Source organism: Serinicoccus shuyuelongi (assembly GCF_045032955.1).
In the GTDB taxonomy this organism is placed as follows: domain Bacteria; phylum Actinomycetota; class Actinomycetes; order Actinomycetales; family Dermatophilaceae; genus Ornithinicoccus.
In genome coordinates this window covers 1-50136 of sequence record NZ_JBJFZU010000009.1, presented here as the reverse complement: position 1 = coordinate 50136, position 50136 = coordinate 1, and the positions used below count along the sequence as shown (strand labels likewise).

The 50136-nt window shown below is 73.5% G+C and carries 43 protein-coding genes, 1 pseudogene and 1 riboswitch; of the genes and pseudogenes, 35 read left to right on the top strand and 9 right to left on the bottom strand.

Annotation, left to right across the window (positions count from 1 at the left end; translation table 11 throughout):
* From ACI3EY_RS11805 to ribH, 5 genes and pseudogenes are all read left to right on the top strand, one after another.
* A partial coding sequence (locus ACI3EY_RS11805) for a hypothetical protein (protein ID WP_405040518.1) occupies positions 1 to 493 on the top strand: 493 nt, incomplete at its 5' end.
* A gap of 118 nt (positions 494 to 611) precedes the next feature.
* Positions 612 to 738, top strand: a riboswitch (FMN riboswitch).
* Between the two features lie 126 nt (positions 739 to 864).
* The gene (gene ribD / locus ACI3EY_RS11800) at positions 865 to 1926 is read left to right on the top strand and encodes a bifunctional diaminohydroxyphosphoribosylaminopyrimidine deaminase/5-amino-6-(5-phosphoribosylamino)uracil reductase RibD (RefSeq protein ID WP_405040517.1); all 1062 of its coding nucleotides are present in this window, start codon (positions 865 to 867) and stop codon (positions 1924 to 1926) included.
* Entirely contained in the window at positions 1926 to 2531 is a 606-nt protein-coding gene (locus tag ACI3EY_RS11795) for a riboflavin synthase (RefSeq protein ID WP_405040516.1), read from the top strand. Before ribD ends, ACI3EY_RS11795 begins: the two co-directional genes overlap by 1 nt.
* Positions 2532 to 2581: 50 nt before the next feature.
* Positions 2582 to 3247 (top strand): annotated as a pseudogene (gene ribB, locus ACI3EY_RS11790) (3,4-dihydroxy-2-butanone-4-phosphate synthase); the annotation flags it as partial.
* A gap of 20 nt (positions 3248 to 3267) precedes the next feature.
* Complete coding sequence (ribH, locus tag ACI3EY_RS11785) at positions 3268 to 3732, top strand: 6,7-dimethyl-8-ribityllumazine synthase (protein WP_405036371.1); 465 nt, start codon at positions 3268 to 3270, stop codon at positions 3730 to 3732.
* Between the two features lie 8 nt (positions 3733 to 3740).
* On the opposite strand, the gene ACI3EY_RS11780 is transcribed toward ribH, so the two are convergent.
* A complete protein-coding gene (locus ACI3EY_RS11780) occupies positions 3741 to 4325 on the bottom strand; it encodes a CDP-alcohol phosphatidyltransferase family protein (RefSeq protein ID WP_405040515.1) in 585 nt (194 codons plus the stop codon).
* Here ACI3EY_RS11780 and ACI3EY_RS11775 point away from each other — a divergent pair.
* Genes ACI3EY_RS11775 through ACI3EY_RS11760 form a run of 4 tightly spaced genes read left to right on the top strand, consistent with a single transcriptional unit; the run spans position 4324 to position 7654 of the window.
* The gene (locus tag ACI3EY_RS11775; RefSeq protein WP_405040514.1) at positions 4324 to 5322 is read left to right on the top strand and encodes a zinc-dependent alcohol dehydrogenase; all 999 of its coding nucleotides are present in this window, start codon (positions 4324 to 4326) and stop codon (positions 5320 to 5322) included. The two genes, ACI3EY_RS11780 and ACI3EY_RS11775, sit on opposite strands and share 2 nt — an antisense overlap.
* A 16-nt stretch (positions 5323 to 5338) precedes the next feature.
* The gene (locus tag ACI3EY_RS11770) at positions 5339 to 5716 is read left to right on the top strand and encodes a 6-pyruvoyl trahydropterin synthase family protein (RefSeq protein ID WP_405040513.1); all 378 of its coding nucleotides are present in this window, start codon (positions 5339 to 5341) and stop codon (positions 5714 to 5716) included.
* 13 nt (positions 5717 to 5729) lie between these two features.
* On the top strand, positions 5730 to 6779 hold the full coding sequence (locus tag ACI3EY_RS11765) for a glycosyltransferase family 4 protein (protein ID WP_405040512.1): 1050 nt from the start codon (positions 5730 to 5732) through the stop codon (positions 6777 to 6779).
* Entirely contained in the window at positions 6776 to 7654 is an 879-nt protein-coding gene (locus ACI3EY_RS11760) for a hypothetical protein (RefSeq protein ID WP_405040511.1), read from the top strand. The genes ACI3EY_RS11765 and ACI3EY_RS11760 overlap by 4 nt, the downstream gene beginning before the upstream one ends.
* On the opposite strand, the gene ribA is transcribed toward ACI3EY_RS11760, so the two are convergent.
* Positions 7629 to 8990 carry a GTP cyclohydrolase II gene (gene ribA / locus ACI3EY_RS11755; protein ID WP_405036377.1) on the bottom strand — a complete coding sequence of 454 codons (1362 nt, stop codon included), beginning with the start codon at positions 8988 to 8990 and terminating at the stop codon, positions 7629 to 7631. The genes ACI3EY_RS11760 and ribA overlap by 26 nt on opposite strands.
* Before the next feature lie 86 nt (positions 8991 to 9076).
* On the opposite strand from ribA, the gene ACI3EY_RS11750 reads away from it, so the two are divergent.
* Positions 9077 to 10012 (top strand): hydroxymethylglutaryl-CoA lyase, encoded by a 936-nt coding sequence (locus ACI3EY_RS11750; RefSeq protein ID WP_405040510.1) that lies wholly within the window; start codon positions 9077 to 9079, stop codon positions 10010 to 10012.
* Positions 10013 to 10050: 38 nt separating this feature from the next.
* Here ACI3EY_RS11750 and ACI3EY_RS11745 read toward each other — a convergent pair whose 3' ends face one another.
* On the bottom strand, positions 10051 to 11640 hold the full coding sequence (locus ACI3EY_RS11745) for an ABC transporter permease (RefSeq protein WP_405040509.1): 1590 nt from the start codon (positions 11638 to 11640) through the stop codon (positions 10051 to 10053).
* The gene (locus ACI3EY_RS11740; RefSeq protein ID WP_405040508.1) at positions 11637 to 12527 is read right to left on the bottom strand and encodes an ABC transporter ATP-binding protein; all 891 of its coding nucleotides are present in this window, start codon (positions 12525 to 12527) and stop codon (positions 11637 to 11639) included. Before ACI3EY_RS11740 ends, ACI3EY_RS11745 begins: the two co-directional genes overlap by 4 nt.
* A 38-nt stretch (positions 12528 to 12565) precedes the next feature.
* On the opposite strand from ACI3EY_RS11740, the gene ACI3EY_RS11735 reads away from it, so the two are divergent.
* Together ACI3EY_RS11735 and ACI3EY_RS11730 are read left to right on the top strand one after the other, a co-directional pair.
* Positions 12566 to 13030 carry an NUDIX domain-containing protein gene (locus ACI3EY_RS11735; protein ID WP_405036381.1) on the top strand — a complete coding sequence of 155 codons (465 nt, stop codon included), beginning with the start codon at positions 12566 to 12568 and terminating at the stop codon, positions 13028 to 13030.
* 79 nt (positions 13031 to 13109) lie between these two features.
* Positions 13110 to 15098 (top strand): M13 family metallopeptidase, encoded by a 1989-nt coding sequence (locus ACI3EY_RS11730; protein WP_405040507.1) that lies wholly within the window; start codon positions 13110 to 13112, stop codon positions 15096 to 15098.
* 7 nt (positions 15099 to 15105) lie between these two features.
* On the opposite strand, the gene ACI3EY_RS11725 is transcribed toward ACI3EY_RS11730, so the two are convergent.
* The 3 genes from ACI3EY_RS11725 to ACI3EY_RS11715 are packed head-to-tail and all read right to left on the bottom strand — an operon-like array spanning position 15106 to position 20955.
* Complete coding sequence (locus ACI3EY_RS11725) at positions 15106 to 17193, bottom strand: acyltransferase family protein (RefSeq protein WP_405040506.1); 2088 nt, start codon at positions 17191 to 17193, stop codon at positions 15106 to 15108.
* Between the two features lie 26 nt (positions 17194 to 17219).
* Positions 17220 to 19463, bottom strand: a complete 2244-nt coding sequence (locus tag ACI3EY_RS11720) for a helicase-associated domain-containing protein (RefSeq protein WP_405040505.1) — start codon at positions 19461 to 19463, stop codon at positions 17220 to 17222.
* Complete coding sequence (locus ACI3EY_RS11715; RefSeq protein ID WP_405040504.1) at positions 19456 to 20955, bottom strand: gluconokinase; 1500 nt, start codon at positions 20953 to 20955, stop codon at positions 19456 to 19458. Before ACI3EY_RS11715 ends, ACI3EY_RS11720 begins: the two co-directional genes overlap by 8 nt.
* Before the next feature lie 81 nt (positions 20956 to 21036).
* Here ACI3EY_RS11715 and menD point away from each other — a divergent pair, with 81 nt between their 5' ends.
* Positions 21037 to 22755, top strand: a complete 1719-nt coding sequence (gene menD, locus ACI3EY_RS11710) for a 2-succinyl-5-enolpyruvyl-6-hydroxy-3-cyclohexene-1-carboxylic-acid synthase (protein WP_405040503.1) — start codon at positions 21037 to 21039, stop codon at positions 22753 to 22755.
* Positions 22756 to 22837: 82 nt separating this feature from the next.
* Here menD and ACI3EY_RS11705 read toward each other — a convergent pair whose 3' ends face one another.
* Positions 22838 to 24139, bottom strand: a complete 1302-nt coding sequence (locus ACI3EY_RS11705) for a GNAT family N-acetyltransferase (protein WP_405040502.1) — start codon at positions 24137 to 24139, stop codon at positions 22838 to 22840.
* Positions 24140 to 24209: 70 nt separating this feature from the next.
* Between ACI3EY_RS11705 and ACI3EY_RS11700 the strand changes: the two genes are divergently transcribed.
* Both ACI3EY_RS11700 and ACI3EY_RS11695 read left to right on the top strand, forming a co-directional pair.
* Positions 24210 to 25427 (top strand): MFS transporter, encoded by a 1218-nt coding sequence (locus ACI3EY_RS11700; RefSeq protein ID WP_405036388.1) that lies wholly within the window; start codon positions 24210 to 24212, stop codon positions 25425 to 25427.
* A 15-nt stretch (positions 25428 to 25442) separates the two neighbouring features.
* Positions 25443 to 25973, top strand: coding sequence for a GNAT family N-acetyltransferase (locus ACI3EY_RS11695; RefSeq protein ID WP_405040501.1), 531 nt, complete (start codon positions 25443 to 25445; stop codon positions 25971 to 25973).
* Here the strand turns inward: ACI3EY_RS11695 and ACI3EY_RS11690 are convergent.
* The gene (locus ACI3EY_RS11690; RefSeq protein ID WP_405040500.1) at positions 25933 to 27267 is read right to left on the bottom strand and encodes an isochorismate synthase; all 1335 of its coding nucleotides are present in this window, start codon (positions 27265 to 27267) and stop codon (positions 25933 to 25935) included. The two genes, ACI3EY_RS11695 and ACI3EY_RS11690, sit on opposite strands and share 41 nt — an antisense overlap.
* 38 nt (positions 27268 to 27305) lie before the next feature.
* On the opposite strand from ACI3EY_RS11690, the gene ACI3EY_RS11685 reads away from it, so the two are divergent.
* The 20 genes from ACI3EY_RS11685 to ACI3EY_RS11590 all read left to right on the top strand — a co-directional run bounded on the left by ACI3EY_RS11685 (position 27306) and on the right by ACI3EY_RS11590 (position 50069).
* Complete coding sequence (locus ACI3EY_RS11685) at positions 27306 to 28025, top strand: demethylmenaquinone methyltransferase (RefSeq protein WP_405040499.1); 720 nt, start codon at positions 27306 to 27308, stop codon at positions 28023 to 28025.
* Positions 28026 to 28038: 13 nt separating this feature from the next.
* Positions 28039 to 29889 carry a putative nucleotidyltransferase substrate binding domain-containing protein gene (locus ACI3EY_RS11680; protein ID WP_405040498.1) on the top strand — a complete coding sequence of 617 codons (1851 nt, stop codon included), beginning with the start codon at positions 28039 to 28041 and terminating at the stop codon, positions 29887 to 29889.
* Positions 29889 to 30563: an exonuclease domain-containing protein gene (locus tag ACI3EY_RS11675; RefSeq protein WP_405040497.1), complete on the top strand. Its 675-nt coding sequence runs from the start codon at positions 29889 to 29891 to the stop codon at positions 30561 to 30563. Before ACI3EY_RS11680 ends, ACI3EY_RS11675 begins: the two co-directional genes overlap by 1 nt.
* Positions 30564 to 30729: 166 nt before the next feature.
* A complete protein-coding gene (locus ACI3EY_RS11670) occupies positions 30730 to 32025 on the top strand; it encodes a geranylgeranyl reductase family protein (RefSeq protein WP_405036394.1) in 1296 nt (431 codons plus the stop codon).
* 85 nt (positions 32026 to 32110) lie between these two features.
* Complete coding sequence (locus ACI3EY_RS11665) at positions 32111 to 32476, top strand: NADH-quinone oxidoreductase subunit A (RefSeq protein WP_405036395.1); 366 nt, start codon at positions 32111 to 32113, stop codon at positions 32474 to 32476.
* A gap of 23 nt (positions 32477 to 32499) precedes the next feature.
* Entirely contained in the window at positions 32500 to 33054 is a 555-nt protein-coding gene (locus ACI3EY_RS11660) for a NuoB/complex I 20 kDa subunit family protein (RefSeq protein WP_405036396.1), read from the top strand.
* A complete protein-coding gene (locus ACI3EY_RS11655; protein ID WP_405036397.1) occupies positions 33051 to 33872 on the top strand; it encodes an NADH-quinone oxidoreductase subunit C in 822 nt (273 codons plus the stop codon). The genes ACI3EY_RS11660 and ACI3EY_RS11655 overlap by 4 nt, the downstream gene beginning before the upstream one ends.
* Positions 33872 to 35254: an NADH-quinone oxidoreductase subunit D gene (locus tag ACI3EY_RS11650; protein WP_405036398.1), complete on the top strand. Its 1383-nt coding sequence runs from the start codon at positions 33872 to 33874 to the stop codon at positions 35252 to 35254. The genes ACI3EY_RS11655 and ACI3EY_RS11650 overlap by 1 nt, the downstream gene beginning before the upstream one ends.
* Entirely contained in the window at positions 35251 to 36207 is a 957-nt protein-coding gene (gene nuoE, locus ACI3EY_RS11645) for an NADH-quinone oxidoreductase subunit NuoE (protein WP_405040496.1), read from the top strand. The genes ACI3EY_RS11650 and nuoE overlap by 4 nt, the downstream gene beginning before the upstream one ends.
* Positions 36204 to 37517 (top strand): NADH-quinone oxidoreductase subunit NuoF, encoded by a 1314-nt coding sequence (gene nuoF, locus ACI3EY_RS11640; RefSeq protein ID WP_405036400.1) that lies wholly within the window; start codon positions 36204 to 36206, stop codon positions 37515 to 37517. The genes nuoE and nuoF overlap by 4 nt, the downstream gene beginning before the upstream one ends.
* Positions 37514 to 40018 (top strand): NADH-quinone oxidoreductase subunit G, encoded by a 2505-nt coding sequence (locus tag ACI3EY_RS11635; RefSeq protein WP_405040495.1) that lies wholly within the window; start codon positions 37514 to 37516, stop codon positions 40016 to 40018. The genes nuoF and ACI3EY_RS11635 overlap by 4 nt, the downstream gene beginning before the upstream one ends.
* On the top strand, positions 40015 to 41439 hold the full coding sequence (gene nuoH / locus ACI3EY_RS11630; RefSeq protein ID WP_405040494.1) for an NADH-quinone oxidoreductase subunit NuoH: 1425 nt from the start codon (positions 40015 to 40017) through the stop codon (positions 41437 to 41439). The genes ACI3EY_RS11635 and nuoH overlap by 4 nt, the downstream gene beginning before the upstream one ends.
* Positions 41432 to 42148 (top strand): NADH-quinone oxidoreductase subunit NuoI, encoded by a 717-nt coding sequence (gene nuoI / locus ACI3EY_RS11625; protein WP_405040493.1) that lies wholly within the window; start codon positions 41432 to 41434, stop codon positions 42146 to 42148. The genes nuoH and nuoI overlap by 8 nt, the downstream gene beginning before the upstream one ends.
* Complete coding sequence (locus ACI3EY_RS11620) at positions 42145 to 43029, top strand: NADH-quinone oxidoreductase subunit J (protein WP_405036404.1); 885 nt, start codon at positions 42145 to 42147, stop codon at positions 43027 to 43029. Before nuoI ends, ACI3EY_RS11620 begins: the two co-directional genes overlap by 4 nt.
* Positions 43029 to 43328, top strand: coding sequence for an NADH-quinone oxidoreductase subunit NuoK (gene nuoK, locus ACI3EY_RS11615; RefSeq protein ID WP_405036405.1), 300 nt, complete (start codon positions 43029 to 43031; stop codon positions 43326 to 43328). Before ACI3EY_RS11620 ends, nuoK begins: the two co-directional genes overlap by 1 nt.
* Before the next feature lie 16 nt (positions 43329 to 43344).
* On the top strand, positions 43345 to 45315 hold the full coding sequence (gene nuoL / locus ACI3EY_RS11610; RefSeq protein WP_405040519.1) for an NADH-quinone oxidoreductase subunit L: 1971 nt from the start codon (positions 43345 to 43347) through the stop codon (positions 45313 to 45315).
* Positions 45315 to 46874 carry an NADH-quinone oxidoreductase subunit M gene (locus ACI3EY_RS11605; protein ID WP_405036406.1) on the top strand — a complete coding sequence of 520 codons (1560 nt, stop codon included), beginning with the start codon at positions 45315 to 45317 and terminating at the stop codon, positions 46872 to 46874. Before nuoL ends, ACI3EY_RS11605 begins: the two co-directional genes overlap by 1 nt.
* Positions 46874 to 48415, top strand: a complete 1542-nt coding sequence (gene nuoN / locus ACI3EY_RS11600; RefSeq protein WP_405036407.1) for an NADH-quinone oxidoreductase subunit NuoN — start codon at positions 46874 to 46876, stop codon at positions 48413 to 48415. The genes ACI3EY_RS11605 and nuoN overlap by 1 nt, the downstream gene beginning before the upstream one ends.
* Before the next feature lie 56 nt (positions 48416 to 48471).
* A complete protein-coding gene (locus ACI3EY_RS11595; RefSeq protein ID WP_405036512.1) occupies positions 48472 to 49404 on the top strand; it encodes a polyprenyl synthetase family protein in 933 nt (310 codons plus the stop codon).
* Positions 49405 to 49526: 122 nt separating this feature from the next.
* Positions 49527 to 50069, top strand: a complete 543-nt coding sequence (locus tag ACI3EY_RS11590; protein ID WP_405036408.1) for a hypothetical protein — start codon at positions 49527 to 49529, stop codon at positions 50067 to 50069.
* Positions 50070 to 50136 lie beyond the last annotated feature (67 nt).

Genomic DNA, 50136 nt, shown 5'->3' with positions numbered 1-50136 from the left:
ACCAGATGCAGGCGCTGATGACACGCACGCCGAGTCTCGAACCTCCGGGACCGCTGCCCTGGACTCAGGGACACCAGACCACGTGGGCCCACCGACACTCGGTCACACTCCCGGGCGCCTTCTCAGCGCCGACGCTCGGCGACACCTGGCCTCCCTGCTCGTCTACGCCGCCCTCGCCGCCCGCCAACGCGGCGCACCCCTCGAGGCACGCGACGACGACCCCAACAGCGACACCGACCTCATCGGCCCCATCACCGACACCCACCGAGCTATCCAGCTGCGCCACACCCGCACCCGCGACCACCGCCGCACCACCGGACCCCACCCCGACACCCCCACCCCCGAACACCTCATCCAACACACCCCCGAGACCATCCTGGCAGCCGAACACTGGACCGACCCCTTCACCGGCCGCAACACCCCCAGCACCGGCAAAAGCACCCCGAGCGACGACACCGACCAGGCCTGGCGCGACGAACCACCACCCTTCTGACCGGGAGCCTGCCGGTCAGCGGTCCCCGAGTCCGGCCGCCCGACCACCCGAGCCTCACCCCTGACATCGGGCCACCGTGACCCCTACCTCCAGCGGCTAGACTGGGAACGCAAGACACACGCGCTCCGGGGTCGGTGCAAGTCCGAACCGGCGGTGACAGTCCGCGACCCGACCGCAGCCAGCGGCCGGTTGACCTGGTGGAACTCCAGGACCGACGGTGAAAGTCCGGATGGGAGGCAGCGCGAGGGTCGACGGTTATCCCGTCGCCCGGCACGTCGGCATACGCCGTCACCGAGCCGAGCGACTCGGGCAACCGCCCCTCACGTCCCCTCAGACGTCCCTCCCCGGGCACCGACGAGGAGAGGACCACGGTGAGGGCCACCACCCAGGCACCCGGGCACGTCCCGCCCGACGCGGCGGTCGCGACCGCCCTGCGACGCGCGGTTCAGCTCGCCGCCCGCGGCCCCGCCCGTGACCCGAACCCGCGCGTCGGCTGCGTGCTGCTGTCCCCCGACGGGACAACCGTCGGCGAGGGCTACCACCGAGGGGCCGGCACGCCCCACGCCGAGGTGGTCGCTCTGATGGAGGCCGGCCCCAGGGCGCGTGGCGCGACCGCCGTCGTCACCCTCGAGCCGTGCGCCCGCAGCGGCCGGACGGGCCCTTGCGCCCATGCCCTGGCCGAGGCCGGCGTCGCCGCCGTGCGGTATGCCGTCGCCGACCCCACGCCTGCCGGCGGTGGCGCGCACGAGCTGGCCGCCGCCGGGGTGGAGGTACGTCGCTCCCCGGACGAGGGGGCCGACGAACTCGTCGCGGACTGGCTCCGTGCCGCCAGGCTGGGCCGCCCGCACGTCCTCTGGAAGATCGCCAGCACCCTCGACGGCCGGGTCGCCGCCGCGGACGGCACCAGCAGGTGGATCACCTCCGCCGCCGCCCGGGAGAGCGCCCACCGGCTCCGGACCTCCGTGCACGCCGTGGTCGTCGGGACCGGGACCGCCCTCACCGACGACCCCGCCCTCACCGCCCGTGCCGCCGACGGCACGCTGCTCCCCGTGCAGCCCCTCCGCGTCGTGGTCGGGCACCGGGACCTGCCCGACGGTGCCAGGCTCGACGACGACGCCGCACCCACCCTGCACCTGCGCACGCACGACCCCGCCGAGGTCCTGACCGAGCTGCGGTCGCGGGGCGCGCAGAGCGTCCTGATCGAGGGCGGGCCACGCCTCGGCGGCGCCTTCTGGCAGGCCGGGCTGGTCGACGAGCTGCTGGTGCACCTCGCCCCCGCCCTGCTGGGGGCCGGCCCGTCGGCCGTCCCCGACCTCGGTATCGGCACCGTGGCCGACACCGCCCGGCTGGAGATCACCGAGACGACCCGGCTCGGCCCCGACCTGCAGATCCGCCTGCGACCCCTCACCCCGACCCCCCACCAGGAGGACTGATGTTCACCGGCATCGTCGAAGAACTCGGCACCCTCGTCTCCCGCACCGACGCACCCGGCGGCGACTCGGCCGTCCTCGAGATCCGGGGCCCGCTCGTCGCCTCGGACGCCGTGCATGGATCCTCGATCGCGGTCGACGGGGTATGCCTCACCGTCACCACCCGCACCGAGGAGGGGTTCACCGCGGACGTGATGGCCGAGACCCTCGCCGTGACCAGTCTCGGTCGCCTGCACGACGGGGACCGGGTCAACCTCGAGCGCGCCCTCCCGGTCACCGGCCGGCTGGGCGGTCACGTCGTCCAGGGTCACGTCGACGGCACCACCACCGTCCTGTCCCGGACCCCCGGCGAGCGCTGGGAGGTCGTCCGCCTCTCCCTGCCCCCGTCGTTGGCCCGGTACGTGGCGCACAAGGGGTCGGTCGCCCTCGACGGGGTCTCGCTGACCGTCTCCGCCCTCGGCCCCGACTGGTTCGAGGTCTCGCTCATCCCCACCACGCTGGACCTGACGACCCTGTCCCGGCGCGCCCCCGGCGACAGTGTCAACGTCGAGGTGGACGTGCTCGCCAAGTATGCCGAGCGCCTGCTCTCCCCGGACCTGACCTCGTGAGCGGCGGGGGTGTGATGGGCACGGACGGCGTCGTGAACACGGACGGTGTGATGAGCGTGGACGTTCCGACCAGCACGGGCAGAGCGACCGGCGCCAGTGGCGTGGAGGCCGCCCTGGCGGCCCTGCGCGAAGGCAGACCGGTTCTGGTCCTGGACGACCAGGAGCGGGAGAACGAGGGCGACGTGGTGCTGGCCGCCCAGACCCTCACCCCGCGCTGGACCGGGTGGGCGGTGCGGCATACCTCCGGGTTCCTGTGCGCGCCGCTGCCCGGCGAGCTCGCCGACCGGCTCGAGCTGCCGTTGATGGTGCGGGACAACGAGGACCTGCTGCGCACCGCGTACACCGTCACCGTCGACGCCGCCGTGGGCGTGAGTACCGGCATCAGCGCCGCCGACCGCTGCCGGACCGCGCAGGTGCTGGCCGACCCCGCCACCGTGCCCGGTGACCTGCGCCGCCCCGGCCACCTGGTGCCGCTGCGCGCCCGGGACGGCGGGGTGCTGGCGCGGCGCGGGCATACCGAGGCCACCGTCGACCTCTGCCGGCTGGCCGGGCTGGCCCCGGTCGGGGTGATCGGCGAGCTCGTCGACGACGAGGGGGAGATGCTGCGCGGACCGCAGGTGCACGCCCTGGCCCGCGAGCACCACCTGCCCGTCCTCACCATCGAGGACCTCGTCGCCTACCGGCGACAGCACGACCTGCCCACCACCGTCCCGACCCACCCCACCAGGAGCACTGCATGAGCAAGTCCGGAACCCCCGAGCTCACCGTCGACGGCAGGGGCCTGCGGGTCGCGGTCGTCGCCGCCTCCTGGCACCAGGAGGTGATGGACGGTCTGCTCGACGGGGCCCGTCGCGCCCTCGCCGAGGCCGGCGTCGAGGACGTGCGCGAGGTCCGGGTCCCGGGCAGCTTCGAGCTGCCCGTGGCCTGCGCCCGGCTGGCCCGGGAGGGCCGGGTCGACGCGCTGGTCGCCCTGGGCGTGGTGGTGCGCGGCGGCACCCCGCACTTCGAGTACGTCTGCCAGGCCGCGACGTCCGGGCTCACCCAGGTCTCCGTCGAGACCGGCGTGCCGGTCGGCTTCGGGGTCCTCACCTGCGACGACGACCAGCAGGCCAGGGACCGCGCGGGTCTGCCCGGATCCACCGAGGACAAGGGCCACGAGGCGACCACCGCGGCGCTGGCGACGGTGCTGGCGCTGCGCTGACCTGCGCCTCAGGCGGTGTGCCCACCCGGCCGTGACAGCCACCACAGGTCACGCCCGAAGGACCAGACGATCAGCACCACCCCGACGCCGACCGCCAGCTGAGCGAGCCAGGGCGGGATCACCGGCAGCACCGACCAGACGAGGATGCCTCCGGCGGTGGCCGCGATCACCTTGCGGGAGCCGCGCGGGGGCAGCGGCGCCCGCCACCGACGTCCGGTCAGGCGCAGCAGCAGGAACGCGTAGTGCGCCAGCCCGATGGCCAGGGCCCAGGGCGCCAGCGGCGCCAGCGCCACCGACAGCACCAGGATGAGCAGCGCGTCGGTCTCCTCGTCGAAGTGTGCGCCGAAGCGGCTGGTCCTGCCGGTGCGTCGCGCCAGGTGACCGTCCACCAGGTCCAGCGCCCAGGCCGGCAGCGCCAACGCCCACAGCACCCAGGCCCGCGCGGGCTCGGTGCCCTCGGACATCAGCAGGGACATCAGCACCAGGGAGGAGGCCAGCAGCACCAGCACGGCGCGGGCGCCGGTCACCAGGTGGGCGAGGTTGAGGCGGTCCAGGCTGAGCCGGCGCCGCTCGGGCGCGACAATGTCCGACATGAGGGCTCGAGCGTACTGGACCGTCTCCGCCGGTCAGGGTGTCATCACCGAGGAGGAGCTGGCGCCGCCGGGCCCCGGCCAGGCCCGGGTGCGCACGCTGACCTCCGGGGTGAGCCGCGGCACCGAGCTGCTGGTGCACCGCGGGGAGGTGCCCGACTCGGTGGCCGAGCGGATGCGGGCACCCTTCCAGCAGGGCAGCTGGCCCGGCCCGGTGAAGTACGGCTACCTCTCGGTGGGGCGGGTGGAGGCCGTCGGCGATCCGCAGGACGGCGACTGGGTCGGCCGACGGGTGTTCTGCCTGCACCCGCACCAGGACCGCTACGTGGTGCCGCTGGACGCGCTCACCCCGCTGCCGGACGACGTCCCGGACGACCGGGCGGTGCTGCTGGGGACCATGGAGACGGCCGTGAACGCCGTCTGGGACGCCCAGCCCGCCTACGGGGACCGGGTCGCGGTGGTGGGCGCCGGCATGGTCGGCGCCTGCGTCACCGCCCTGCTCGCCAGGATGCCCCTGCAACGCCTGGAGCTGGTCGACCCGGACCCGGCGCGGGCCGCGCTGGCCGGACCGCTGGGGGCCCGCGGCGTCGACCCCGCGCAGGCCGGCGACGAGTGCGACGTGGTCATCCACTGCTCCGCCACCCAGCAGGGCCTGCAGCGCGCGGTGGACCTGCTGGGCGACGAGGCGACCGTGGTCGAGATGTCCTGGTTCGGCGACCGCCCGGTCACCCTGGACCTGGGCGGGGCCTTCCACGCCCGCCGCGGCCGGATCGTGGTCAGCCAGGTCGGCACCATCAGCCCGGTCCGCTCCGCCCGGCGGGACCACCGGGCACGGATGGAGCTGGCCGCCGCGGCGCTGCGCGACCCCGCCCTGGACGCGCTGCTGGCCGGGCCAACACCGTTCGTGCGGCTGCCCGCCCTGATGGACGAGCTGGCGGCCGGGGGCGCCCCCGGCCTGTGCCACGTGGTCCACTACGAGCACACCGACGACCCGAGCTGACGACCGGAAGGACCCCGTGTTCACCCTCACCGTCCGCGACCATGCGATGGTCGCCCACAGCCTGCCCGACCCCTTCTTCGGCCCCGCCCAGGGGGTGCACGGCTGCACCTACGTGGTGGAGGCGACCTGGGAGCGCCCCGACCTGGACGAGCACGGCGTGGTCGTCGACATCGGCGCCGCGACCGAGGCGCTCTCCGCCGTCCTGGGCCGGATCTCCTACCGCAACCTGGACGACCTCGAGGAGTTCGAGGGCCAGGTGACCACCACCGAGGTGATCGCCCGGTGGGTCGCGCAGCGCCTCACCGAGCGGATCGATCCGGACCCGTTCGACGCCCTGGTGGTGACCCTGCGCGAGCACCCGGACGCCTGGGCGAGCTACCGGCTCGCACTCTGATGTGGGTGACCTGATGAGGGTGACCTGGGTGGTTCGGGAGGCCGACCCCGAGCTGCCCAGCGGCGGCGACCGGTATGACGCCGCCGCCATCTCCCGGTGGCGCGCCGCCGGGGCGCAGGTCGAGGTGGTCACCGCGACGGGGCACTGGCCGCACCCGGACGGGGTGGCCCGGGACGAGCTCGAGCAGCGGTGGGACCGCCTCCCCGACGACCCGGTGATCGTGGATGGGCTCATCGGGGGTGCCTGCCCCGAGGCGGTCCGCCGCTCCGCTGGTCGCCGGCCCACCCTGCTGCTGGTGCACCTGCCGCTGCCGGTCGAGGCCCCCGCCGACCGGCGGGACGACCTCGCGGAGCGGGAGCACGCCGCGGCCCGGGCCGCCCACGTCGTGGTCACCACCAGCCACTGGGCCGCGCAGGACGTGCGGGACCGTTACCCGGGGTGTGCGCCGGTGCTGGTCGCCGCTCCCGGGGTGGAGCCCGCGCCGGTGTCGCCCGGCCACGGCGGCGAGGGACACGTCCCGCAGCTCCTGGTGCTGGGCTCGCTGACCCCGCGCAAGGGGCTGCTCGTGCTGCTCGAGGCGCTGGGCGCCGTCGCCGACCTGGCCTGGCAGGTGGTGCTGGCCGGTCCGGCCCCGGACGCCGCCCACCTCGCGGCCCTGCGGGTCGCCGCCGACCGGACGGGCATCGCCGACCGGGTGCACCAGCCCGGCCCGCTCACCGACGGGGAGCTGGAAGACGCCTGGGCGGCCACCGACCTGCTGGTCCACCCCTCACGGGTGGAGACCTTCGGCATGGTGGTCACCGAGGCCCAGGCCCGGGGCATACCGGCCGTGGTGGTGCAGGGGACCGGCGCCCAGGAGGCCCTCGGCGGCACCGCCGGGACGGCCGTCGGCCCCGACGCCGACGACCTCGCGCAGGCCCTGCGGGACTGGCTCACCGACCCGGCGCTGCGCCGACGGTGGCGGGACGAGGCGCTCGCCCGGCGCGCGTCCCTGCCCGGCTGGGAGACCACGGTGGCCGCCCTGGACGCCGCCGTGCAGCGCGCCCGGCAGGATGCGGCATGAGCACCGGGACGGGCCCCGGGGCCACCGGCCCCCGGCCCGAGCGCCCGGTGGAGCAGGACTGGCTGGCCCTGCGGGTCCCCGCCGACACGGCCGCCCGCGACAGCGGCTCGGCCGTGCTGCTGGACACCCTGCGGCAACGCTGGACCGACCGTGCGGTGCGGTCCGTGCAGGTGGTCGACCTGGGGGCGGGCACCGGCGCGAACCGGGCCTACCTGGAGCCGCGCCTCGGGCTGCCGCAACGGTGGACCGTGCTGGACCACGACCCGGAGCACCTGGACCATCCCGGGCACGGCGACGCCGAGCGGGTCTGCGCCGGTGTCGCCGAGCTTCCCGGGCTGCTGGCGCAGCTGCGCCCCGGCCCGGGGGAGGCCCTGCTGGTGACCTGCGCGGCGCTGCTCGACGTGCTCGGCCGCGACGACCTGGAGGTGCTGGCCGAGGCGGTCGTGGGCTCCGGGGCGGACCTGCTGCTGGCGATGTCGGTGACCGGGGAGGTCGGGTGGGAGCCCGCCGAGGCCGACGACGCCCTGCTGGCCGAGGCCTTCGACGCGCACCAGCAGCGCCAGGACCGGCCCGGCCCGCTCGCGGTCCCGGTGCTGGTCCGGATGCTGGAGGAGCGGGGCCGCGCCGTCCGCACCGCCGACACCCCGTGGCTGCTCCCGGACGCGGGTGCCGGCTCCGGCGAGCAGCTGCTGCGCCGGTTCCTCGACGAACGGGTCCGGGACGCGCTGGAGGTGCGTCCCGGTCGGCGGGCGGCGCTGACCCGCTGGCAGGGGCACCGGCACGGGCAGCTGGGCGCCGGCGCCCTCACGGTGCGGGTCGGGCATACCGATCTGCTGTCCTGCCCCGAGGTCAGCGGGGAGGCGCCAGCACGGTGACCGTGTCGTCGCCCAGGTACCAGCGGTCCAGCACCACCGGGCGGGCGGCGTCGCAGAGCCGGTCCACCGAGGGGGCCCGCAGCCCGGGGACGCCGTCGCCGATGAGCACCGGCGCGGTGGTGAGGTAGACCCGGTCCACCTCACCGGCCTCCACCCAGGCGCTGACCAGCCGGCCGCCGCCCTCGACCAGCACCCGGTCGATGCCGCGTCCCCGCAGCCGGGCCAGCACCTGCGCCGGGTCCATCGGCCCCTCGGTCTCCCACCGGAGCACCGTGACGTGCTCGGCGAGGCCGTCCAGGTCGGCAGCGGGACGGGCCCCGGCGCCCAGCACCCAGAGGGTGGGGGCGGCGCCGTCGGTCAGCACCCGCGCTGCTGCCGGCAGCAGCCCCTGCGGGTCCAGCACCACCCGCACCGGGTTGGTGCCGGTGACCGCCCGCACGGTGAGCTGCGGGTCGTCGGCGACCGCGGTGGCCGCGCCCACGACGACCGCATCGACGAGCGAGCGGAGCCGGTGCAGGTGGGTGCGGTCCTGCTCCCCGGTGACGAAGGTGGCGTCCCCGGTGCGGGTGGCGATGTACCCGTCCAGGCTCTGTCCCAGCTGGGCGATGACGCGCGGCCCGTCCGGGGCGGTGAGGTCGGCGTACCGGGCGCCGGCGGGGTCGTCCGGCGCCTCGTCCGCGTTCACCCCGTCCGCGTCGTCCTGGACGGCGTCGTCGTGGCCCATCCGCTCCCGCTTGGTGCGCAGGTAGCGGGCGTTCTCCGGGTAGACCGGGACCGACAGGCCCTGTCGGCCGACGACCTCCACGCCCAGCGCCAGCAGAGCCTCCTCCTTGGCCGGGTTGGAGGTGAGCAGCCGGACCCGGCGCAGGCCCAGGTCCTCCAGGATCAGTGCGCAGTGGTCGTAGCTGCGGGCGTCCGCGGGGTGACCCAGCCGCAGGTTCGCCTCGACGGTGTCCACCCCGGCGTCCTGCAGGGCGTACGCCCGGACCTTCTCGACGAGCCCGATGCCGCGGCCCTCGTGCCCCCGCAGGTAGACGACCGCACCCCGGCCCTCCTCGGCCACCTGCGCCAACGCCTGCTGCAGCTGGTCCCCGCAGTCGCACCGGTGCGAGCCCAGCGCGTCACCGGTCAGGCACTCCGAGTGCACCCGCACCAACGGGGCCGGGCCGGGCCCGGAGCCAGGCTCCGGATCGCCCAGGCCCATGCTCAGCGCCACGTGCTCGGTGCCCCCGTCGTCCCGGTATGCCGTCATCGTGAAGACGCCGTGCCGGGTGGGGAGGACTGTCTCGGCCAGCCGGGTGACGGCCGGGCCGGGCGTGAGGGGTTCTGCGCTCATCGTCCGAGTATCGACGAGGCCCGGCGGATCGGCACGTGCAGGTGGGTCCCGGCGTGCCCGGCGGCGGTGATGTCAGGATGAACGCCATGGAACGCTCCCTGCCGATGACCGAGCCGATGCCGGGCCTGCCCGACCGGGTGACGATCTACGAGGTGGGCCCCCGGGACGGGCTGCAGAACGAGAAGACCGCGGTGCCGGTCGAGGTCAAGGCGGAGTTCGTCCGCCGGCTGCTCGGCGCCGGCCTGGAGACCGTCGAGCTCACCAGCTTCGTGCCCCGGCGCTGGGTGCCGCAGCTGGGTGACGCCGAGGAGCTGCTCGACCTGCTCGGCGGGGTCGGGCGGGGGCGGCACCGCCCGGTGCTGGTGCCCAACGAGAAGGGGCTGGACCGAGCGCTGGAGCGGGGGGTGTCCTCGGTCGCGATCTTCGGCAGTGCCACCGAGACCTTCGCCCGCCGCAACCTCAACCGGTCCGTCGAGGAGTCGGTGGAGATGTTCGCGCCGGTGGTGACCCGGGCGCTGGACGCCGGTGCCTGGGTGCGTGCCTACGTGTCGATGTGCTTCGGCGACCCGTGGGAGGGCCCGGTGCCGGTGCAGCAGGTGGTCGACGCCTGCTGCCGGCTGATGGACCTGGGCTGCGACCAGCTCTCGATCGGCGACACCATCGGGGTCGGCACCCCCGGGCACGTGCTGCGTCTGCTGGACGCCCTGGAGGACGCCGGGATCGGGACCGAGAGCACCGCGGTGCACTTCCACGACACCTACGGCCAGGCGCTCGCGAACACGACGGCCGCGCTGCGCCGCGGGGTCCGGGTGGTGGACGCCTCCACCGGCGGCCTCGGCGGATGCCCGTACGCGAAGTCCGCGACCGGCAACCTGGCGACCGAGGACCTGGTCTGGGCGCTTGACGGGCTGGGCATCGAGCACGGCGTCGACCTGGACGCGCTGGTCGCCACCAGCGCCTGGATGGCCGAGCAGCTCGGCCGGCCCGCCCCGTCCCGGGTGGTCCGTGCGCTGAGCGGCTGACCGCCCGGCCGGCCCGGTCGCTCCTGCCCGGCCCGCCCTCAGATGTCGCGGCGCCGGTACCCCCAGGCGCCCAGGGCCGTCAGCCCCGCGGCGAGGGCCAGCATGCCCAGCACCGCCGTCCAGTCCATCGGGTCGACGGGCAGCTGCGGCAGCGGCGCCCACGGGGTCAGCCCCACCAGCCAGTCGGGCAGCGAGAGGATCGCGCCGACCCAGACCATGAGCAGGCTCCAGGCGACGACCACCCAGGTGAGCGCGGCCAGCCGCGGTGCCCACCCGTGCAGGAGGACCGCGATGCCGAGCACCACCAGCCCTCCGGGGGCCAGCGCGGCCCCGGCGCCGGCGACCCGGGCGACCAGCGACCAGTCGCCCTGCGTGCGCGCCTGGTTCAGCGCCAGCACCGCCCCCACCAGGACCAGCAGCAGGGCCGGGGCCAGCGCCGCGATCACCAGGTGCGAGGCGAGCAGCCGGCCCCGTCCGGGAGCCGTGGAGAGCAGCAGCTCGGCGTGCCCGCGCTCCTCCTCGCGCGCCAGCCGTGAGAAGAGCTGGACCGCCAGCACCGCGACCACCACCGAGACGATCGAGAGCATGGCCACGAAGAAGGCGTCCACCAGCTGCTCGGCGCCGCCGCCCATCTGCTGCAGCACGACCCGCAGCTGAGGGGCCTGCTCCAGCATGTCGGCGAAGCTGGTGGACAGCGACCCCAGGGCCAGCGCGAGCAGCACCAGCCCGGAGCCCCAGCCGAGCAGCTGACCCCGGTGCAGCCGCCGGGCCAGCCCACCGGTGCTGGACAGCGAGGCGGCGGCGCGGGCGGGACCGGGCCGCGCCGCCCATACCCCGGAGCCGTGGTCCCGCCGAGACTCGAGCAGCACCGCCGCACCGGCCAGCAGCAGCGCCAGCACGGCGGGCAGCAGCAGCACCCACCAGCGCTCCTGCGCGTACGGGCGGGCCAGCGCCATCCACTGCACCGGTGAGGCCCAGCCCGCAGCCCGCAGTGTCGACCCCTGCGCGGACCCGTCCGCCACCGCCCGCAGGGTGTATGCCGCCGCCACCGTCCACAGCCCGAGCGAGCGGGCGGTCCGCGCCGAGGCGGTGAGCTGGACCGCGACGGCGCCCACCCCGGCGAAGACGGCGGTGACCAGGGTGATCCCGGCGCCGAAGGCCAGCGACCCCCCGAGCGGCTGCCCGACCGCGGTCATCGACCCCGCCACCAGCAGCCCCAGCACGGCACCGGCCACCACCGCGACGGCCAGCCCGGCGACCAGCGGCGCGTGCCGGTCCACCGACCCGGAGCGCAGCAGCTCGGTGCGCCCGTCCTCCTCCTCGGCCCGGGTGGAGCGGACCACGCCGAGCACCGCCATCACCGCTGCCATGGCGGCCACGAAGGTCCCGACCCGCCAGACGGTGAACCCCCCGGCCGTGGTCAGGTCGAAGGGGGGACCGAGCATCGCCCGCATGGTCGGGTTGTTCGTCATGGTCGCGATCAGGAGCTGGGCGTTGCCGGGCTCGATGATCGTCTCGTAGGCCGCGGCGGTGGCCGGGACGACGACCGTCAGGGCCAGCACCCACGCGGCGTAGAACCAGCGGCTGCGGCGGGCCACCAGGCGCAGCAGCGTGCCCAGCCCGGTCATCGCCCGCCCTCGTCGTAGTGCCGCAGGAAGAGCTCCTCCAGCGTCGGCGGGGTGGAGGTCAGGGAGCGGATCCCCAGGGCCGAGAGCCGAGCGACCAGCCCGCCCAGCTCGACGTCGTCCACCTGGCAGGTCAGCCGGTGTCCCGCCAGCACGGCGTCGTGCACGCCCGGGTGCGCGGCGAGGGACGCCGGCACCGGCACCGCCAGCTGGACGTCGACCTGGGTCCGGGTGAGGTGGCGCAGCTCGGCCAGGGTGCCCGACTCGACCACCCTCCCGGCCCGGATGATCGACACCCGGTCGCACAGGTGCTCCACCTCCGACAGGATGTGGCTGGAGAGCAGCACCGTCCGGCCGCGGTCCCGCTGCTCCGCCACCGCCTCCCGGAACCTGGCCTCCATCAGCGGGTCCAGGCCGCTGGTCGGCTCGTCCAGCAGCAGCAGCTCCACGTCCGAGGCCAGCGCCGCGACCAGGGCGACCTTCTGCCGGTTGCCCTTGGAGTAGGTGGAGCCCCGCTTGGTGGGGTCCAGGTCGAAGCGCTCCACCAGCTCGGCGCGCCGGCCCTCGTCGAGCCCCCCGCGCAACCGGCCCAGCAGGTCGATGACCTCGCCACCGGTGAGGTTCGGCCACAGCGCCACGTCCCCGGGGACGTAGGCGAGGCAACGGTGCAGGGAGGTGGCGTCGGCCCAGGGGTCGCCGCCCAGCAGCAGCGCACGCCCCGCGTCCGCCCGGAGCAGGCCCAGCAGCACCCGGAGGGTGGTCGACTTGCCCGACCCGTTCGGGCCCAGGAAGCCGTGCACCTCACCCTGGGCGACCTCCATGGTCAAGCCGTCCAGTGCCGTGCTCCGCCCGAAGCGCTTCACCAGGTCCTGCAGCTCCACGGCGTTCATGACCCGACGCTACTCCTGCCGAGACCTATGCTGGGCCGGTGAACGGGGAGATCGTGGGTGGCGCGAGCGCGAGCGACTACCTGCCACCGCCGGTGGTCCGGGTGATCAGCCTGGGCCTGATCCGCCATCCGGAGCGGGACGCCATCTTCGTCACCGAGTACGTCGACCCCGGCCGGGACGAGCTGATCCACCGCCCGGCCGGCGGCGGCATCGAGTTCGGGGAGACCTCCGAGCAGGCGTTGCGGCGCGAGTTCCGGGAGGAGTTCGGCACCGAGATCGAGGTGGGGGCCCGGCTGGCGGTGATCGAGAACATCTTCGTCTTCAACGGTCGCCCCGGGCACGAGTTCGCGGTGGTGCACGAGGCGCGGTTCACCGACCCGGCGATGCACGAGCGCGGCCCGTTCCCGGTCCTCGACGCCCCCGGCGACGTGGCCGGCTGGCGCCCCCGCACCGGCTCCGACCTGCCCCGACTGGTCCCCGAGGAGATCGCCGGGCTGCTGTGAGCGCGGCGGCCGGCACCCCCGGCGGGTATGCGGCCGCTCCGGGTGCGTGGGTGTCGGTGGGACGACATACGGTGGGGTCATGAAGTCAGGGATCGACCGCGCAGGAATGGCCACCGACGTCCGTGCCCAGGACGACCTCTTCGCCCACGTCAACGGGGGCTGGTTGGCGACGGCGGCGATCCCCGAGGACAGGGCCCGGTACGGGTCCTTCGACATGTTGCGCGAGAGCGCCGAGACGGCCGTGCGTGCGCTCATCATCGACGCCGCCGAGCAGCAGCCCGACCCGGGCACCCCGGCCGGCAAGGTGGGGTCCCTGTTCGCCAGCTTCATGGACGAGGAGCGGGTGGCGGAGCTGGGCCTGACCCCGCTGGCCGAGCCGCTGGCGCAGGTCGCCGGGGTGCAGGACGCGACCGGGGTGGTCGCGGTCTCGGCCGGGCTGCAGCGCGAGGGCATCGAGGGGCTCACCCACCTGTGGGTCACCGCCGACGCCGGTGACCCCGAGCGGTACATCGCCTACCTGCACCAGGGTGGGATCGGCCTGCCCGACGAGGCCTACTACACCGACGAGGAGCACGCCGGCGTACGCGAGGCCTACCGCGGCTACCTGGCGCGGCTGCTCGAGCTGGCCGCCCCGGCGCTCGTCGAGGCCGGCCTCACCGACGTGCTGGGCAGCACCGAGGACGCGGTGGCCCGGGTGTACGCGCTGGAGGAGCGGATCGCCGCCGCGCACTGGGACCGGGTCGCCAGCCGGGACGCGGTGCGCTCCTACACCCGCCTGGGGCGCGAGGAGCTGGCCGGGACCACCCCCGGCTGGGACTGGGACGCCTGGGCGCAGGGCCTCGGTGCCCCGGCTGCGGCGCTGGACGCGGTGGTGGCCCGGCAGCCGGAGGTGCTCACCGCCGTGGCGACCGCGCTGCGGGAGGTGCCGGTGGCCGACTGGCAGGCCTGGCTCGCCGTGCGGGTGCTGGACGGGACCGCCCCGTACCTCACCGACGACCTGGTCGCCGCGCACTTCGACTTCCACGGCCGGGCCCTGTCCGGGACCCCCGCCAACAAGGAGCGGTGGAAGCGGGGGGTCGGTCTGGTGGAGGGGCTGCTCGGCGAGGCCGCCGGTCAGCTCTACGTCGAGGCGCACTTCCCGCCGGCCGCCCGCGAGCGGATGAGCGAGCTGGTCGACAACGTCACCGAGGCCTTCCGCCGCCGGATCGGCGAGCTGGAGTGGATGGGGCCGGAGACCCGCACCCGGGCCCTGGAGAAGCTGGCGGCCTTCCGACCCAAGATCGGGCACCCGCCCGTCTTCCGCGACTACGCGACCTACCAGCTGGACCCTGCGGACCTGGTCGGCAACGTGCGCCGCGGCGCGGCCGTCGAGACCGACCGGGAGCTGGCCAAGGTCGGGGGTCCGATCGACCGCGACGAGTGGCTGATGACCCCGCAGACGGTGAACGCCTACTTCCACCCCATGCTCAACGAGATCGTCTTCCCGGCGGCGATCCTGCAGCCGCCCTTCTTCGACGTGGACGCCGACGACGCCGCCAACTACGGCGGCATCGGGGCGGTCATCGCGCACGAGATCGGGCACGGCTTCGACGACCAGGGCAGCAGGTACGCCGGCGACGGCTCTCTCACCGAGTGGTGGACCGAGGACGACCGGGCCGCCTTCGACGCCCGCAGCGCGCGCCTCGTCGCGCAGTTCGACACCCTCTCCCCGCGGGACATCCCCGGCGGCACGGCCACCGTCAACGGCGGCCTCACCGTCGGCGAGAACATCGGCGACCTGTGCGGGCTGGAGCTGGCCCACCTGGCGTACACGATCGCCACCGACGGCGCCGCCCCCGAGCTGGACGGGTGGACCGGGGACCAGCGCTTCTTCCTGGGCTGGGCGTCGGTGTGGCGCACCGTCGCCCGCGAGGAGGAGGCCCGACGGCTGCTGTCCGTCGACCCGCACGCCCCCGCCGACCTGCGCGCCAACACGGTGCGCAACGTGGACGCCTTCCACCGGGCCTTCGCGACGACCGCGTCGGACGGCCTGTGGCTGGAGCCGCAGGACCGGGTCCGGGTCTTCTGAGGCGCCGCTACCGGTAGAGCTGCGGCGCCACCTGCCGCAGCTGGCGGTCCAGCTCCGGGGCCAACGTCCGGGCGTAGGTGGCGGTGAGGTGGCTGTGGTCGCTGTAGACCACCACGTTGCCGACCACCGGCGGGCAGGTGGTGTCGGTGCAGATCTGGTCGATCAGGTCCACGAAACCGACCGAGGCGGGTATGCCCTCCGCCCCGACGTAGGGCGGCGTCTCGCTGTAGCGCAGGTCCCGGGGCATCCCGCACCGGCCCGGGTCGTCCCCGTGCTCGTCCAGGCACTCGGGCACCCGCTCGGGGAGCCGGCCCGTGTCCCGGACGGCGACGACGTCGATGTCGCGGGCGGCCAGCTCCTGCCAGACCTCCACGAACCCGCGGGACACCTGCTCCTGTCCGGAGATGGCGGTGGTCGCCAGGGTCAGCACGACGTCCGGGTCGATCTCGTCGAGCTCCTCGAGCAGGTTCGCGTTCCAGCGCGCGCAGCTGTCGGTCACCGGGGCGTCCGTCCGGACCGGGTAGTCGCCCGGGTTCGTGGTCAGGTGGCACCCGGAGCGGCTGGCCACCACCAGGTTCCACCCCTGCTCCCGGGCGATCCGCTCCAGCGCCGGGTGGTAGTGGACCATGTGCGAGCCCCCGGTCAGCAGCACCGTCGGCCCGGACCCCGGGGAGGTGCCGGCGCAGACCAGCACCTCCGACGCCGCGGTGGTGTCCTGCCAGTCCTGGATGCAGCCCTGGTCGTAGACCGAGGCGTTGTCCAGCGGGGCCGCCTCGAGGGTGGGGAGGTCCGCGACGTCGGTGTTGCCGAGGTCGGGCTCGCCGATGGCGGCCGCCCCCGGGTGCTCGGGGGAGCCGGTGGCAGCGGCCGCCGCCGCCAACGCCGCCTGCTGCCGGTCCACCAGCCGGTCCGTCCACCGGGTCAGCGACACCGCACCCAACCCGAGGACCAGCCCGCCCACCAGCACCACCGCCACGGGCCGGCGCATCGGGCGGCGGGTGAGCGGGCGCTCCACCAGCACGTGGGTGAGGTGGGCCAGCAGCACCGACACCGCGATCACCGCGGTCCCGGTCACCGCGGTGAGCTCGTCCTGCTCCAGCACGACCAGCCCGAGCACCACCAGCGGCCAGTGCCACAGGAAGAGCGGGTAGGCGCGGTCCCCGACCCAGGCCAGGACCCGACCGGACAGCCAGTGGTCGACGCCCCACCGGGACCCGGTGCTGCCCGCGGCCATCACCAGCGCGAAGCCGCCCACCGGCCACAGCGCGGCCGGACCGGGGAAGAGGGCGCCACCGTCCAGTACCAGCCCCGAGGTGGCCACCAGGGCCAGCCCCAGCCATCCGAGCACCACCCGCACCCGGACCGGCAGCCGGCCCTCCACCGCGAGCAGCGCGACCAGGCCACCCAGGGCCGGCTGCCACAGCCGGGTCCCGGTGTGCAGGTACGCCACCTGCTGGTCCGTGGTGTGCATCCACGCCGCCCAGCCGAAGGAGAGCAGTGCCACCAGGGCGACCATCGCGCCCAGCACCGGCAGCAGCAGGTGCCGCCGGCGGTGCACCAGCAGGCTGCAGCCGACGACGACCACCGGCCAGAGGAGGTAGAACTGGCCCTGCACCGACATCGACCAGAAGTGCTGCAGCGGGCTGGTGCCGGGTCCGGCGGCGGCATACCCGAGCTGGGAGCCGATCAGCTCCCAGTTCTGGGTGTAGGTGAGGCTGGCACGCAGCTCATGGCCCAGCTGCACCCACCGGGTGGGTGGCAGGAGCAGCCGGCCGGCGACCCAGGTGGACGCCAGCACCAGCACCGCCGCCGGCAGCAGCCGTCGCACGATCCGTCCCAGGTAACGCGGCAGGTGGAAGGGACCACCGGTGCGCACCACCTCGCGGACCAGCATGCCGGTGAAGAGGAAGCCGGAGATGGCGAGGAAGACGTCGATCCCGCCCGAGACCCGTCCGTCGCCGAAGACGTGGAAGAGGACGACCAGTGCGATCGCCAGCCCCCGCAGACCGTGCAGCTCGGGCCGGTACCGGGAGGACAGCACCGGGTGTCGTGAAACCTGGTCCCGACCCTCGGACGGGTCGGGGTCGGCGGGCACGACCGCGATGCTACTCGGCGGGCGCCTCAGTCGGCCGGGCGCACCCGGGTGATGCGGTGCAGCAGGAACGTGCGTGCCACGTCGGCCTCCCCGACGGTCGCCCGGACCCTGCCGCCCTCCACGGCCAGCGGCCGCAGCAGGTGGGTGGCGACCCCGCCGACGTCGTCGGCGTACCCGATCCAGAGGGCCTGGCCGTCGGCGGCCGCCTCCCGCATCGCGGCGGCGACCACGACCGGGTCCGAGCTGCCCTCCCCGGAGGTGGGCGCGTGCCGGTTGCCGTCGCCGCTGCGCATGACGGCGACCACCTGGGCCGAGACCACCGGGTCCACCCCGCTGACCCGGACCGGCGGGGAGGAGGGCCGGGGCGCCCGACGCAGGGTGGCACCGACCAGCTCCAGCCCGCCGTCCGCGCCGTCGGTGACCGGGCCGTACTGCTCCTCGCGGAGCAGGTCGAGGACGGTGGTCGCCGGGACCGGGCTGACCAGCACGGTGGGTGCCACCCGGCGCCACTGCACCATGCCCAGCGCACGGTCCCGCTCGACCCGGTCCAGCAGGGCCACGTCGTCGCAGCGCAGGTACGAGGCGCAGGCGCCGACCCGGGCCAGCCCGTGCCGGCGGGCCACGTCCCGCACCAGGTAGTCCAGCGGCTGGGGGACCCCGGTCCGGGACACCCCGGCGAGCTCTTCCAGCAGCCGGTCCGCCGGCCAGCCGAGGTCCAGCGCCCGACGCACGCTCTCGTCGGTGAACCGGTGCACGGTCGCGCCGCCCCGGGACTCGACGTCGCTGGACAGCCGCATCAGCGCGCGGGCCGGTCCGTCCAGCCGGCCCGGCGCGATCGCCGTGAGGTCGGCCTGCAGCAGCACGTGGTCGACCGAGGGCGGCACCAGCGGGGTCATCGCCGCCGGGGCGCCACCCGTCCCCAGCACGAGTTCCCGGCCCGGCGTGGAGAGGGCGCCACGGCCGGTCAGCCCGGCCCACTCCGCCTCCCTGAGCACCGTCCCGAGCCCCACCCCGAGCTCCCCGCCGGAGCGGGCAGCGCGCAGCGGGTGACGCCAGCGCAGCAGGCCGGCGAGGTCGTCGGCGGTGGGTGCAGCACCGTCGGGAAGGGCACCGAGGGCCCGCAGCACGTCGTGCCGGCGCTGGCGTCCCGGGGGGAAGGAGGTCTGGGTGGAGAGCACGTTCACCCGGCCGGACTCGGAGGAGCCCACCAGGCTCGGGGCCGCCGACATCGACCACCAGGCGGTGGCCAGCGTCGCCCAGCGGTCGCCGACCTCCTCGTCCATCCAGGCGTCGGCGGCGCTGGTGGGTGCCCAGACGGCCTGCGCCTCCGACCGGTGGCCCCCGTCGTCGACCGCCAGCAGCCCGGCGGCGTGCGCGCTCTCCAGCAGCCAGGCCACCTCCTCGGGCCCGGTCTCCAGGTGCGCCGCCAACCGGCTCAGGTCGCGTGCGGCGAGACCGCCGCTGCGCAGCACCCGGGGCGGGTGGGCGCCCCACTCGTCGACGATCTCGGTGGCCAGCACGATCAGGTCCGCGGCGCGGCCCCCGGCGGCCGCGTCCACCACCTCCGGGTCCAGCACCGGGTGCTCGACGGGCGGTGGCTCCACCGCGCTGCGCCGGTGCAGCCGACCCTCGCGCAGCCGCAGCGCGACCTGGCGGGGGAGCACCACGTGCTCGTCGTCCTCACGGACCAGCAGCCCCGCCTCGAGCAGCTCCCGGGCGGCGGTGACCATCGGCGAGGCCGACGAGCCGTCTGCAGGGGCGGTGGCGACGGCGCCCCGGGCCGGCCCCCAGGTCAACGCCGCGAGCAGGTTGCGGTGCCGCTCGGTCAACCCGTCCAGGGCCGCGTCCAGGGCGGTGCCCTCCGGCACCCCCGGGGCCAGGGGGCCCAGGCCGCCCGGTTCCCCGACCACCTCGACGACCGGCCGGGGCGCGCGCAGGCCCTCCGCCGAGCGCCAGCAGAGGGCGAGGTCGTGCAGCCGACCCAGCAGCCGGTGGGCCGTCGGCGCGTCGGTGCCCAGCAGCCCGGCGACCTCCTCGTCGTCGGCGGGGGCCGCGACCAGCAACGCCTCCAGGGCCTGCAGGTGGGCCAGGTCCAGGCCGTCCAGGGCACGCTGGATGCTGGCCCGGGTGGTGGCCCGGGCGGCGAGGGCGGTCAGGTCCGCCGGGGACGGGCGTGCCAGGTCGGGGCGGGCCTGCAGCAGCTCAGCCAGCTGCTGGTCGTCCCGTCCGCGCAGGTCGTCCGCCAACGAGCGGGGGGTGGGCTCAGTCAAAGAGCGCCTCGTAGACGCGCTGGAACCGGCCGAAGCGTTCGGTGTAGTAGCGGCGGCGATGGTAGTCGGGCATCAGGGTCTCGCCCCGGTCCGGCTTGGCCCGGCGCACGTCCGGGGCCAGCACCTCGAGGGCGAGCAGGGCGGTCCCGTGCAGGGTGGAGCGTTTGATGGTCACCGGGGTCACGGGGGTGCGCATCGCGTCCGCCATCACCTGCATCAGCTCCGGCCGGTCCGCCGCGACGCCACCGCCGGCGAAGAGCTTCTCCGGCTGCGGGGCGACCTCCCGCAGCTGGCTGGCGATCCGGGCGTAGGACAGCGCGATTCCCTCGACGACACCGCGGTAGACCTCGGCCGGTGCCGAGGCGGCGGTGACCCCGACCATGACGGCACGGGCGTCGGCGGACCACCCGGTGCTGCGCTCGCCGCTGAAGAACGGGAGCACCAGCGGGGTGGTCGGGTGCGGTTCGGCGGTGAGGGCGTCGGAGAGGGCCTGCGCGCCGACCTGGTCGACGGCGAGCGTCACGTCGGCCCAGGCCAGTGCCCGACCGACGTCGTTGAGCGCGCCCCCGAGCAGCGCCCGGTCGTGCGAGACCCGGTAGCACCACAGCCCGGTCGGCAGGGTCTCGGGCATCTCCCGGACCAGCACCCGCAGCGAGCCCGAGGTGGCGCAGGACGCCCCGATCGCGGTCTCGTCGTGCGCGCCCAGGCCCACGTTGGCGGCGAGCCCGTCGGTGATCGGGGCGAACCAGGTCGCCTGCGCGAGCATCGGCCACCGCTTCGCGATCACCTTCTGCTCCGCCTCGGCGACCGGGACCGGCTGGTCCAGGTGGTGGATCGGCGGGAGCCGGCGCGGGTCGATGCCGCTGATCTCCACCAGCTCGGGGTACCAGTCCGCGGTGTGCCGGTCCACCAGCCCGGTCCACGAGGCGGTCGAGGTGCCGGTGGCCAGGGTGCCGGTGAGCCGCAGCATCAGGTAGTCGCCGAGCGAGAGGTAGTGCCCGGCCGCCCGGACCACCTCGGGGCGGGTCTTCGCCAGCCAGCGCAGACGGGCCGGCCAGTAGCTGGAGTGGACCCGGGTGCCGGTGCGCTGCTGCAGGTTCTCCTCGGAGAGCTCCTCACGCAGCTGCACGACCTGCTCCGCGCAGCGCCCGTCGGCATAGGTGTAGCAGGGGGTCAGCGGGGACCCGTGCTCGTCCACCACCAGCAGCGAGGAGGCGAAGGTGTCCATCGCCACCCCGGCGACCTCGTGGTCTCCCAGCGCGCCGGCCAGCTCGTCGACCAGGGCGCGGACCTCGTCCAGGATCTGGTCCGGGTCGATCTCGGAGGTGCCGTCGTGCGCGGTGGTGAAGGTGTGCGCGACCTTGGCCCGTTTCCCCACCGGGCGGCCCCGGGCGTCGTAGACCATGCCCCGGCTCGCGCTGGACCCTACGTCGAGCGCCAGGACGAGGGGCGGCACGGCGTCCTTGAGCTCGATGTCGAAGTTCGAGGCCATGAACAGCCACTCTAGGCCAGCGCGGCGCGCACCGGACCGGCGGAGGCTGACCGGGCCCACCCGGCGTGGCACCATCTCCTCGTGCACCCCTCCACCGCGCTCGCCACCGTCGTCGCCGACGAGCTGCTGCGGGGCGGGGTCACCGAGGTGGTGCTGGCGCCCGGGTCCCGGTCGGCGCCGCTGGCCTACGCGCTCGCAGAGCTCGACGAGGCGGGTCGGATCCGGCTGCACGTGCGCATCGACGAGCGGGGTGCCGGCTTCCTGGCGCTGGGGATGGCGCGGGCCTCCGGCGCCCCGGTGGCGGTGGTGACCACCTCCGGCACGGCGGTCGCCAACCTGCACCCGGCGGTGCTCGAGGCGCACCACAGCGGCATACCCCTGGTGGTGCTCTCCGCCGACCGGCCCGCCGAGCTGCGCGGGACCGGGGCGAACCAGACCACCGTCCAGCCCGGGATCTTCGCCGGCGCGCTGCGCTGGGAGCGTGACCTGCCGGCCCCGTCGTCCGCCGACGCCACCGCCGCCGCCCACTGGCGGGGGACGGTATGCCGGGCGCTGGCCGCCGCCCTGGGCCGCCCGGACCCGTCCACCGCCGGGCCGGTGCACCTGAACCTCTCGTTCCGGGACCCGCTGGCCCCGGACCTCGACCGAACCGTCCCGCCCCCGGCGCTGGCGGGCCGGGCGCAGGGCCGTCCGTGGACGCAGCTGTCCCCGCCCCGGTGGCCCGAGGGCGGCCTCGAGCCGCCGGTGGAGCCGGGCGCACGGACCCTGGTGCTGCTGGGCGACCTGCCGGACCCCGTTCTGACCCGGCGGGCGCTGGAGTGGGCGGAGGCCGCCGGCTGGCCGGTGCTGGCCGAGCCCTTCGGGGTGCTGCCGAGCGGCGCCGGCGTGGTGCCGCACGGGGTGTTGGTCGCCGGGCGGGTCAGTGGTGCCGGGCAGCCGCTGCTGCCCGACCGGGTGCTCGTGGTGGGCCGGCTGACCCTGTTCCGGGAGTTCGGGGCCCTGCTGCGCCGACCCGGCGTGCAGGTGGAGCACGTCAGCGCCACGCCGCGGTGGACCGACCCCTCGCACGTGGTGCACCGGGTGCACGGCGTCGGGGTGCTGGCCGAGCCCCCGACCCCCGCGCCGGACGCGCAGGACTGGGTGCGGGCCTGGGTCGAGGCCGGCGCCGCGCTGGGCCCCCGGGTGGCGCAGGCGGTCGACGGGCTGACCGGCCCCGGGGTGGCCGCCGCCGTCGCCGCGGCGCTCACCGACCAGGACCTGCTCGTGCTCGGCTCCTCCAACGCCCCGCGCGACCTGGCGCTGGCCCTGGACGGGCGCGCCGCCCCGGTCCGGGTGCTGGCCAACCGCGGGCTGGCGGGCATCGACGGCACCGTCTCGACGGCGATCGGCGCGGCCCTGACCGGGCCGCGGACGGTGGCCCTGATGGGGGACCTGACCTTCCTGCACGACGCGGGGGCCCTGACGATCGGACCCGCCGAGCCGGTGCCGGACCTCACCGTCGTGGTCGTCAACGACGACGGCGGCGGGATCTTCTCCACCCTGGAGTACGGAGACCCGGCCCGGTCGGCGACCGCGGCGCACGCGGCCCGCACCGAACGGGTCTTCGGCACCCCGCACGGCACCGACCTGGCCGCGTTGTGCGCCGCGCACCACGTGGCACACCGGCGGGTCGGCTCGGTGCAGGAGCTGACGGAGGCGCTGGCGGTGCCGCCGTCCGGGCCGGTCACCGGGATCCGGGTGCTGGAGGTGCCGGTCGACCGCACCGGGCACCGCCGGCTGCGCGACGCCCTCCGCGACTGACCCTCACCACCCCCCCCCGACCGGGCGAGCCTTACTGTCCCGACCGGGCGCGCGTCGTGCTCCGACCGGGCGCGCGTCGTGCTCAGAAACCGATGGCGCCGACCGGCTCCGTGTCGGCCCGCATGGCCCGTGACAGCTTCCCGAGTGCCCCGGGGGTGACCTCACGCACCCCGAGCGTCGGCACCTGGGAGACCAGGGTCCGCCCACCGAGGTATGCCGCGCCCAGCGCCGCGACCGGCGCGACCACGTCCGGACCGTCCTGCGTCGCCTCGACGGTCGCGGCCCCGCTCGCGTCGGCCCTCACCCGCCAGCGACCGGCGTTCCACGGGCAGAACTCGTCGGTGACCTCGAGCACCACGTCCAGGGGACCGGCATACCCGCGCTCGGCCAGTGCCCGGGGGACGTCCACCAGCCGCAGCCAGAGGGCGTCCGAGGCCTTCATCCCGGCCGCCCTGGGGCCGCCCGCCCACCAGAGCAGCGGGTCGTCGACCGAGCGGTTCCAGAAGGTGACCTTGGTGGTCAGGTCGAGGTCGAGCAGGCGGCGGGCCAGCGCCAGCAGGCTCGCGTGGTCGCGGGCGGCGAGCTCGGCGACCGACACCTCGCCCTGGGAGACGCCGTCCTCCCACCTGCTCTCCCGGCGGAAGAGGGCGTACCCGGTGACCTCGTCGTCGACCTGCGCGAGCATGAGCCGGCGCGGCTCCTTGCTGCCCCGGGCCTTGGGCATGTCCCGGAACCAGGTGGTGGCCTGGGCATCGGGGCGGGTGACCGTGCCGAGTGCACCATCGGCGCAGGCCAGGTGCGCGGCGTGCAGCGCCGCGGTCCCCTCGGCGGTGGGCAGGGTCACCATGTGCGTCCGGACGGCGTCGGCCCGGGCGCCGAGCTCCTCGGGGGCGGTGAGGGTGGTCCCGCGGCCGAGCGTCAGCTTCACGTCGAGGCTGGCGCTGCCGTAGCCGAACCGCCCGTAGATCGCGGGCTCGGAGGCGTGCAGCCCCGCCACCGCGCACTCGCCGCGGTCGTGGATGCGGTGCAGGTGGTCCCGCATCATCCGGGTCAGCACCCCGCGCCGGCGGGCGTCGGGGTGCACCCCGACCCAGGTGAGACCGTCCATCGGCAGCACCCGTAGGCCGCCGACCGGGCCGGGCACGGTGACCTGCATGTCGAAGGCTCCGTAGATGCCGACCAGCGGCGTCGGGCCGGACGCGTCCTCGCCGGGCAGCGGCGGTCCCGGCCGCTCCATCGCGCGGGCGTGCCGGAAGTCCAGGTCGTCCGCGAGGTCCGCCGGGGTGCCACCGGGGAGCACCTCGAACCAGACGGTGTCCTCCAGCTCCTTGATCCGGGGCAGGTCCGCCGGGGTCAGGTCGATCATCGTCGCGTCGGTGTTCACAGCAGGAGTGTGGCAAGACCTAGACTCCTGCCGCCAGGGGTTTTCACGGGGGTCACAGCTCAGGAGTGGTGTGCGCGCACAGGTACGTCCAGGCTCGGTCACGGGATCGGTCACCGCCGTCCTCGTCGTCTTCGCGGCCGCTGGTTTCGTCATGGGGCAGGCGCTGTCCCGGGTGCCCGCGGTGCGCGACCACGTCGGTGCCGACACCGCCCAGCTCGGGCTGGCGCTGATGGGGATGGGCCTGGGGTCGCTGCTGGCGATGCCCTTCACGGGCCGGCTGGTGGACCGGTACGGCAGCCGCCGGGTGGTCCTCGTCGCCGTGCTGCTCGGCTGTCTCGGCTGGTCCCTGGTCCCGCTGGTGCCATCGGTGCCCACCCTGCTCCTGCTGCTGGTGCTGACCGGGATGAACATCGGCATCTGGGACGTGGCGATGAACATCCAGGGGACCCACGTCGAGCAGGCCCGCCGCCGGTCGCTGATGCCGTACTTCCACGCCGCCTTCTCCGGCGGGGCGGTGCTCGGGGCCGGCTCCGGGGCGCTCGCGGCCTGGCTCGGGGTGGGGTTGGTCCAGCTGCCGGTGCTGGCCCTGGTCGCCGCCGTGGCCGGCGCGCTCGGCGCGACCCGCTTCGTCCCTGAGGACGACGCCGCTGGCACCGTCGCCGCCGGGATCGACGCCGCCGGGATCGACGCCGCCGGGACCGACGCCGCCGACGCGCCCCCCGCTCGCGGCGCGGTCACCCGGGTCGAGGTGCTGATCGGGCTGATCTGCCTGGCCGGTGCGCTCGCGGAGGGGTCGGCCAACGACTGGCTCGCCCTGCTGCTGGTCGACGTGCACGGTGCCCCCGAGGCCTTCGGTGCGCTCACCCTCACCGCCTTCAACCTCACCATGATGATCGGACGCCTGCTCGGCGGCCCGGCGATCGAACGCTTCGGACGGGTCGCCGTGGTCCGCGCCGGAGGGGTCCTCGCCGGGGTGGCGATCCTGGTCGTCACGCTGTCCCCCTCGCTGCTGCTGGCGCTGGCCGGTGGCCTGCTCTGGGGGCTGGGGGTGGCGACCATCTTCCCGGCGGCGATCTCGGCGGCCGGCGAGGTCCCCGGCCGGGGCAACCGGGCGATCACCGTCGTCTCGACCATCGCCTACGGCGCCTTCCTCTTCGGGGCGCCCACCATCGGGCTGGTCGCCGAGCAGGTCGGGCTGGACCGGGCGCTCTTCCTGGTGGTCGGCTTCCTGGTCCTGCTGGTCGTGCTCGGTCCGGCGCTAGCCCCCCGCTCGCGCTCGCGGGTCTGAGGCATCATCGCCGGGATGCTGACGCTCCGACCCCCGCTGCCGCAGGACGAGCAGCCGCTGCGCCGCCTGCACGCCCAGCTCGCCGCCGAGGACTTCGAGCTGCTGCTGGCCGAGGGGGACTGGGCGCAGATCCTGGCCCAGGTGGCCCGCGAGGCGTCCGGGACGGACCTGCCGCCGGGCCGGGTCCGGGCGGAGTTCCTGGTCGCCGAGGTGGACGGCACCCCCGTGGGCCGCGTCTCGATCCGGTATGCCCTGACCCCCTTCCTGCTCGAGGTCGGCGGCCACGTGGGGTATGCCGTCGGCCCGGACCACCGGCGCCGCGGCCACGCCACCGAGATCCTCCGGCAGTCGGTGCAGCGGCTGGCCGACGCGGGCGTGGACCGGGTGCTGGTGACCTGCAACGACGACAACGCGGCCTCCGCCACCGTCATCGAGCGGTGCGGTGGGGTGCTGGAGGACGTGCGCGAGCGGCCCGGCGACGGGCCGGCGAAGCGCCGCTACTGGATCAGCCCTCGCGCAGCCCCAGGGCGTGCCGCATCGCGGTGAGCTTGACCTCGGTCTCGGCCAGCTCGGCGTCCGGGTCGGAGGCAGCGACGATGCCGCCACCGGCGAAGAGGCGCATCGCCCGACGGTCCGGGGAGAGCTCCCCGCAGCGCAGCGCGATGCCCCAGTCCCCGTCGCCGCAGCCGTCCATCCAGCCGACCGGACCGGCATACCGGCCCCGGTCCATACCCTCGAGCTCGGCGATGACGGCGGCCGCGGCACCGGTGGGGGTCCCGCAGACGGCGGCCGAGGGGTGCAGCGCCGCCGCCAGGCGCAACGAGGTGGCCCCGCTGCGCATGGTGCCGGTGAGGTCGCTGGCCAGGTGGTAGACGTCCGGCAGCTCGAGCACGTAGGGCGCCTCCGGCACCACCAGCTCGGCGCAGTGCGGGGCGAGCGCCTCGGCCACCGACCGGACGGCGAAGGCGTGCTCGTCCAGGTCCTTGGCGCTGCGCACCAGCCGCAGCCGGGGGTCGAGCGGGTGCTCGGGGGAGCTGCCCGGGGTCTCGTCCGGGGCGGGCGCGCTCGCCCGTCCGGCCCGGCGGATGGTGCCGGCCAGCACCCGGGAGCGGGCGGTGCCGCCCTGCAGCCGGACGAGCATCTCCGGGGTGGCCCCGACCAGCCCGTCGACGGCGAAGGTCCAGGTGGCGGCATACCGCTTCTCGAGCCGTTCCAGCACCGGGGCGAGCCGGACGCTGCGCCCGTCCCGGTGGCGCACGGCGACGTCCCGGGCGAGCACGACCTTGTCGACCTCACCGCGCTCGATGCGGCGCACCGCGCCGGCCACCACGGCGGGCCAGCCGTCGGCGGGGATGGATCCCTCCGACTCCACCAGCGGGTCCAGGGTCCCCAGGTGCTCGTTGGTCCGGCCCAGCAGCTCGGCCGGGTGCGCGGTGGGCCAGGGCTCGTCATCGGTCACGATGTGCGTGACCCAGGACAGTCCGTCGCGGCGGCCGATGAGCACCTGCGGGACGGTGAGGACGCTGGCGTCCTGCGACGCGTCGGAGAACGCGAACGAGCCGAAGCAGACCAGCCCGGTGCCCGGCAGCCGCACCTCGTCCGCCACCTGCGCCGACGCCCGCACCCGGGTCCACCAGGCCTCGGCGTCCTCGAACCGGCCCGGTCCCGAGGTGCGCACGCAGGTGACCCGGCCCCAGCCGACCAGGCCGTCGCCCTCGCGCAGCCAGGTCACCACGTCCCGGGGGTCGACCTCGTCGGGGACACGGGTGAGCAGGTCGCCGGGCGCGTCGACGGCGACCGTCCGCGCGCGCAGCCGGGGGAGTTCGGGGGGTGGAGCCACAGCGGAACACTGTAGGACGTGGTGGGAGGATGGTTCGCATGAACCCGACGCGCGCCCACCTCGACAAGCAGCCGCACGAGGTCGCGGAGATGTTCGACGGGGTGGCCCGCCGCTACGACGTGACGAACACCGTGCTCACCGGCGGGATCGACCACCTCTGGCGCCGGGCCGTGGTCCGCGCGGTCGACGCCGCCCCCGGGGACCGGGTGCTCGACATCGCCGCCGGCACCGGCACCTCCAGCGAGCCGTATGCCGACGCCGGGGTGGACGTGGTCCCCGCGGACTTCTCCCTCGGCATGCTGGCCGAGGGGCGTCGGCGTCGCCCGGACCTGCCGTTCACCGCGGCCGACGCGATGGCGCTGCCCTTCGCCGACGGGTCCTTCGACGTCGTCACGATGAGTTTCGGGCTGCGCAACGTCGCGGACGTCGACGCGGCGCTGCGGGAGTTCCTGCGGGTGGTGCGCCCCGGGGGGCGGCTGGTGGTCTGCGAGTTCAGCCGGCCCGTGGTGCCGGTCTTCTCCACCGTCTACCGGAACTACCTGATGCGGGCGCTGCCCCAGGTGGCCCGCCGGGTCAGTTCGAACCCCGACTCCTACGTCTACCTCGCGGAGTCGATCCGGGACTGGCCCGGGCAGCGCGAGCTCGCCGCCCAGGTGCGGCGGTCCGGCTGGGAGCAGGTGCGCTGGCGCAACCTCACCGGTGGCGTCGTCGCCGTGCATCACGCGGTCGCGCCCCGCCCCGCCGGTCCGGACGCCTAGGCCGGGTCGCGACGTGGACGTCGAGCTGCTCGAGATCCGGGACTTCCTCGCCGGACACGCGCCCTTCGACGCCCTTCCGGCCCAGGTGCTGGACCAGCTTCCCGCGCGCTGCACCCTGCGCTACGTGCGGCGCGGGACCACGGTGCTCAGCGCCGGAGAGCCCGGGGACCGGCTGTTCGTGGTCCGCTCCGGGGCGGTCGACATCAGCGACGAGGGGACCCTGGTGGACAGGGTGGGGGCCGGCGGTGCCTTCGGGATGTCGTCGCTGGTGGAGCACGTGCCCACCCGCTACGACGTGGTGGCCCGGGAGGACACCCTGCTGCTGTCTCTGCCGCAGGTGCACGTCGACGCCCTGGTGGCGCAGCACCCGGTGCTGGCGGTGCACTTCGCCGCCACCCACCACGAACGGATCCGGACGGCCATCGCCCGGCTGCGCACACCCACCCGTGGGTCCGCGGTGCTGCGGACCCGGGTGCGGGACCTGGTGCGTAACGCCCCGGTGTCGACGCCACCGCGCACCCCGGTCGCGGAGGCGGCGAGGGTGATGACCCGGGCCGGGGTGTCGTCGCTACTGGTGATGGAGGGGGAGGAGCTGCTGGGGATCGTCACCGACCGGGACCTGCGGCGCAGGGTGCTCGCCGCCGACCTGGACCCTGGGTCACCGGTGGCCGACGTGATGACGCCCGGCCCGGTCACCGTCCGGGCGGAGGGGCTCGCCCTGGAGGCGATGCTGGAGATGACGGGACGCAACATCCACCACCTGCCGGTCGTGGACGCCGCCGGAGGGGTGCTCGGGCTGGTGACGACGACCGACCTGGTCCGCCTGGAGAGGTCCAACCCGGTGTACCTGGTCGCCGACATCCAGCGTCAGGAGACGGTGGAGGGGGTGGCCGAGCAGGCGGCCCGCGTCCCGGCCGTGGTGGAGCAGCTGGTGGCGCAGGACGTCAGCGCCGCGGATGTCGGACGGGTGGTCAGTTCGCTCACCGACGTGTTCACCGTGCGTCTGGTCGCGCTGGCCGAGGCCGAGCTCGGCGACGCCCCGGCACCCTGGGCGTGGGTATGCCTGGGGTCGGCGGCACGGGAGGAGCGGGCGCTGGGCGGGGACCAGGACCATGCGCTGGTGCTGGCGGACCGGGCCGACCCGCAGGACCCGTGGTGGGGACGGCTCGCGGAGACCGTCACGTCCGGTCTCGAGCGGTGCGGGCTGCCCCGGTGCGACGGCGAGGTGATGGCCACCGACCCGGGGCTGCGGCTGCGCGCCCGTGACTGGCGGGAGCGGTTCGCCCGGTGGGCGCACCGGCCGACCCCGGCGGCGGTCCTGTCCGCGGCGATCTTCTACGACATGCGCTGCGTGCACGGGGAGCGGTCGTTGGTGCAGGCGCTGCGCGAGGACGCCGTGGCGATGGGGAGCCGCTCGGACCTGCTGGTCGCCCACCTCACCGCTCAGGCGTCTCGGATGCGGCCGCCCCTGGGGTTCTTCCGCGGGTTCGTGCTCGAGCCGGAGGGGGAGCACCGCGACACGCTGGACCTCAAGCGAGGGATCGGTGCCGTCGTGCAGCTCGCCCGGGTGGCGTCCCTGCGGGCGGGCTCGACCGAGCTCGAGACCGGCGAGCGGCTGGCCGTGGCGGGCAGGTGCGGGGTCCTCCCGACCGGGACGGCCACCGACCTCGCCGACTCCCACGAGCTGTTCTGCTCGCTCCGGCTGCAGCACCAGGCCGGGCAGGTGCGGGACGGGCTCACCCCGGACAACCACCTCGACCCCTCGACCCTGGGCGGCCTGGACCGTCGCCACCTGCGCGACGCCTTCCAGATCGTGCGCACCGCCCAGCAGAGCCTGGCCGCCCGCCTGCCCCCGGTGACCTGATGGCCCGGCCTGCGACCGGGACGGCGCTGGCCGGGCTCACCGCTGCCCGGCCCCACTCACGACGCGACCCGCTGGCCGGCGTCGAGCTGCTGGCGCTCGACCTGGAGACCACCGGCCTCGACCCGCGACGGCACGAGGTGCTGGCGATCGGTCTGGTGCCGGTGGTGGCGGGCGAGGTGGTGCTGGGCGGAGCCCGCGGGCAGCGGGTGCGCCCCGCGGGCTCGGTGGGTGGCTCCGCGGTGGTGCACGGGCTCACCGACGACGCGCTGGCCGGGGAGCCGTTGCTGGAGCAGGTGCTGCCCGAGGTGCTGGGGGCGATGCTCGACGGTTCGGCGACGACCCCGCGCCGCCGGGTGCTGCTGGCCCACTTCGCCCAGATCGAGCGTGACTTCCTGGCGGCCGCCTGCCGTCGCACCTACGGGGCGGTGGTGCGGATGCCGGTGGTCGACACCCTGGAGCTCGAACGACGGCTGCTACGGGCTCGCCCCGACGAGGTCCCGCCCGGTCGGCTGCGGCTCGACGCCTGCCGGCGGGCGCACGGGCTGCCCCGGTACGCCGCGCACGACCCGGTGACCGATGCGCTGGCCTGCGCCGAGCTGTTCCTCGCCCAGTGCGCGGTCCTGCAGGAGCGGCTGCGGCGCCCGCTGCGCCTCGGCGACGTCCTGGTCCGGTGAGCGGTCCGACCCGCGTCGGCAGTCGGACCGCACGAGGGGATTAGGTCAGTCCGCATGCGCGTATTCGCGCTGAGGCGGCCCTTGGCCGGAACCACGGGTCCTCGGGCCTAGACTCGGCAGAGTTCGTGAACGTCGTCACAAGGTCACAAGCGAGGCGCCAAACACCGTGAGTGAGCAGGTCGAATCGGCTGACGTCATCGTCGTCGGCGCAGGTCCCGGAGGGGCCAGCACCGCCGCCTATCTTGCCGGACACGGGCTGGACGTGCTCGTGCTGGAGAAGGCCACCTTCCCCCGCGACAAGATCTGCGGCGACGGCCTCACCCCCCGCGCCGTCCGCGAGCTGATCCAGCTCGGTGTCCCCATCGACGAGCAGGACGGCTGGCACCGGACCCAGGGGCTGCGCATCCTCGGCGGCGGTATGCGCCTGGAGCTGGACTGGCCCGGCAGTGCCACCTTCCCGCCCTTCGGCCTGGTCCGCACCCGGCACGACCTCGACGAGCTCCTCGCCCGGCACGCGGTGAGCCGCGGCGCCCGGTTGCTGGAGGGGATCAACGTGCAGTCCCCCGTGCTGGACGGTCGCGGTCACATCTGCGGCGTGAAGGCCAAGGTGATGGGACCGGACGGGCGCGCCACCGGTGAGCTCCGGGAGTTCCGGGCCCAGGTCGTGGTGGCGGCCGACGGCAACTCCAGCCGGCTCTCCCTCGGGATGGACCGGCCGCGCCGGGAGGACCGCCCGATGGGTGTCGCCGTCCGGGCGTACTACGAGAGCCCCCGGCACGACGACACCTACCTCGAGTCCTGGCTGGAGCTGTGGGCCAAGGGCACCGACGGCGCCCCGGACACCCTGATGCCCGGCTACGGCTGGATCTTCCCGGTCGGTGACGGCACCTCCAACGTCGGTCTGGGCATCCTGGACACCGCCGAGGAGTTCGGCACCTTCGACTACCGCGACGTGATGCGACGCTGGATCGCCACCATGCCCGAGGGCTGGACCTACTCCGAGGAGACCCAGCAGGGCCCCATCCGGGGAGCGGCACTGCCGATGTGCTTCAACCGGCAGCCTCTCTACGACCGTGGCCTGCTGCTGGTCGGCGACGCCGGCGGGATGGTGAACCCGTTCAACGGGGAGGGCATCGCCGAGGCGATGGAGGCCGGGCGGCACGCCGCAGAGGTCATCGCCTCCGCCCTCGTCCGGGCCACCCCGGGGGAGCGGGAGGCCGTGCTGCGCTCCTACACCAGCGCGATGAAGGACTCCCTGGGCGGCTACTACACGCTCGGGCGCCACTTCGCGACGCTGATCGGCAAGCCGGAGGTGATGCGGCTGGCGGTCAAGTATGGTCTGCCGCGACGCTCGATGATGAGGCTGCTGCTGAAGATCATGGCCAACCTCCCGCAGGAACGCGGCGGCAAGCTGGACGACCGCATCATCAACGCGCTCACCCGGATGACCCCCGCAGCATGACCGATCACCTTCACCCTAGGATTGTGACGCGCGCGACCCTGGCGGGCCCCACGCTGGGCAAGTCACGAAAGGAGTGCTGGCACTGATGGACTACCACCCGTATCTGCCGGTCGTCTTCTTCCTCTTCTTCGGCCTCCTGTTCGCCTTCGGGTCCGTCTTCGGCGGTGGCCTGCTCGGTCGGGTGTCCTACAACCGTGCGAAGGCCGAGGCCTACGAGTGCGGCATCCAGCCCACCCCCCAGGCGCACGAGGGTGGCCGGGTGCCGGTCAAGTACTACCTGACGGCGATGCTCTTCATCGTCTTCGACGTCGAGGTGCTGTTCCTCTACCCGTTCGCGGTCGCCTTCGACCAGGTGGGGCTGTTCTCGGTGCTGGCCATGCTGCTGTTCCTGGCCGTGGTGTCCGTGCCGTTCGTGTACGAGTGGAGCCGTGGGGGCCTGGAATGGGACTGACCAAGAGAGTGTGGTGTTGAGCGATGGGCCTTGAGGACAAGATCCCCGGTGGGATCATGCTGACGACGGTCGAGGGACTGGCCGGTCATCTGCGTCAGTACTCGGTGTGGCCGGCCACCTTCGGGCTGGCCTGCTGCGCGATCGAGATGATGGCCGTCGGCACCCCCGACTACGACATCGCCCGGTTCGGTATGGAGCGCTTCGCCGCCACCCCGCGTCAGGCCGACCTGATGATCGTGGCCGGTCGCGTCTCGCAGAAGATGGCCCCCGTCGTGCGTCAGGTCTACGACCAGATGCCCAACCCCAAGTGGGTCATCTCGATGGGTGTCTGCGCCAGCTCCGGCGGCATGTTCAACAACTACGCGATCGTCCAGGGCGTCGACCACATCGTGCCGGTGGACGTCTACCTGCCCGGTTGTCCGCCCCGCCCGGAGATGCTGCTGAACGCCGTCCTGGAGCTGCACAAGCAGATCCGCGAGTTCAAGTTCGGCGTCAACCGCGAGGACGCCGCCCGGGCCGCCGAGGCCGCCGCGATGAACGCGACGCCGACGCACGCGATGAAGGGGCTGCTGGCATGAGCGACGGCAGCGGACCGGAGATGCCGGACAAGAACCCACCGGCCCAGGAGACCACCCAGGACCCGGTCAACAACCCGCCGCGCGGGGCGGACCAGAAGGTCGACACGGCCGCCGCCCAGGAGGGTGGGGGCTCGGTGCTCGCCGAACGCGCCACCCCGGGCGAGCCCGTCCAGGTGGCGCACCGTACCGGGATGTTCGGGGGCTCACTGGGCACCGACACCTCGGGCTACGGCGGGCTCGACGTCCCGGTGCTCTTCCCGGGACAGTCGGAGCGCCCCTACGGCTCCTACTTCGACGAGGTCGTGGACGCCCTCGAGGCAGCTGCCCCGGAGGCCTTCGCCGCCGGCGTCGAGCGGGTCGTCGTCGACCGTGGCGAGCTCACCCTGCAGGTGCACCGCGACCACCTGCTGGCCCTGATCACGCCGCTGCGCGACGAGCCCCGCCTCCGCTTCGAGGTGTGCACCGGCGTCTCCGGCGTGCACTGGCCGGAGCAGACCGGTGCCGAGCTGCACGCGGCATACCACTTCCAGTCGATCACCCACGGGGTGCGTCGCGTCCGGGTCGAGGTGACCTGCCCAGACGAGGACCCCCGGATCCCCTCGATCGTCTCCGTGTACCCGGCCAACGACTGGCACGAGCGCGAGACCTGGGACATGTTCGGCATCGTCTTCGAGGGTCACCCGGGCCTGACCCGCATCCTCATGCCCGACGACTGGCCGGGGCACCCGCAGCGCAAGGACTACCCGCTCGGCGGCATCCCGGTCGAGTACAAGGGAGCGAGCATCCCGGCCCCCGACCAGCGCAGGAGCTACCGCTGATGGCGACCACCACGCACGACGAGAGCCCCGACGAGGGCCTGCCCACCGACCTGTACGCCGAGGGCGGCCCGACCTCCGATCCCGACGGCGACGCCGTCTTCACCGCCGCCGGCGGGGACTGGGACGAGATCGCCCGGGACGTGGCGGACCTCGGTGCCGAGCGCATCGTGGTGAACATGGGCCCGCAGCACCCCTCCACCCACGGGGTGCTCCGGCTCATCCTCGAGCTGGACGGCGAGACGGTGCGGGAGGCGCGGGCCGGCATCGGCTACCTGCACACCGGCATCGAGAAGAACATGGAGTTCCGCACCTGGGTGCAGGGCACCACGTTCGTCACCCGGATGGACTACCTCACCCCCATCTTCAACGAGACCGCCTACTGCCTGGCGATCGAGAAGCTGCTGGGCATCACCGACCAGATCCCGACCCGGGCCAGCGACATCCGGGTGCTGACGATGGAGCTGAACCGGATCGGCTCGCACCTCATCGCGCTGGCGACCGGCGGGATGGAGCTCGGCGCCACGACCGTCATGACGATCGGCTTCCGCGAGCGCGAGCGGGTGCTGCGCTTCCTGGAGGCGGCCTCCGGGCTGCGGATGAACCACGCCTACGTCCGTCCGGGCGGGGTCGCCCAGGACGTGCTGCCCGAGCACCTCGACCTGCTCGAGGAGGAGCTGCCGCAGCTGCGCCGCGGCGTCAGCGAGCTGGAGAAGCTGCTGCTGGAGAGCCCGGTGCTCAAGGGCCGGACCGTCGACGTGGGCTACCTGTCGCTCGCCGGGTGCATGGCGCTCGGGGTCACCGGCCCCATCCTGCGCTCCACCGGGCTGCCGCACGACCTGCGCAAGGACGAGCCCTACTGCGGCTACGAGACCTACGACTTCGACGTCATCACCCGGCGCGACATGGACGCGTACAGCCGCCTCTGCATCCGGCTGGACGAGATCTGGCAGTCCATCCGTATCGCCGAGCAGGGCATCGCGCGGCTGCGTGCCAGCCAGGGCGAGCCGGTGATGGTCGCCGACCGCAAGATCGCCTGGCCGGCGCAGATGTCGGTCGGCGCGGACGGCCAGGGCAACAGCCTGGACCACATCCGGGAGATCATGGGTGAGTCGATGGAGTCCCTGATCCACCACTTCAAGCTGGTCACCGAGGGCTTCCGGGTGCCGCCGGGCCAGGCCTACGCGGCCGTCGAGTCGCCGAAGGGCGAGCTCGGGGTGCACGCGGTCTCCGACGGCGGCACCCGTCCCTACCGGGTCCACTTCCGCGACCCGAGCTTCAACAACCTGCAGGCCGCCTCGGCGCTGTCCGAGGGCGGCCTGGTCGCCGACGTGATCGTCGCGGTCGCCTCGATCGACCCGGTGATGGGAGGAGTGGACCGATGAGCCAGCACGAGCAGGAGGACATGCGCAGCCAGCTCGAGGAGGCCACCGAGCGGCGCGTCCACCACAGCGTGCCCGGTCACGACGACCACGGCCCCCTGCACCACCACACCCCGCTGCACGCCTCGGACGAGTCCTACCCCGAGGACGTGCTCGCCCGGCTGACGGCGGAGAGCGCCCAGATCATCGCCCGCTACCCGCAGAAGCGGTCCGCGCTGCTGCCGATGCTGCACCTGGTGCAGTCGGTGGACGGCTACGTCACCGGTCGCGGCGTCGAGCTGTGCGCGGAGCTGCTGGAGCTGTCCACCGCGGAGGTCAGCGGTGTCGCGACGTTCTACACCCAGTACAAGCGGCACCCGAACGGTGAGTACACCGTCGGCGTCTGCACCAACACCCTCTGCGCGATCATGGGCGGCGACCAGATCTTCGACGAGGTCAGCGAGCACCTCGGGGTCGGCCACGACGAGACCACCGAGGACGGCAAGATCACCCTGGAGCGGGTGGAGTGCAACGCGGCCTGCGACTTCGCGCCGGTGGTGATGGTCAACTGGGAGTTCTTCGACGACCAGACGCCGGAGTCGACCAAGAAGCTGGTCGACACCCTGCGGGTCGGCGGCGTCGTCACCCCCACCCGTGGCCCGTCCCGGGTCTGCACCTTCAAGCAGGTCTCCCGGGTGCTGGCCGGCTTCACCGACGGCCTCGCGGACGAGGGTCCCGGCGCCGGGCACGCCTCGCTGCGCGGGACCCTGCTGGCCAAGGAACGGGGCTGGACCGCCCCTCGGCCGGAGTCGCAGACCTCGTCCGAGGCGACCCCCGAGGGCAAGGCCGGTGGCCTGTCCGCCGGACTGCACGACTCGAAGGACGCCGACGCGCGGGAGGCGGACGAGATCCCGACCTCCGAGGGCGTCAAGGACGTCGACGAGACCACCACGAGCAGGGAGGGAGAGGACTCGTGAGCACACAGCTGACGCCGATCCTGTCGGCCTTCTGGGACGCCGAACGGTCCTGGACGCTGGAGACGTACGAGCAGCACGAGGGCTACCAGGGGCTGCGCAAGGCCCTGGAGATGGACCCCGCCGACCTCGTGGCCTCGGCCAAGGAGTCCGGCCTGCGTGGTCGTGGCGGCGCCGGCTTCCCGACCGGGATGAAGTGGGGCTTCCTGCCGCCGCCGGACGGGGGCCCCCGCTACCTGGTGGTGAACGCCGACGAGTCCGAGCCGGGCACCTGCAAGGACACCCCGCTGATGCTGGCCACCCCGCACTTCCTGATCGAGGGGATGATCATCACCTCGTTCGCGATCGGCTGCAACCACGCCTTCATCTACCTGCGGGGCGAGATCGTGCACGTCTACCGACGGCTGATGCGCGCCGTCGAGGAGGCGTATGCGGCCGGCTACCTCGGCAAGGACGTGCTGGGCACCGGCTTCGACCTGGACATCACCGTGCACGCCGGGGCCGGGGCCTACATCTGCGGTGAGGAGACGGCGCTGCTGGACTCGCTGGAGGGGCGCCGTGGTCAGCCGCGGCTCAAGCCGCCGTTCCCCGCGGTCGCCGGCCTGTACGCCCGGCCCACCGTCGTCAACAACGTCGAGAGCATCGCCAGCGTCCCCGGCATCGTGCTGCACGGCGCCGACTGGTTCGCCGGCATGGGCACCGAGAAGTCGCAGGGCTTCGGGCTCTTCAGCCTCTCCGGTCACGTCGAGCGGCCCGGGCAGTACGAGGCCCCGCTGGGCATCACCCTGCGGGAGCTGCTCGAGATGGCCGGCGGGATGCGCGGCGGCCGGGCGCTGAAGTTCTGGACCCCGGGCGGCTCCTCCACGCCGATCTTCACCGACGCCCACCTGGACGTCCCGCTGGACTTCGAGTCGGTGGCCGCGGAGGGCTCGATGCTGGGCACCCGCGCGCTGCAGATCTTCGACGAGACGGTCTCCGTGGTCCGTGCGGTCTCCCGGTGGACCGACTTCTACGCCCACGAGTCCTGCGGCAAGTGCACCCCGTGCCGGGAGGGCACCTTCTGGCTGAAGCAGATCCTGGCCCGGCTGGAGGCCGGCCAGGGACGCCCCGGCGACATCGAGAAGCTGGACGACATCTGCGACAACATCCTGGGTCGCAGCTTCTGCGCCCTGGGTGACGGCGCCACCAGCCCGGTCACCTCCGGCATCAAGTACTTCCGTGAGGAGTTCGAGCAGGGGATGCACACCCCCTGGCAGGAGCTCTTCCCGCCCGACCGCAACACCCTCTTCGCGAAGGAGAGCCAGCCCGCATGAGCGTGAACGTCGAGGGCCGTGCGTCCTCCGATCAGCAGGCCGATCCGGACGTGAAGATGGTCGAGGTGACCATCGACGAGGTGCCGGTGTCGGTGCCCGAAGGCACCCTGGTGATCCGGGCCGCCGAGGAGGTGGGGGTGCACATCCCCCGCTTCTGCGACCATCCGCTGCTGGAGCCGGTGGGCGCCTGCCGCCAGTGCCTGGTGGACGTGGCTACCCCCGACCGCGAGGGCAACCTCAAGACGATGCCCAAGCCGCAGGCCTCCTGCACCATCGCGGTCTCGCCGGGCATGGTGGTCCGCACCCAGCACACCTCCGAGGTGGCCGACAAGGCCCAGACCGGGGTGATGGAGCTGCTGCTCATCAACCACCCGCTGGACTGCCCGGTCTGCGACAAGGGCGGCGAGTGCCCGCTGCAGAACCAGGCCATGTCCGACGGCCGCCCGACCTCCCGCTTCGAGGACGTCAAGCGGACCTTCCCCAAGCCGGTCAACATCTCCAGCCAGGTGCTGCTGGACCGTGAGCGCTGCGTGCTGTGCGCCCGGTGCACCCGGTTCTCCGACCAGATCGCCGGCGACCCCTTCATCGCGCTGATCGAGCGCGGGGCGCTGCAGCAGGTCGGCATCTACGAGGAGAAGCCGTTCAAGAGCTACTTCTCCGGCAACACGGTGCAGATCTGCCCGGTCGGCGCCCTCACCGGCGCCGCCTACCGCTTCCGCTCCCGGCCCTTCGACCTGGTCTCCACGCAGAGCGTGTGCGAGCACTGCGCCTCCGGGTGCTCGATCCGTACCGACCACCGCCGCGGTTCCGTGCTGCGCCGGATGGCGCTGAACGACCCCGAGGTCAACGAGGAGTGGAACTGCGACAAGGGTCGCTGGGCCTTCACCTACCCGACCCTGCCGGACCGTCTGCACGACCCCGTCGTCCGCGGTGAGGACGGGGAGTATGCCGTCACCTCCTGGCGCGCCGCCTACTCCGCCGCGGCGGCCGGCCTGGCCGCGCACGCCGCCGGCTCAGGTGTCGGGGTGCTGCCCGGTGGCCGGGTCGGCGTGGAGGACGCCTACGCCTACGCCAAGTTCGCGCGGGTGGCGCTCGGCACCAACGACATCGATCACCGGGCCCGGCCGCACAGCGCGGAGGAGGCGGACTTCCTGGCCGCCGCCGTCGCCGGGCGCCGGGACGTCAGCTACGCCGACCTGGAGCACGCTTCCTCGGTGCTGCTCGTCGGGCTGGAGCCCGAGGAGGAGAGCCCGATCGTCTTCCTGCGCCTGCGCAAGGCGATGCGGGCCCGCGGGACCACGGTCTTTGCGGTGGCGCCGTTCCTGACCCGGGGCCTGGAGAAGCTGGGGGGCACGTGTCTGTCCTCGGCACCGGGCACCGAGGCCGAGGTGCTGACCGCCCTCGGCGGCCGGCACGAGGACCTGGAGGTCGACACCTACCGTGGCGCGGCGGAGTCGTTGACCGCCGACTCGGTGATCCTGGTCGGCGAGCGGCTGGCCGGCACCCCCGGCGCGCTGAGCGCCGCGCACGCCCTGGCCGCCTCCACCGGCGCCGCGCTGGCCTGGGTGCCGCGCCGTGCCGGTGAGCGGGGCGCGGTCGACGTCGGTGCCCTCGGCAACCTGCTGCCCGGTGGCCGCCCGGTCGCCGACGAGCAGGCCCGCGGCGAGGTCGCCGCCCGCTGGGGCGTGCAGCCCACCGTGCTGCCCGCCACCCCGGGCCGGGACCTCGGCGCCATCCTGTCCGCCGCGGCGGACGGCCAGATCGGGGCGCTGCTCGTCGGTGGCCTGGAGATCGACGACCTGCCCGACCCCGAGCTGGCCCGCCGGGCCCTGGCCCGCGCCTTCGTGGTCTCCCTGGAGGTCCGCGAGAACGCGGTGCACGAGTTCGCCGACGTCATCCTGCCGGTGGCCCCGCACCAGGAGAAGGCCGGCGCCTTCGTCACCTGGGAAGGCCGCCTGCGCCCCTTCGAGCGGGCGATCGACAGCCCTGCCGTCTCCGACCACGTCGTGCTGGACCGCCTGGCGGCCGCGATGGACGTGCCGCTGCGGACCGGGACGGTCACCGAGGTCCGGCACGAGCTCACCGGGCTGGACCGCTGGTCCGGGACCCGCGCCGCCGCGCCGCAGGTGCCGGTCCCGGTGCCCGCCTCGCCCGGCGCGGGGGAGGCCGTGCTGGCGACCTGGCACCACCTGCTCGACGCCGGTGCGCTGCAGGACGGCGAGCCCTTCCTGGCCGGCACCGCGCACGAGGCCCGCGCGCGGATCTCGGCCGGGACCGCCCTCGGGCTGGGCGTCCGGGACGGGGACGAGGTGGTGCTGTCCACCGCCCGGGGCACCATCACGCTGCCGGTGACGACCACCCCGATGCACGACGGCGTCGTGTGGGTCCCGACCAACTCCGTCGGCTCCGCCGTCCGGTCCAGCCTCGGCGTCGAGGCCGGCGCCGTGGTCGGGCTGTCCGCCGCACCGGTCCGTAGCGACACCCCGCGAGGTGAGGCATGAGCGTCCTGACGGCATACCCCGAGCTGCTCGCCAGCGGCGCCCCGCTGGCGATGAGCAGCGACCTGCCGGTCGCCGACTTCAGTGACACCCCGTGGTGGCTGTCGCTGTTCAAGGCCTTCCTGCTGTTCGTCTACGTGATGATCTCCGTGGTCATCGTGATCTGGTTCGAGCGGCGCGTCATCGGCCAGATGCAGCAGCGGCCCGGCCCCAACCGGCTCGGTCCGCTGGGCATCCTGCAGACCACCGCGGACGGGATCAAGCTCTTCCTCAAGGAGGACGTCACCCCCAAGGGCGCGGACAAGGTGATGTTCTACGCCGCGCCGCTGATCGTGGCCTCGCTGGCGTTCGTGTCCTTCGCCATCATCCCGATGGGCGGGGACGTGCGGATGTTCGGGCACACCACCCCGCTGCAGCTGACCGACACCCCGGTCGCGGTGCTGCTGGTGCTGGCGGTGGCCGGTGTCTCCGCCTACGGCTTCGTGCTGGCCGGCTGGTCCTCCGGCTCGACCTACCCGCTGCTCGGTGGCCTGCGCTCCACGGCCCAGGTCATCTCCTACGAGATCGCGATGGGCCTGTCCCTGGTCGCGGTCTTCCTCTACGCCGGGTCCATGTCGACCAGCCAGATCGTCGCCGCCCAGCAGCAGACCACGGTGCTCGGCATCCAGCTGTGGTACATCGTGCCGCTCTTCTTCAGCTTCGTGGTCTACGTCATCACGATGATCGGTGAGACCAACCGGCTGCCGTTCGACCTGGCCGAGGGCGAGGGCGAGCTCGGCGGCGGGTTCCACACCGAGTACTCCTCGATGAAGTTCGGCATGTTCTTCCTCGGTGAGTACATCAACATGTTCACCGTCTCGGCGCTGGCGACCACGCTCTTCCTCGGCGGGTGGCACGCGCCCTGGCCGATCACCCTCATCGGTGACGGGATGTTCGACCAGGGCTGGTGGGGCCTGCTCTGGTTCACCGCCAAGATGTGGGGCTTCATCTTCTTCTACGTCTGGGTCCGTGGGTCGCTGCCCCGCGTCCGCTACGACCAGTTCATGGCGCTGGGGTGGAAGATCCTCATCCCGCTGTCGCTGGTCTGGGTGGTCGCGGTGGTGCTGATCCGCTCCGCCCAGGAGGGCTATTTCGGCGAGGGCCGCTGGGTGACCGTGGTCACGCTGGCCGGGATCGGGCTGTTCGTGCTGCTCGGCATCCTGCTCTGGGACCGGTATGCCCAGCGCCGAGCCGAGGAGCGGGAACGGTCCCGGGAGGTCCCGGAAGAGATCGACCCCTTCGCCGACGGGTACCCTGTGCCGCCGATGCCCGGCCAGCGGCTGGTCGAGCCGCGGCCCGGCCTGGAGCAGGCCGCCGCGGTGACCGTGCCCGGCGGGACCGCCGAACCGACGACCACCGACGACCCGAAGGAGCCCCGTGGCTGAGCACACCGAGCCGACCGACGAGGCAGCGCGCCGCACCCCCGCCGCCGCACCCGAGCGTGCCGGGTCCGGCGACCCCGACGGGGGCAAGAAGGAGCCGGGCCTGCTGGCCCAGTTCTTCGCCCCGGTCGCCGGGTTCGGGGTCACCTTCGGCACCATGTTCCGCAAGGTGCCGACCCAGGAGTACCCGGAGGTGAAGCGTCCGACGGCGACCCGCTTCCACGGTCGTCACCAGCTGAACCGGCACCCGGACGGGCTGGAGAAGTGCGTGGGCTGCGAGCTGTGCGCCTGGGCGTGCCCGGCGGACGCGATCTACGTCGAGGGTGCGGACAACACCGACGCCGCCCGGTTCTCCCCGGGTGAGCGCTACGGCCGCGTCTACCAGATCAACTACCTGCGCTGCATCTTCTGCGGCCTGTGCATCGAGGCCTGCCCCACCCGGGCGCTGACGATGACGAACGAGTACGAGCTGGCCGACTCCGAGCGGGCACCGCTCATCTACGAGAAGCACCAGCTGCTGGCGCCGCGCCGCCCGGACATGCTCGAGCCGCCGTTCCCGATGGCCGACGGCATGGAGGAGCGGGACTACTACCTCGGCAAGGTCACCGGCGCCACCCAGGGGCAGCGGGAGTACGTCGAGGCCCACCAGCACGCGCAGGACGGCGACGCCGCGGCGGGCGAGGGTGACCACGGCCCGGAGGCCCGGTCGTGACCCCACAGACGATCGACGGGCTGGAGGTCGGCCTGTTCTGGCTGCTCGCCGCGGTCGCGGTGCTGGGGGCCATGGGCCTGCTCTTCGCCCGCAAGGCCGTGCACGCGGCCATGTCGATGGCCACCACGATGATCAGCCTCGGCGTCATCTACATCGTCCAGCAGGCCGAGTTCGTCGGGATCATCCAGATCTTCGTCTACTCCGGCGCCGTGATGATGCTCTTCCTCTTCGTCGTCATGCTGGTCGGTGTCGACGCCTCGGACTCCCTGGTGGAGACCCTGCGCGGGCAGCGGGTGTGGGCCTTCGGCCTCGGCGCGCTGCTGGCGGCGGGGTCCGTCTACGGCCTGAGCCGGGTCTCCTGGCCGCAGGCCGTGGGCCTGGACACCGTGCAGGCCGAGGGTACCGTCACCGCGCTGGCGCGGGAGATCTTCGAGCGCCAGGTGCTGACCTTCGAGACCCTCGGGGTGCTGCTGGTGGTCGCGGTGATGGGGGCCATGGTGCTCGCCCACCGCGAGCGGCTGACCCCGCGGCGTACCCAGCGCGAGATGTCGCAGGAGCGCGTCCGCTCCGGCCAGTGGCTGGCCGGCAAGCCCAACCCCGGTGTCTACGCCCGGCACAACGCGGCCGACACCTGGGCTCTGGCCCCGGACGGGAGCCCGATCGAGGAGTCCGTGCCCCGGGTGCTGGTGGCCCGCGGCCAGGTCACCGACCCGGCGGCATACCGGCTCGCCCAGAGCACCGCCACCGCGGCGGGGGAGCCCCCCGGCGACCAGAGTGCCGAGGACCTGCCCCGCGGGACCAACGCCACGGTCGACGGCGACGGCGGGACCGCAGGGACCGGGCAGACGGACCTGCCCGAGGACGAGAGGGGTGAGCGCTGATGGGGCTGGAGTCCTACATCTACCTGTCGGTCGTGCTCTTCGCGATCGGCAGCATCACGGTGCTGATCCGCCGCAACACGATCATCGTCTTCATGGGCATCGAGCTCATGCTGAACGCCTGCAACCTGGCGCTGGTCACCTTCGCCCGGATCCACGGCAGCCTCGACGGTCAGGTGTACGCCCTGTTCGTCATGGTCGTGGCCGCCGCCGAGGTCGTCGTCGGGCTGGCGATCATCATGTCCATCTTCCGTGCCCGTCGCTCGGCCTCGGTCGACGACGCCAACCTGCTGAAGCTGTAAAGGAGCGCTCGTGTCTGTGCACGACCTGAGTCACGGGCTGGCCGGTGCCGGTCTGGCGCTCGCCGACCCGAGCGCGGTGCGGGCCACCGAGGCCGTGGGCATCTCCGCCCTCGGCTGGTTGCTCGTCGCGCTGCCGCTCGCCGGTGCCGCGATCCTGCTGCTCGGTGGCCGCGCCACCGACCGCTGGGGTCCCGGGCTGGCCACCGGCCTGTCCTGGGCCAGCTTCGGCGTCGGCGCCGCCATCATCGTCCAGCTGGCCGGTATGCCCGGGGAGGATCGGGCGATGTCGGTCCCGCTCTGGGACTGGGTGAGCGTCGGTGAGCTGAGCCTGCACGCCGGTCTGCTGCTGGACCCGCTGTCGCTGGCCTTCGTCATGCTGATCACCTTCGTCGGCAGCCTGATCCACGTCTACTCGTTGGGCTACATGGAGCACGACCCGGACAAGCGCCGGTTCTTCGCCTACCTCAACCTGTTCGTGGCGGCGATGCTGATCCTGGTGCTGGCCGACTCCTACCTGCTGATGTTCGTCGGCTGGGAGGGCGTGGGCCTGGCCTCCTATCTGCTCATCGGGTTCTGGAACTGGAACCCGGAGTACGCCTCGGCCGCCAACAAGGCGTTCGTGGTGAACCGGGTCGGTGACGTCGGCCTGATCACCGCGATGGCGCTGATGCTGGCGACCTTCGGGGCGCTGGACTTCGCCACCGTGCACGGCGCGGCCGGCGGGGCGGGCGACCTGACGTTGACGCTGATCGGGCTGGCACTGCTGCTGGGTGCCTGCGGCAAATCGGCGCAGTTCCCGCTGCAGAGCTGGCTGGGAGACGCGATGGCCGGCCCGACGCCGGTCTCCGCGCTGATCCACGCAGCGACCATGGTCACCGCCGGTGTGTACCTGATCGCCCGCTCGCAGGCCATCTACGACCTGACCCCGGACGCCCGGCTGGTGGTCGCCGTCGTCGGCACCATCACCCTGGTCTACGGGGCGGTCGTCGGCTGCGCCAAGGACGACATCAAGAAGGCGCTGGCCGCCTCCACCATGTCCCAGATCGGCTACATGATGCTGGCCGTCGGGCTCGGACCGGCCGGCTACATCTACGCAATCTTCCACCTGGTGACGCACGGCTTCTTCAAGGCGAACATGTTCCTGGGGGCCGGGTCGGTCATGCACGCCATGAACAACAAGGTCGACATGCGCCGCTTCGGTGCGCTCAGCACGGAGATCAAGATCACCTGGCTGACCTTCGGCGCCGGCTGGCTGGCGATCATCGGCTTCCCGTTCACCGCCGGCTGGTACTCCAAGGACTACATCATCGAGACCGCCTTCGCGGCCGAGGGGTGGCAGGGCTGGGTCTTCGGCCTGGTCGCGCTGCTGGGTGCCGGGCTGACCGCCTTCTACATGTCCCGGCTGTTCTTCATGACCTTCCACGGCAAGGCCCGCTGGAGCGACGACGTCGACGCGCACCCGCACGAGTCGCCGCTGACGATGACGGTCCCGATGATGGTGCTCGCCCTCGGCTCCCTGGTGCTGGGTCTCGTGCTCTACCCGACCGGCATCCTCACCGGCTGGCTGGAGCCCGTCTTCGGCCACGCCGAGCACGGGGAGCCGCTGCTCCCGGTGCTGGCGATCCAGGTGCTCGCGTTCCTGCTGATGGCGGCCGGCGTCGCCCTCGCGTGGCTGCGCTTCGGCCGTGACGACGTGCCGGTGACCGCACCGCAGGGCAACGTCCTGACCCGGGCGGCCCGTCGCGACCTCTACCAGGACGACGTCAACGAGGCCCTCTTCACCGGCCCGACCCGGGGCCTGGTCTCCACCATGGTCGAGGCCGACGAGGTGCTGGTCGAGGGTGCCGTCTCCGGCGGCACGACCTCGACGCTGACCGGTGTGTCCGGCCTCCTGAGGAGGACGCAGAACGGCTTCGTCCGCTCCTATGCCCTGGCGATGCTGCTCGGCGTCGTCGTCATTCTCGGCGCTGTCTGGGTGATCCAGTGATGACCTTCCCCTGGCTGACCACTCTTCTCGTGCTGCCCCTGGTGGGGGCGCTCGTGGTGGCCCTGCTGCCCAAGGAGAGCTCGCTGGTGCGCCCGGTGGCGCTCGGCACCTCGCTGCTCACGCTGACCGTGGGTGTGCTCACCGCCACCCAGTTCCGGTTCGGCGGCGGCACCACCGAGGAGCCCTTCCAGCTCACCGAGGTCTACTCCTGGATCCCGCAGTTCGGCGTCTCCTACGCGGTGGGCGTCGACGGCATCTCGCTGTCGATGATCCTGCTCGGGCTGGTGCTGGTGCCGATCTGCATCGCGGCCGCCTGGGACGACGTCCCGGCCGCCGGGCGACGGCAGCACACCTACTTCGCCCTCATGCTGGCCCTGAGCTCGATGATGATCGGCGTCTTCGCGGCCGTCGACGTCTTCCTGTTCTACGTCTTCTTCGAGGTCATGCTGATCCCGGTCTACTTCCTGATCGGGATGTTCGGCGGCACCCGCCGCGCCAAGGCGGCCACCACCTTCCTGCTCTACTCCCTGGTCGGCGGGCTGGTCATGCTGGTCGCGGTGATCGGTGTCTACCTCGCCGGACCGCGCGGCACCGACGGCTTCCTGCTGTCGAACCTGACCGGGCTGGACCTGTCGGTGGAGGCAGGCCGCTGGCTGTTCCTCGGCTTCTTCATCGCCTTCGCGATCAAGGCGCCGATGTGGCCGGTGCACAGCTGGCTGCCGCTGGCCGCCGAGCAGGCCCGACCGGCCACCTCGGTGCTGCTGGTCGGCGTGCTCGACAAGGTCGGCACCTACGGGATGATCCGCTTCTGCCTGACCCTCTTCCCGGAGGCCAGCCAGTGGTTCACCCCGGCGATCCTGACGCTGGCGCTGCTCTCGCTCTTCATCGGGGCGTTCCTGGCCATCGGCTCGACGGACATGCTCCGGCTGATCTCCTACACCTCGATCAGCCACTTCGGCTTCATCGTGCTGGGCATCTTCGCCTTCACCACGGTGAGCCAGACCGGTGCGACGCTCTACATGGTCAACCACGGCTTCACCACGGCCGGGCTGTTCCTCATCGCCGGGATGCTCATCGTCCGGCGCGGGTCCCGTGACCTGCGCGACTTCGGCGGCTGGCAGCGCGTCACCCCGCTGATCGCCGGCTCGCTGCTGGTGGCCGGTCTGTCCGGGCTGGCGCTGCCGGGCCTCAACTCCTTCGTGAGCGAGTTCCTGGTCATCGTCGGCACCTTCGAGAGGCACCCGTGGCTGGCCGTCATCGCGGCCGTCGGGGTGATCCTGGCGGCGGTCTACATCCTGGTGATGTACCAGAAGATCGCCACCGGACCGAAGCCGGTCGGACCCGAGGTCGAGGGCATACCCGACATGGGCCGACGGGAGAAGTGGGTGGTCGCCCCGATCATCGCCGCCTTCCTGGTCCTCGGCTTCTACCCGAAGCCGGTCATCGACCTGCTCGAGCCCGCCGTGCAGCAGACGCTGCAGATCGTGGGCGTCAGCGACCCGGCACCGGCGGTCGACACCGCCACGCCCCACCACACCACCGAGGGGAGTGACCACTGATGGGTGGCTCCATGTTCGTCGCGCCGGACATCAACTACACGGCGCTGCTGCCGATGATCATCGTCTTCGTCGGTGGGCTGGTAGGTGTCACGGTGGAGGGCTTCGCCTCCCGCACCACCCGGTATGCCGTGCAGGTCCCGCTCTCGGTGGCGACCCTGGTGCTGGCCTTCGTCGCCCTGGTGGTGCTGGGTCGGGACCACCAGGGGGTGACCGCCGCCGAGACGGTGGCCCTGGACGGCCCGGCGCTGCTGCTGCAGGGCCTGGTGCTGCTGCTGGCGATCCTGGGCATGCTGGTGATGAGCGAGCGCTTCGGCGGCAGCCAGCCGGACGCCTTCACCCAGTCCGGCGTCTCGACGCCGGGGTCGGCGGAGGAGAGCTTCGCCACCCGGGTCGGCGCCACCACGACCGAGGTCTACCCGCTGACGCTGATGTCGGTCGGCGGCATGCTGCTCTTCGTCTCGGCCAACGACCTGCTGCTGCTCTTCGTGGCGCTGGAGATCCTGTCGTTGCCCCTCTACATCCTGTGCGGGCTGGCCCGGCGCCGCCGGCTGCTCTCCCAGGAGGCGTCGCTCAAGTACTTCCTGCTGGGCAGCTTCTCCTCGGCGTTCTTCCTCTTCGGCGCGGTGCTGCTCTACGGCTACGCGGGCTCGATGCGCTTCGCCGACATCGCCGCCGCGGTCGGCAGCAACGTCGGGATGGACGGGCTGCTCGTCCCCGGCGTGCTGCTGGTCGTCGTCGGTCTGCTCTTCAAGGTCGGCGCCGTGCCCTTCCACGCGTGGACCCCGGACGTCTACCAGGGTGCCCCGACACCGGTCACCGGCTTCATGGCCGCCTGCACCAAGGTGGCCGCCTTCGGGGCCATGCTCCGGGTGCTCTACGTGGCCGTCGAGGGGGCCCGGCTGGAGTGGCAGCCGGTGCTCGCCGTGGTGGCCGTGCTGTCCATGGTGGTCGGTGCGCTGCTCTCGATCGTGCAGACCGACATCAAGCGGATCCTGGCCTACTCCTCGATCGCGCACGCCGGCTTCATCCTCACCGGCGTGCTGGCGCTGGACCAGGCCGGCCTGTCCAGCACGATCTTCTACCTGGCGACCTACGGCTTCATGACCATCCCCGCCTTCGCCATCGTGGCCCTGGTGCGCTCCTCCGGCACCGAGGCCACCCAGGTGGACCAGTGGTCCGGGCTGGCGAGCCGTTCGCCCTGGGTGGCCGCAGCCTTCACCTTCCTGATGATGGCCTTCGCGGGCATCCCGCTGACCTCCGGCTTCACCGGCAAGTTCGCGGTGTTCTCGGCGGCGGTCAGCCAGGGCTGGGCGTGGCTGGCGGTGGTCGGTGTGCTGGCCAGCGCGGTGACCGCCTACATCTACTTCAAGGTCGTCGTGCTCATGTGGCTGGGGGAGCGGACCGGTGACACCGTCGTGGCGCGCCCCTCCTGGATGACCTCGGTCGCGATCCTGGTCGGGGTGGCGATCACCCTGGCCCTGGGCGTCATGCCGTCCCCCCTCCTCGACCTGGCGCAGAACACCGCGGCGTTCCTGCGGTGAACGATCCCGTCCTCCCCGGCGCCGACGCGGCGCTGAGCGCCCGTGTCGGCGAGGGTATGACGCGGGTCGCGGTCCGGCTGGAGCAGGTCGTCGACCACGGCGACCCGTTCGTGGCGGAGGCGAACGCGCACCTGGCCCGAGCGGGCGGCAAGCGGTTCCGGCCGTTGCTGACGCTGCTGGCCAGCGAGGTCGGCCAGGGCTGGAACGACGACGTCGTGGACGCCGCCGTCGGGGTGGAGCTCACCCATCTGGCCTCGCTCTACCACGACGACGTGATGGACGAGGCGGAGCTGCGCCGAGGGGTCGAGAGCGCCAACGCGCGCTACGGCAACGCGACGGCGATCCTCGTCGGCGACCTGCTCTTCGGCACCGCCTCGGCGGTGGTCGCCGGCCTGGGGGCCGACGCGGTCCGCATCCAGGCGGAGACCTTCATCCGGCTGTGCGCGGGCCAGATCCGGGACGACCGGCAGCCCACGGTCGGCAGCGACGAGGCGGTCGCGGCATACCTGGGCATCCTGGCGGACAAGACCGGCGCGCTGATCGCGACCGCGGCCCGCTACGGGGCCATGTTCGGCGGCTGCGACGAGGGGACCGTCCGCACCCTGACCGAGTTCGGCGAGCAGCTGGGGGTGGTCTTCCAGCTGGCGGACGACCTGCTCGACGTCGCCTCCGAGGCGGACGCCTCCGGCAAGACGCCCGGCACCGACCTGCGCGAGGGCAAGGCGACGCTGCCGGTGCTCTACGCCCGCACCAGCACGGACCCGGCCGACGCCCGCCTGCTGGAGCTCACCCGGGGCCCGATCGAGGACCCCGCCGAGCTGGACGAGGCGCTGGCCCTGCTGCGCGGCCACCGGGCCATGGGGCAGGCCCGCGAGCACACCGCCAGGGTGGCGGCACGGGCCCGTGGTGCGCTGGCCGAGCTGCCGCAGGGCCCGGCGGTGGACGCACTGATGGCGTTGGTCGACGGCGTCGCCGACCGCTCCGCCTGAGCGCCGGAGGTCGGGACCAAGGTCCCGGCGGGGACCGGACCCCAGCCTCTACTCACCATCGTCGTAGCGCGGCATCCTGAAGGTGGATCATCCATCTGAGACCCACGAAGGAGCTGGCTGACATGACGACCCGTACAGCACACACCCACGAGCTCGACACCACCGTCCACGACGACGAGCGGCACCTGCTCCCCACACTGGGCGGGTATGCGCTGGGTGTCACCCGCCTGGCGTTCGGCTTCTACTTCCTCTGGGCGTTCCTGGACAAGGTCTTCGGCCTGGGCTTCGCCACCCCCGGCGACCGTGCCTGGGTCAACGGCGGGAGCCCGACCACGGGCTACCTGTCCGGCGTCGAGGGACCGCTGGCAGGCCTCTACCAGCCGATGGCCGGCAACGTCCTCGTCGACGTGCTGTTCATGCTGGGTCTGCTCGGCATCGGCCTCACCCTGATGAGCGGTGCGGGAGCGCGGATCGGCGCCCTCTGCGGCGCGCTGATGTACGTCTTCATGTACGGCGCCTCGCTGCCCACGACCACCAACCCCGTCCTGGACGACCACCTGACCGGCGCGCTGGTGATGCTGGTCATCGCCGCCATCCCGGCCGCCTGGTCCTACCTTGGCGTGGGGTCGATGTGGCGGGAGCGGGCACCCGAGTACCTGCGCTGACAGGCTCGCCCCCTCGGGAGTGGGGGGGGGGGGGGGGGGGGGGAGAGGGAGGGGGGGAGGGGGGGAG

Excerpts from the sequence above, each read along its gene's own strand:
- ACI3EY_RS11795 (WP_405040516.1), top strand. The coding sequence starts at position 1,926 with ATGTTCACCGGCATCGTCGAAGAACTCGGCACCCTCGTCTCCCGCACC.
- ACI3EY_RS11765 (WP_405040512.1), top strand. The coding sequence starts at position 5,730 with ATGAGGGTGACCTGGGTGGTTCGGGAGGCCGACCCCGAGCTGCCCAGC.
- ACI3EY_RS11650 (WP_405036398.1), top strand. The coding sequence starts at position 33,872 with ATGGCGACCACCACGCACGACGAGAGCCCCGACGAGGGCCTGCCCACC.
- nuoE (WP_405040496.1), top strand. The coding sequence starts at position 35,251 with ATGAGCCAGCACGAGCAGGAGGACATGCGCAGCCAGCTCGAGGAGGCC.
- ACI3EY_RS11740 (WP_405040508.1), bottom strand. The coding sequence starts at position 12,527 with ATGAACGCCGTGGAGCTGCAGGACCTGGTGAAGCGCTTCGGGCGGAGC.
- ACI3EY_RS11635 (WP_405040495.1), top strand. The coding sequence starts at position 37,514 with ATGAGCGTGAACGTCGAGGGCCGTGCGTCCTCCGATCAGCAGGCCGAT.
- ACI3EY_RS11715 (WP_405040504.1), bottom strand. The coding sequence starts at position 20,955 with ATGGCCTCGAACTTCGACATCGAGCTCAAGGACGCCGTGCCGCCCCTC.
- ACI3EY_RS11760 (WP_405040511.1), top strand. The coding sequence starts at position 6,776 with ATGAGCACCGGGACGGGCCCCGGGGCCACCGGCCCCCGGCCCGAGCGC.
- ribH (WP_405036371.1), top strand. The coding sequence starts at position 3,268 with ATGAGCAAGTCCGGAACCCCCGAGCTCACCGTCGACGGCAGGGGCCTG.
- nuoK (WP_405036405.1), top strand. The coding sequence starts at position 43,029 with ATGGGGCTGGAGTCCTACATCTACCTGTCGGTCGTGCTCTTCGCGATC.
- ACI3EY_RS11675 (WP_405040497.1), top strand. The coding sequence starts at position 29,889 with ATGGCCCGGCCTGCGACCGGGACGGCGCTGGCCGGGCTCACCGCTGCC.
- ACI3EY_RS11590 (WP_405036408.1), top strand. The coding sequence starts at position 49,527 with ATGACGACCCGTACAGCACACACCCACGAGCTCGACACCACCGTCCAC.
- ACI3EY_RS11665 (WP_405036395.1), top strand. The coding sequence starts at position 32,111 with ATGGACTACCACCCGTATCTGCCGGTCGTCTTCTTCCTCTTCTTCGGC.
- ribA (WP_405036377.1), bottom strand. The coding sequence starts at position 8,990 with ATGAGCGCAGAACCCCTCACGCCCGGCCCGGCCGTCACCCGGCTGGCC.
- ACI3EY_RS11750 (WP_405040510.1), top strand. The coding sequence starts at position 9,077 with ATGGAACGCTCCCTGCCGATGACCGAGCCGATGCCGGGCCTGCCCGAC.
- ACI3EY_RS11730 (WP_405040507.1), top strand. The coding sequence starts at position 13,110 with ATGAAGTCAGGGATCGACCGCGCAGGAATGGCCACCGACGTCCGTGCC.
- nuoN (WP_405036407.1), top strand. The coding sequence starts at position 46,874 with ATGGGTGGCTCCATGTTCGTCGCGCCGGACATCAACTACACGGCGCTG.
- nuoH (WP_405040494.1), top strand. The coding sequence starts at position 40,015 with ATGAGCGTCCTGACGGCATACCCCGAGCTGCTCGCCAGCGGCGCCCCG.
- ACI3EY_RS11775 (WP_405040514.1), top strand. The coding sequence starts at position 4,324 with ATGAGGGCTCGAGCGTACTGGACCGTCTCCGCCGGTCAGGGTGTCATC.
- ACI3EY_RS11745 (WP_405040509.1), bottom strand. The coding sequence starts at position 11,640 with ATGACCGGGCTGGGCACGCTGCTGCGCCTGGTGGCCCGCCGCAGCCGC.
- ACI3EY_RS11685 (WP_405040499.1), top strand. The coding sequence starts at position 27,306 with ATGAACCCGACGCGCGCCCACCTCGACAAGCAGCCGCACGAGGTCGCG.
- ACI3EY_RS11660 (WP_405036396.1), top strand. The coding sequence starts at position 32,500 with ATGGGCCTTGAGGACAAGATCCCCGGTGGGATCATGCTGACGACGGTC.
- ACI3EY_RS11655 (WP_405036397.1), top strand. The coding sequence starts at position 33,051 with ATGAGCGACGGCAGCGGACCGGAGATGCCGGACAAGAACCCACCGGCC.
- ACI3EY_RS11695 (WP_405040501.1), top strand. The coding sequence starts at position 25,443 with ATGCTGACGCTCCGACCCCCGCTGCCGCAGGACGAGCAGCCGCTGCGC.
- ACI3EY_RS11780 (WP_405040515.1), bottom strand. The coding sequence starts at position 4,325 with ATGTCGGACATTGTCGCGCCCGAGCGGCGCCGGCTCAGCCTGGACCGC.
- ACI3EY_RS11595 (WP_405036512.1), top strand. The coding sequence starts at position 48,472 with ATGACGCGGGTCGCGGTCCGGCTGGAGCAGGTCGTCGACCACGGCGAC.
- ACI3EY_RS11605 (WP_405036406.1), top strand. The coding sequence starts at position 45,315 with ATGACCTTCCCCTGGCTGACCACTCTTCTCGTGCTGCCCCTGGTGGGG.